Consider the following 43,199-nt stretch of genomic DNA (forward strand, 5'->3'; position numbering starts at 1 on the left):
TAGGTCGTCGCCAGTTTTTATTAAAAGCCTCAAGTGAACAACTTGAGGCTTTTTTGTGTTTATGGATTTCGCTTTAGGTGAAGGCTGTAAGCTTTACGCTAACTAAAAACTATGTTTTATAAAACAAGAAGCTTCCTTTCATCCAACAAGAAGCTTCTAATTAGTCAACGAGAAGCTTCTTCTTTATAAAAAGGAAGCTTCTTTTTTACAACTAACTCAGAACTTAAAACCAGCGTTAGGGATAGTAGTGGAAATCTTTTGTAGAAATTGGATTTTCCTGTAATCACTTCCAATTTTATTCTACAAAAGATTGCAACGGATAGCCCGACCGAAGGGAACGCCATAATAATTAAGCTTATTATTATGTTTCATTAATATTTGTCCATCTGCTATAATTTTAGTACATTGAAGAATAATTTAATTTTGAATAAAATTTTATTTATTCAGCAAGAGGTTTTCTATCTCTTTATATGTTGTAATCATTAGATTACACATTCTATTCTGTTTTACACAATTTTTATAGATGTTTTTTTCTATATCAGGTCGTTTCAGGCATAAAAATCAATTACTATTGAGAGATAGTTGAGTAGTTCATATAAGTTTAATTAAAAACAATTCATGAGTTTAAAAGTAGGCATTATCGGGGCTGGACCAAGTGGTTTGGCAATGTTAAGAGCATTTGAGTCAGAAGAGAAAAAAGGTAACAAAATTCCAGAAATTAAATGTTTTGAGAAGCAAGACAACTGGGGAGGAATGTGGAACTACACTTGGCGTACAGGAGTAGGTAAATACGGAGAGCCATTGCATGGCAGTATGTATAAATATTTATGGTCGAATGGACCAAAAGAATGTTTAGAATTTGCAGATTATACATTTTCTGAACACTTTGGTCAAACAATATCTTCTTATCCACCTAGAGAAGTATTATTCGATTATATAGAAGGAAGAATTAAACAAAGTAATGCGCGAAAGTACATTCAGTTTAATACCGTTGCAAGGTGGGTAGATTATGTAGAGGATAAAAAACAATTTCGCGTTGTTTTTGATGATTTAAAGAAAAATCAAACTTTCGAAGAATATTTCGATTATTTAATTGTCGGAACTGGACATTTTTCTACACCAAATATGCCTTATTTTAAAGGGATCGAGAATTATACAGGAAATGTAATGCATGCGCATGATTTTCGTGGAGCTGATCCATTTAGAGGTAAAGAAATTTTATTGATCGGTAGTAGTTATTCGGCAGAAGATATTGCGGTACAATGTTATAAACACGGAACTAAATCGGTCACAATTTCTTATCGTACAAGTCCAATTGATTGTAAATAGCCAAATGGAATAGAAGAATTGCCTTTGGTGACACATTTTGAAGATAAGAAAGCATTTTTCAAAGACGGAACATCAAAAGAGTTTGATGCAGTAATTATGTGTACAGGTTATCAACACAAATTTCCGTTTTTACCAGATAATTTGCGTTTAAAAACCAAAAATTGTTTGTATCCAGAAGGAATGTATAAAGGTGTAATATCAGATGTAAATGCTCAATTGTTATTTTTGGGAATGCAGGATCAATATTACACATTTAATATGTTTGATGCGCAAGCATGGTTTGCACGTGATTATATTTTGGGACGAATTAATTTACCTTCAAAAGAAGAAATTCAAAAAGATATTCAGAAATGGATTGATTATGAAAAACAATCGATTTCTGCTGATGATCATGTTGATTTTCAAACTGATTATTTGAAGGATTTAATTCATTTAACTGATTATCCTATGTTCGATTTGGATAAAGTTGCTAATATGTTCAAATCTTGGTTAAAAGATAAAGAAGAAAATATTTTAACTTATCGAGATAAAACCTATACCTCTGTTATGGACGAAACGAAAGCAGAAAAACATCACACACCTTGGATGAAAGAGTTGGACGATAGTTTAGAACGCTATTTGGATGAAGATCCGATTGATGAGAAGCAATTAGAAAAAACAAATTATTATTAATATTAACAAAAAGACTAACAAATGTGTTGGTCTTTTTTTATTTTCGATTGTATATTTAAACATCGTTAAAAAAGAAAAGTATTTATTTTTGACAGAGCATAACACAATATGATTTAATACAATAGAAATGGAGATTCAATATTTTTTCGAATTATTTGGTACACTTTTTTTTGGAATTTCGGGCGCTTTAGCAGCAGATGAAAAATCTGGTAACGATTGGTTTGGTGTAACCTTTATTGCTTTCCTAACTTCAATTGGAGGTGGTACAATTCGTGATATTTTACTTTCCGTTGAAATTATGTGGATAAAGGATGTGAATCTTATTTATGCGGTAGGGATTGGTGTTATTTTAGCGGCAATTTTCTATACGCCTCTGCTGAAACTTCGTAAAACATTTATGCTTTTTGATACATTAGGGATTGCTTTGTTTACGATTGTTGGTTTAGAAAAAGCCCTGAATCTTGGGATTCATCCCGTAATTGCACCTGTAATGGGAATGTTTACCGCGGTTTTTGGATCCATTATTCGAGATATGATGTTGAACGAAGTTCCGATTATTTTCAAGAAAGAAATTTATGCATTTGCATGTCTTTGTGGTGCAGTTATTTATATGATTTTATGGAAATTGGGACTTGACCGTAACATCAATTTCTTTGTTTCGGGAGCTGTAATTGTTGTAATTCGTTTGGCTGCAATAAAATACAACTTATCATTACCAAAGTTTAAAAGTCATTAATTTATAGATTCGTATCTTAGCGAACTAATTTTTTATAGATGGAAATTCAATACATTTTTGAATTATTCGGGACGGTTGTGTTTGCAATTTCTGGTGCTTTAGCTGGAGATGAAAGACAAAAACACGATTGGTTTGGAATTGCTTGCTTTGCCTTTATAACGGCTGTTGGTGGCGGAACTTTGCGCGATTTATTTTTGAATAGTTATCCTTTGGTTTGGATAAATGATATGAATGTTATTTATGCAGTTTTTGCTGGAATTTTATTGGCAGGATTATTTTTTAAATATTTTTCACGATTAAGAGTAACATTAATGCTTTTCGACACATTAGGAATTGCTTTATTTACAATAGTAGGTTTAGAGAAAGCACATTCTTTGGGCGCAAACAATTTTATTTCTGTGATGATGGGAATGATGACCGCTGTAATGGGTGGTATGTTGCGCGATGTTTTGATGAATAGAACGCCTACAGTTTTTGTGAAAGAAATTTATGCAATGGCATGTATTGCAGGAGGTGTGATGTATTTAATTTTTGATAATTTTGGATTAGATCGTAATATAAATTTCATCGTTTCGGGCGCTATTATCGCTGCGATTCGCATTGTGACTGTTAAATATAATTTGTCGTTACCTAAATTTTATTAATCATGCAAAAAACATCATTTAATCAAGAAATTTGGACAGGAAGAATTGATTCTGAAGACGGAGAGTTAGGCTTAAGAGTTCATCAAGTAATCAACGATTATGATCAATTTGAATCAGCATCCATTCAACCAAAAGTAATTCTTGGTTTTTGTTCAGAAGAAGGAGTTGAACGAAATAAAGGACGAATTGGCGCAAAGAATTCACCAGATTTCATTCGAAAAGCATTAGCCAATTTGCCTTTGCATTTTTCTGAAACAGATTTTATTTTTGATACTGGAAATATTGTTTGCGACGACAAAGATTTAGAAACTGCGAGAGAAGAACAGGTTAATCAAGTTCATAAAATCATCAAACAAAATCATTTTCCGATAGTGATTGGCGGTGGACACGAAACAGCTTTGGGCGATTTTTTAGCTTTAGCACAATCATACAAAAATATTGGAATTATCAATCTTGATGCGCATTTTGATTTGAGAACGCCAAATCCGCAATCTACTTCTGGCACACCATTTTATGAAATGGCAAAGTATTGCGAACAAAACGAAATGAATTTTAATTATATTCCAATTGGTATTCAAGAATTGGGAAATACAAAAGCATTATTTCATCGAGCAGAAAACTTAGGTGTTAAGTTTATCATGGCCGATGAAGTACACTTACATCTGAATAAAATTTTAGAAGACCTTAAAATTATCATTCAACAATATGATGCACTTTATGTATCATTGGATATGGATGTTTTTGATGCAGCGTATGCACCAGGTGTAAGTGCAACGACAATTAATGGTTTAACGCCTTTTCAAGTAAAATATATTTTGAAAGTTTTAATGAATTCGAATAAAGTTAAAATCTTTGATTTGGTCGAGTATAATTCGCTTTTTGATGTTGATAACTCAACAGCGAAACTCTCTGCACAAATGATTTACGAAGTTTTAAGACATTAATTATGAAATAATTTACAATATTTTGTAACCTTTTTCAGTTATCTGCGTATACATATATAGTGGTGTTAATAAACCACCCAAGAAATCGATAATAATCATTAATAATAGGAGGGTTTTAGTTAAATGAGACAGCTTAAAATTACAAAGCAGGTAACAAATCGTGAAACTGCGTCGTTGGATAAATACTTACAAGAGATTGGTAAAGTAGATTTGATTACAGCGGAGGAGGAAGTAGAGTTAGCACAACGTATCAAAGCAGGAGATCGTGTTGCCTTAGAAAAATTAACAAAAGCAAACTTACGTTTCGTGGTTTCTGTTGCGAAACAATACCAAAATCAAGGTTTAAGTTTACCAGATTTAATTAATGAAGGAAATTTAGGTTTGATTAAAGCAGCGCAACGTTTTGACGAAACACGTGGTTTCAAATTTATCTCGTATGCCGTTTGGTGGATTCGTCAATCTATCTTACAAGCATTAGCAGAGCAATCTCGTATTGTACGTTTACCATTAAATAAAATTGGATCGATCAATAAAATTAATAAAGCCTATGCTTTATTAGAGCAAGAACATGAACGTGCTCCATCTGCAGAAGAAATTTCTGAAGTTTTGGATATGTCTGAAGGTGATGTAAAAGAGTCGATGAAAAACTCTGGTCGTCACGTCTCAATGGATGCACCATTAGTAGAAGGAGAAGATTCTAACTTATACGATGTATTAAACATTGGTGAATCTCCATCTCCAGATGTACAATTGATGATTGAGTCATTACGTGTAGAGATTGAACGTGCATTACAAACATTAACGCCTCGTGAAGCTGATTTAATTCGTTTATACTTCGGATTAAACGGTCAACATCCAATGACGTTAGAAGAAATTGGAGAAACGTTTGATTTAACAAGAGAACGTGTTCGTCAAATTAAAGAAAAAGCAATTCGCCGTTTAAAACATACTTCGAGATCTAAGATTTTGAAAACATATATCGGACGATAATAAAAATAAAAAAATCCAGCCAATTGGTTGGATTTTTTTTATAATAATTTTCCGCTTAGTAAGAATGCAGCAATTGTAAAGTAGATAATCAATCCTGAAACGTCAACCAAAGTTGCGACAAAAGGCGAGGATGCTGTTGCGGGATCAAATCCAATTTTTCTCAAAATAAATGGAACTAAAGATCCAGAAAGTGTTCCCCATAAAACAATAATGATTAAAGATAAAGCGACTGTTAAAGCTACATACAACCAATATTCTCCATAACTATAAATTCCAGTTTTTTGCCAAATTAAGATTCTGATAAAACCAACAAATCCAAGAATTGCACCTAAGATTAATCCTGAAGCAAACTCTTTCTTCATTACATACCACCAATCTTTTAGTTTCAATTCGCCCAAAGCCATCGCACGAATAATCAGCGAAGCCGCTTGAGAACCAGAATTTCCGCCACTCGAAATAATCAATGGAACAAATAAAGCGAGTACAACCGCTTTTTCGATTTCTTGGTCATAATAACTCATAGCAGAAGCAGTAAACATTTCGCCAATAAATAAGATAACCAGCCAACCTGCGCGCTTTTTAATTAATTCCGCAATAGGTGTTTTAGTATACGAAACATCCAATTCTTCCATCCCTCCGAATTTCTGAATATCTTCTGTATCACGCATTTTCATTCGATCCAAGATGTCGTCGAAGGTTACAATTCCGACCAAAACATCATTCTCTGTCACAATTGGGATCGCAGAACGATCGTATTTATCAAAAACTTCTAACGCATCTTCTAAAGGAGTCGTCGTCTTGATTGAAACAAAATTATGATCGATCAAATCTTCTACTTTCGTATCTTCATCAGCCAAAAGAATTTCGCCAATTTTTAAATCATCAATCAATCTATTTTTTCCATCAACAATAAAAATATACGTCAACGTTTCCGCTTTTTTTCCATATTTTTTGATGTGCGCCAAAACTTGTTTTACAGTATAATGTTCTTTTACCTGAATATAATTTGGCGTCATCAAACGCGCAATCGAATCTTCTTTGTATCCAATCAAATTTAGTGCTGTAGCGCGTTCTTCAGGATTTAAAAGATTAATGGAATGTTTGATTAATTGATCTGGGAAATTTTCAAATAGTTCTGTTCGGTCATCAGGATCAAGATTGTTCAAAACTTCAGCTAAATCTTCGTCCGTCAAACTTTTTACAATTTCGTACTGAATATCGGGTTCAAAATAGGAGAATACTTCAACTTTATCATCATTCGAAAGCGAATAAAAAGCGATATTTCTTTCCTTTACGTTCAGTGCAGTCAATTGTTCGGCAATATCTGCTGGATGTTGATTAAGCATATTATTTTCCATAAATTTGTTGTTTTTATCCCAAGCTGCAAATTAAGTCTTTTTGAGATGAGAAGAAGTATAGATTGGCTACTTTTAAGCTAATTTTAATATAGAAAATCATGATGAACAAAGCTGATCAAAACCAAATGAAAGAGTATATAAAATCTATGGATGTAGATGACAGATTCGTTGGAATTTGGTCTGGAACTGATCATGGGAAATTTTTTAAAGGAGAAACAAATAGTTGGATGGTCAATAGAAAAGCTGACGGCACAATGACGGTTAACTTTAAAACGATTTATAGTGATGATCGTGTAACTTTTTCTGAAGACGAAGGTGTTTGGTGCACGATTGGTGATGAATATTACGAGTTTAGAGATTCTGATGAGATGGCAGATATTTATACTTATATTTTTATGTCAAAAGATTCGATTCATTTTATCATCAACGAAGAATTGAAAGACGAAGAACCTTATAACTTTATTGATAATCGAGTTTTCTTGGATTAAAAATAATTTTACTGAATCATTTTTTCAGTTATATTCGTATTGAATTAATTAACACTGAAAATGAAAAGACTAATATTTACTTTCTTATTATCATCTTCTCTTTTTGCTCAAGAAAAAGCAACAGATTTGATTTCAGCACATATTAATGTTTTGGGAGTTGGAGCAAATTATGAGAAAGCCATAACAGATAAAATTACAATTCTTGTTAATTTAAATTATTCTACAATTAATTTTACAGGTTCAGATGATGGTTTGGATATGGATTTCACAGTAAAGTTAGGATTAGAAGGTCGTTATTACTATAATTTTGATCGAAGAAGTTCAAAAGGAAAATCTACTTTAAATAATTCTGCAAATTTTATAGGATTGAAATTTGACTATTATACAGATTGGTTATCAACATACCAAGGGATGGGAAAAGATGATGATTTTGCAAAACTTGTGGTGAATTATGGAATTAAAAGAAATTTTGCTAAAAAATTTTTTTATGAATTCAATTTTGGAGCAGGAATTTTTATAGATACTTATTATCCTTTTAAATATTCTATTAATGGTTCTGATTGGATATATTCAGATAAAGAAACATACATCGACTTCTTACCTGAATTAGGTTTCAAATTTGGTTATAATTTCTAAAAAATATAAATCGTTGAGTTTTCAACGATTTTTTTATTTCATTACCTTTGCACCACAAAATACAAACAAACAACAAATAAGATTATGCCAATAGTAGCACCATCAATTTTAGCAGCCGATTTTGGGAATTTAGCAAAAGACATCGAAATGGTTAATAATTCTCAAGCCGAATGGTTTCATTTAGATGTAATGGACGGCGTTTTTGTTCCGAATATCTCTTACGGAATGCCAATTATCGAGAAAATAAATTCGTTAACAGACAAAGTTTTGGATGTGCATTTAATGATTGTTGATCCAGATCGTTATATTTCAACTTTCAAACAAGTTGGCGCAGATATTTTGACTGTTCATTACGAAGCGTGTACACATTTACATCGTACAATTCAGGCTATAAAAGCAGAAGGAATGAAAGCAGGAGTGGCGCTTAATCCGCATACACCAGTATCTGTTTTAGAAGATGTGATTAATGATTTAGATTTGGTGTTAATTATGAGTGTTAATCCAGGTTTTGGAGGTCAAAAATTCATTGAAAATACTTACAACAAAGTTTCTAAATTGAAAAAAATGATTACAGAAGCTAATGCAAATGTGATCATCGAAATTGATGGAGGAGTTGGAGTACAAAATGCATCAAAATTGGTAGAAGCTGGTGCAGATGCTTTAGTTGCTGGTTCGGCAGTTTTCAATGCTGAGGATCCAACAGCATATATCGCGGAATTACAAAAAGCTTAATAAAAATAGTATTGAGATGTGAGAAATTAGAATTGAGAAGTTCATATTTTTCCTTCAACTATTTAAACAAATAATAAAAAACTGAATCAGAAATGATTCAGTTTTTTTGTTGATTAATCCTGAACTTTTTTCAGGATCCTCATCAAGTTAATCAAACAATTTTCTTATTAAAATCTTAACTTTGTTGCATGAATTTCTCTAATGACAACCCAAAAAAGATTTATACGATTGATGAAATCAAAGATAAAATGGCAAAATATTGTCTTTATCAAGATCGTTGTCATTGGGAAGTAGAGAAAAAACTTCGTGATTTTGATTTGATTCCAGAAGCGAAAGATGAGATTATTTTTAAGCTAATTCATTACGGATTCCTGAATGAAGAACGATTTGTTCATAATTTTGTTCGAGGAAAAGTCAATCAAAAAATGTGGGGAAGAAATCGTCTTCGTCAAGAATTAAAAATGCGTCAAATTGACCAAAAATTAATCGAAAAAGCATTTAAAGAAGAAATTGATTTGGATAAATATTGGAATAATTTATTGCATTTAACGCATAAAAAGTTCAATTTATTAACTTCTGAGCGAGAATCTTTCAAGAAAATAAACAAAGTAAAAGCATATTTAGCGTACAAAGGCTACGAGTTTGATTTGATGAATGATGCTATCGAAACAGTGAAAACAAAAGAGTAATACAATTCATCCGTAAAATTCGACAATTCGGTCAATAAATTTTAAAATTAAAAACGACTTCATTTAATTTTATTCCATAATAAATAAACACATTATGGAAAATTTAGTCAAAATCATTATTTACATTCATGCATTTTTTGGAGGAATTGGTTTAGTTGCTGGTACAGCTGTTATGATTATAAAAAAAGGAAATTCGACACACAAAAAAGTGGGAAAAATATTTTCGATTGGTATGTTAGTCAGTTCTGTTCTTTCGTTGATTATTTGTGCTTTTCCAAATCACCACAATTCTTTTCTTTTAATGATTGGTATTTTCACGATTTATATGATTTTGATCGGAAATAGAATTCTAAATTATAAGCGCAAAAACTATTCTAATAATTTGGATAAAATCATTTCTGGAGCAATGTTTATCACATCTATTGTGATGATTGTTTTTGGATTACTTCCACTTTTCACAAGCAATGCAATTGGATTATTGTATTTAATTTTTGGGTTTTTAGGAGGGTTTATGTCTTATCGAGATTTTGTTTTTTACAAGAATACAGAGAATTATAAAAAATGGACAATGAATCATGTTGGAAAAATGGTTGGTGCTTATATCGCTTCAGTAACAGCGTTTTTGGTTGCAGGCGCTGGATTTGGAGATAATATTTATTTTTGGATTGTGCCTTCAATTATCGGAACGATTTATATTTTTTCTTGGTCAAAAAAACTAAATAAAAAAGTTGCAGTGAATTGATTATCTTTAATCAAAACACTTATATGAAGAATTTATATTTTTTACTCTTATTCATTCTTTTTGTTCAATGCGAGCAACCGAGCAGTCAATCTGCTAAAGGTTGGGAAAAGAAGAATGAAATAAAAGCAGATTCAGTTTTTAAAGATGAGAATGTAAATGAAGTTATTGAACAAGCTATTGATATTACAAAAAGTAATCATATACCAATTAGAACAATCTCTCTCTTTTTCGCAAAAGAAAAATTTTATTTATATATTTCTTCGACTGGACAAGACTGTTCAATAGGGAATTATTATACATTACCAATTACTATTCAAAATACAGATTATACTATTCTTTTAGATAAAAATGAAGTATTAGATGAATATATCGATATCTCAAATTTAAATTATATCCCTTTAGATAAAGAAAAAATAACATTCTACTGTGAAATAAAAGGTTACGCTTTTCGATTTCATAAAGACGAAGAAGGAAAGTATCAATTAAGAGAGTTGGAGCATTTTTATAATTATACGGATGATTTTGTTTTAGAAGAAGATAAAAAATATTTTCCTATTCAATATGAGGAAATTCCAGAACCAGAACCATTTATTCATCCTAATGATGTAAAATAAAAAAACGAATTTCGAAACTCGAAATTCGTTCTTACTATTTCTAATATTTACCTAATTCGTTTTCAAATTCTTGCAGATAATTCGCCAAATGAAAACCATCTACAAAACCATGATTCGCCTCAACCGAAACAGGCATATACATTTTATCGTTTTGCGTATACGCTTTTCCAAAAATAATTCGCGGAATAGATTCTCCCGTTCCAAAGTTACTTGGTTGTGTTAGACCTGTAAATCTCGACCATGGAAATGTAGAATGACGAACCAAGCCAATGGTAATTTCTTCATTTTTGATATGCAAACCAACCGAGTTTTCTACACTTTGTATTTGCTCTTGAAGTTGCGCGTTAAATGCATCAAAATCTTCGGTAAAATTCATCAATGCAAAACCAAAAGTTCCGTCTTTTCTTCCAATTGTTGTTCCGCAATCTAAATGATCGTACACAAAAATTTCATCATCTTCGATGCGATATTTAAACTCATTAATCTTATTTTCTGCCAACATCGAGCAATGTAAATAGACTGCGAAAAAAGACAATTTATTTGCTTTGGCAAATTTGTACGTTTTAGAACATTCAACCTCCGCAACAACTCCGACATACGGATTATCCATTTTCGAGAACATATTAAAATGCTCTATACGATTCCAACCTTCAGGATTAAATTTCTGTTTCATTGCTGCAAAGTTAAAAATAGGATTTACAATTACTTCAATCTTTTTTGTTGATATGCATCACCAATTACATTCAGAGTTACGCCTAGAATAATCATAAAAATTCCTAAAGCTAAACTCAGCGAAAAATCTTCACCAAACATCATAACACTTACAGCAACGGCAACCACAGGTTCTGATGCGCCAAGAATAGAAGTGGCTGTAGAACCAATATTTTTAATCGCATAAATCAATGCGATGCTCGAAACAACTGTCGTAACAAACGCAAATGTAAAAAAGTTGAAGGTTAATTCTAATGATGGTAAAATGAAGGATTCTTTGTGAATAATCATTTTTGTTGCGTAATAAATCGTTGTAAATAGAAACGAATAAAAGCTTAATGTAAAGCCTTTTATATCTCGTACTTTCGATTTGTTGACTGTCACAATATATAATCCGTAACCCAAAGCACTAATAAAAACAATTCCTAATCCGATTGGATTTAGCTCGAATTTTCCTTCTTTAAAACTTAATAAAATTACACCAGCCAGTACAAAAACAATGGCTACAATAGTTGAAATTGTAATTCTTTCTTTGAAGAAAACAGCCATTATGATGGCAACAATCAACGGATAAACGAATAATAATGTGGAGGCAATTCCAGGAGTTAAATAATCATAACCTAAAAATAAAGCATCCGCTGAGATTCCGTACAATAATCCTAAAATGATTAAAAATGGAATCTGTTTCACATCTATTTTGAATGATTGTTTTTTGATGAATAAATATGTTCCGACAATCAATGCAGAAAAAAAGAATCGATAGAATAATGTAGTATCCATCGAAAAATTTGCCTGTTTTATAGGTAGGATAAATAATGGAATTAATCCATAAGATATGGAAGAAATTAGTCCATATGCGTAACCTTTGAATTTCATTTTTAATAGAAAAAACGAAGTTCTAATTTCGAACTTCGCATTTGATTAGTATTTATTAAAATTTATTTTCTCGTAAAATCTAAATCTTGGAAGTCGTAACTAAAATCTGTTAACGGAGAAATGGCCTTCATTTTGAAACCTGTCATTTTTCCATCTTTTATTTCTGCATAAACAAAAGCGTCTGCATGGAAATAACGATTGTACCATTTTACTGCAAACGTATTGTCTTTGTAAAAAAGCATTTCACCAGTTAATTGAGGTGAACGTTTCGATTCGAAAATGATTTTTCCTTTCTTTTCATAAATTACAACATCACCAAACCAATTGTCCTTATACGTTCCGATTACACTTTTTGAATCAAATTTGATGGCTTTATTTTTTTGATTTGCTTCAACTGTTTTCCAAACTTCATCGGTAATAACATCGGCTTCTTCCACATTTTTCTTCATTATATCATCATACGTTTTTACCCAATCTGTAGATGGATTTTTTAAGTAAAAATCTTTGATTGTATTCGAGATTGCTCGGAAAGCTGCACCCGATTGTTGGTTTGTCAAAATCACAATTCCTAATTTTTCTTGAGGATAAAACATCGTTTGTGTTACAATTCCTTCCAATCCACCAGTATGCGAAACTTCCAATTTTCCGTTCATATCCTGCAATTGCCATCCCAAACCATACGCTTTGAATAATGAATTATAAGGTGGAGTAGTACGATTTGGTTGTAAAGTTTGTGGTGTAATCATTTCGTTCATTTGTTTTTCCGAAATAATTTGTTTTCCATTCACTTTTCCTTTATCTAAATTGAATTGCAACCATTTTGCAAGATCATCTACATTCGAATAAATTCCTGCAGCTGCATCAAAAATGGTATTCGAGTAACGTTCGATGACTTCCAATTTTCCATCAATAGGAACGTGAGGAACAATTGCATTTTTCTTGTCTTTAACCAAATGCCAGTTTGCACCCGTATTGGTCATTCCAATAGGCTCAATTAATCGTTTCGTTACAAAATCAGTCCAAGATTGTCCAGAAGCACGCTCTACAACCACACCAGCAATGATGTACAATAAATTGTCGTAATCGTATTTTGAACGGAAATCTGAAACAGGTTTTAAATATTGAATATTGTTGATGATATCTTTTGGTGTGAAATTGTGACCATCTGGCCAAACCATTAAATCTCCAGCGCCTAAACCTAATCCACTGCGGTGCGTTAATAAATCACGAATTGTAAATTCTTTCGTCACATATTCGTTGTACATTTTAAATTCAGGAATATGTTGAATGACTTTATCGTCCCATTTTATTTTTCCTTCATCGACTAAAATGGCTAGAGCAGCGGCAGTAAATGCTTTTGAATTGGAAGCGATTCCGAAATTTGTTGACGTCTCAACTTTTTCTCCAGTTAGAATAGATTTTACACCGTAACCTTTCGAATGTACAATTGCACCATCTTTAATGACTGCAACAGCCATTCCAGGAACATTAAAAGCTTTCATTGCTTTTTCTGTCACTTGATCGATGGTTTGGTTATTTATATTTTGTCCAAAAGCACTTATGGATGCTAATGTAAGTGTTGTAAGAAGTATATTTTTCATGTTTAATTTCTATTGAAACGAATTTAAAAACATTTCTCGAGAAAAATTTATAATGAAGATAAAATAGCAGCTATTTCTGAGTTTTTTATGAATAAAAAAATATAATAATGTATTTTAGTTAAAAATATGCAATATGAAAATAGCTTTCTTTTCGTCTAAACCTTATGACAAAACTTTTTTTGAAGCTGAAAATAAAAATTATGATTTTGAACTTAATTTTTATGAAACACATTTAGGTCCACATATCGTCAATGCGATAGAAGATGAGGTCGCTGTTTGTGTGTTTGTGAATGATAAAGTGAATCGACAAGTCATTGAAATTTTAGCAAAAAAAGACGTTAAAATTATTGCGTTGAGATGTGCTGGTTTTAACAATGTCGATTTGGAAGCTGCGAAAGAATTTGGAATTAAAGTTTGTCGCGTTCCTGCATATTCTCCTGAGGCTGTGGCAGAACATACAATTGCGATGTTGTTAACATTGAACAGAAAAACGCATAAAGCTTATAATCGCGTTCGTGAACAAAATTTTGCTTTGAATGGTTTACTTGGTTTCAATCTTTTTCAGAAGACAATTGGAATTGTTGGAACAGGAAAAATAGGAAAGGCTTTTATCAATATTTCGAAAGGTTTTGGTTGCAAAATAATTGCGTATGATTTGTATCCAGATCAAGAATTGGCGAATGGTGGAGTGGAATATGTGGAGCTGAATACGTTGTTTAAAAATTCGGATATTATTTCGTTGCATTGTCCGTTGACGCCAGAAAATCATTACATGATTAATCAAGAAACGATTGCGATGATGAAAGATGGTGTTACGATTATTAATACAAGTAGAGGTGGTTTAATCAACACACATGAAGCGATTGAAGCTTTGAAAAATCATAAAATTGGTTATTTGGGAATTGATGTTTATGAGCAAGAAGAAAAATTATTTTTCAAAGATTTATCAGCAGAAATTATTCAAGATGATATGATTCAGCGATTGATGAGTTTTCCAAATGTTTTGGTCACTGCACATCAAGCTTTTTTTACACAAGAAGCATTGGAACAAATTTCAGAAATTACGATGCGAAGTATTTCAGAGATTAAGGAAAAAGGTTCGACTGATGAGGTTGTGATGTTATAAATCTCCTAAATGGGTGGATTTGAAACCATCGTGTTTTTTGAGACCAAATCCTAGAAAACGATCGAACGCAATATGAGCGGAAAATATAAATCCAATTATCAAACACCATTCAATATGTAAAAAATAACCAATAAGAATCAATGAAATTGTCGTAAAATAATTATGAATAAAATTATAGGATATTGCACCAATCTTATTTCCAAAAAGATAACCTAACATAAAAATATCGGGAGCAAGAAAAAGAATTGCAAACCACATCCATGATAATTTTAACAAACTATATAAAACGATTATAAAAATTAATAGAGCAAATTGTTCTAATTTTAGTATGTTTTTCATGCGGTTGGTATTTAGTTTATTAGTACAAATATTTTACCAATTGTTACAAAAAAAAGCCGTTCATTAGAACGGCTTTTGGTATATAAAAAGAATTTTAATCATTCAATTTCAAAACAGCTAAGAATGCAGATTGGGGAACTTCTACACGTCCAATTTGACGCATTTTCTTCTTACCAGCTTTTTGTTTTTCTAATAACTTACGTTTACGAGAAATATCACCACCATAACATTTTGCAGTAACGTCTTTACGTAATGCTTTGATTGTTTCACGCGCAATAATTTTTGCACCAATCGCGGCTTGAATTGGAATATCAAACTGTTGACGAGGAATTAATTCGCGTAATTTTTCACACATTTTCTTTCCAATATTGTAGGCATTATCAACGTGAATTAAGGCAGATAAAGCATCTACAACTTCACCGTTAATCATGATGTCAACTTTTACCAATTTTGAAGCTTTCATTCCAGAAGGTGCATAATCAAACGATGCATATCCTTTTGAAATAGATTTTAATCGATCATAAAAATCGAAAACAACTTCAGCCAAAGGCATATTGAAAATCATTTCTACTCTATGTTGAGTTAAATAGTTTTGAGATTGTAATTCACCACGTTTCTCAATACATAAACTCATTACAGGACCTACGAATTCAGATTTTGTAATGATTGCTGCTCGAATATATGGTTCTTCAACACGATTTAATCCTGATGGATCTGGTAATTCAGATGGATTATGAACCGGAATCATTTTTTCTGGATCTTTTTCCAAGTACGCTTCATACGAAACGTTAGGAACAGTTGTAATTACCGTCATGTTGAACTCACGTTCTAAACGCTCCTGAATAATTTCTAAGTGTAACATTCCTAAGAATCCACAACGGAAACCGAAACCTAAAGCAGCAGAAGATTCAGCTTCAAAAGTTAATGAAGCATCATTCAAACGTAACTTTTCGATAGAAGCACGCAAATCTTCGTAATCTTCTGTGTCAACCGGATAAATACCAGCGAAAACCATTGGTTTTACTTCCTCGAAACCATCAATAGCTTCGCTTGCAGGATTCTCAACTAATGTAATTGTATCTCCAACTTTTACCTCAGAAGCTTCTTTAATTCCAGAAATAATATAACCTACATCTCCAGTTTTAATGACTTTCTTCTCAACTTGATTCAGTTTTAATGTTCCAATTTCATCGGCACCATATTTTTTGTTGGTAGCCATGAATTTTACTTGATCTCCTTTTTTGATTTCTCCATTTACCACTTTGTAAAAAGCTTCAATTCCTCGGAAAGGATTATAAACAGAGTCAAAAATCAAGGCTTGTAACGGTGCATCTGGATCACCAACTGGTGCAGGAACTTTCTCGATAATTGTGTGTAACAATTCTAACACACCTTCACCTGTTTTTCCACTTACACGCAAAACATCTTCGGGATCACAACCAATCAAATCAACAATATCGTCTGTTACTTCTTCTGGATTTGCAGAAGGTAAATCGATTTTGTTCAAAACTGGAATGATTTCCAAATCATTTTCTAAAGCCAAATAAAGGTTAGAAATGGTTTGTGCTTGTATACTTTGTGCAGCATCTACAATTAACAAAGCTCCTTCACAAGCGGCAATCGAACGAGAAACCTCGTAAGAAAAATCCACGTGACCAGGAGTGTCAATTAAATTTAAAATATATTTTTCACCATCTTTTTCATATTCCATTTGGATGGCGTGCGATTTAATTGTGATTCCGCGTTCGCGTTCCAAATCCATATCGTCTAAAGTTTGATTTTGTAACTCACGATCAGAAATCGTGTTTGTTACTTGCAATAAACGATCGGCCAAGGTACTTTTACCATGGTCAATATGGGCGATAATACAGAAATTACGGATATTTTTCATATTCTATTTGTCGAATAGGCAAAAATAATCTTTTCCGTGCAGACTGCAAGTATTTTGAAAAATATTATGAATTATATTTTAATAAATTAACGAGAGTTGAAGTGTGTTTTTTACTAAAAAATAAATCTAGGCAATTATCCGATGAAAAAAAGTATATAATTTATCTTCTTTTACTAGACCAAATTTTTGTTTCAAACGATACTTTGTTATTCGTACACTTTTTGGTTCAATATTAAGAAGAGTTGCAATTTGTTTGGTGTCTAAACCAAGATAGATATACGAACAATATTTCAAATTAAGAGGTGTTAGTTTTTGCTTAGAATGCTCGTTTAGCGTTTTGAAAAAGTTTGAATGTAATTCTTGAATTCTAAATTTAGCACTTTCAAAATCATAATCCATTAAATTTTCTTCTCGCATAACTTGTTTTAAATTGATAGAAGAATCATTTCCATTTTTTTGTAGTTTCCGCTTGATCTTGATTGTACAAATCGATTGAATAATCAGTTGCTTTTTTCTGAAATTCAAATATAGCCGAGTCAACCTAAGTTTAGCATATTCGTTATTCCCATAATTAACGAAGCCTATATTATGTATTCAACAAAAGAAATTGTTTTTAATAATCTCTTTTGTGTTTATATGAATTTTAAACCTAATTTTATCCTTATGAAAATCAGCACAAAATGAGGAGATTACTATTTTTTGTTATTACTTTTTTTACATTTATTCAACTTTCTGCTCAAACGACTCGAAATTTGAATTTAGAGAATTGGACTTTTCAACAAAAAGGAGATTCAAAATGGCTGAAAGCTGAGATTCCTGGTTCTGTTCATACCGATTTGATGTTAAATAATATTATTCCAAATCCTTACAAAGACGTTAATGATGCAAAAGTGCAATGGGTAGAAAACGAAGATTGGAACTACAAAACTTCTTTTGATTTGACTGAAGCCGAACGAAAAGCGCAAAACATTCAGTTAAAATTTAATGGATTGGATACATATGCAAAAGTTTTTCTGAACGGAAAATTAATTCTGGATGCGAATAATATGTTTCGAATTTGGGAAGTTTCGGTCAAAGATTTACTGAAAGATAAAAATAATTTGCTCGAAATACAATTCAAATCGTCGCCTAATGAAGGAAAACGATTAGCAAATCTTCTTCCATATAAATACCAGAAGGTGAGCGTGTTTTTACTCGAAAAGCGCAATATCAGTATGGTTGGGATTGGGGACCAAGATTGGTAACGGTTGCGATTTATAAACCAATTGAACTTATTTCTTGGAATAATTTAAAACTGAATGACTTGTCTTATGAAATTGTCAAATTGGATAAAAATCAAGCGAAAGTAAAGTTTAAATTTATTATCCAATCGGAACAAAATACAGCTGTAGAAATTAATTTTAATCAGAAAATAATCACTCAAAAATTAACCAAAGGAATTAATCATTTTTCGATTGATGAAACGATTCACAATCCAAAATTATGGTGGCCAAATGGAATGGGCGAACAGTATTTATACGATTATCAATTCAAAATTAAACAAGGGAATGAACAGATATTTAAGTATTTAAAATTTGGTTTACGTACGATAGAATTGGTACAAGAAAAAGACGAAGTTGGCTCTAGGTTTTATTTTAAAGTGAATAGGGTTCCAACTTATATGAAAGGTGCAAATTATATTCCGCAAGATAATTTTGTTTCACGAGTTTCAAAAAATGATTATGAAAAGTTGATAAATAGTTCGGTTGAAGCCAATATGAATATGATTCGTATTTGGGGTGGTGGAATTTATGAGGACGATTATTTTTATGAATTATGCGACGAAAAAGGTTTGTTGGTTTGGCAAGATTTTATGTACGCTTGTGCTTTTTATCCTGGCGATCAAGATTTTCTTCACAATGTAAAACAAGAAACAATTGATCAAGTGAATCGCCTAAAAAATCATACTTCTATTGCGCTTTGGTGTGGAAATAATGAAATTGATGAAGCGTGGAAAAATTGGGGATATCAGAAACAAATGGGCTGGTCGAAACAAGATTCGTTGAGTATTTGGAAAGATTATCAAACGACTTTTCATCATATTATTCCGAATGTTTTAGATTCGATTTTACCAAAATCAGAGAATCGCTATTGGCCGTCTTCACCTTCGATTGGTTGGGGAAGAAAAGAAAGTTTGACGCAAGGAGATTCGCATTATTGGGGCGTTTGGTGGGGAATGGAACCGTTTGAAACGTATGAAAAAAAAGTTCCACGTTTTGCTTCTGAATATGGTTTTCAAGGAATGCCAACGTTGAAAACGGTGAAATCAATGTTTTCTGAAAAAGATACATTGAGTAAAAATTCTGCAATAATTTTAGCGCATCAAAAACATCCAAAAGGTTGGGAAACAATCAACGAATATATGCAGCGAGATTATGTTGTTCCGACCGATTTTGTGCAGTACAACTACGTTTCTCAATTGTTACAAGCACGCGGAATTCAGTTGGCAATTGAAGCACATCGACGTGCAAAACCTTATAATATGGGAAGTTTGTATTGGCAATTGAATGACGTTTGGCCAGTAACTTCGTGGTCGTCTTTGGATAAATTAGGAAATTGGAAAGCGTTACATTATCAAGTGAAAAGAAGTTTCGAAAATGTGCTAATTTCAGTAGAAAAAGAAGAAAATGTGTACAAAATTTATATCGTAAATGACTTATTGAAAGATTTGAAAGGAAAAGTAAAATTTTCTGTGGTAGATTTTAATGGAAATAAACATTGGACTAATGATAAAGATGTAATTATTTTATCAAATTCTTCAACCAAGATAATGGAATTAACTGATGAAATTTTGAAAGGAACTTCTTCAACTAAATGAATGTTAAAAATCAATAATATTTTTCTCCCTATTTTTAGTGAAATTTCACAAAGGATTTGGAAATGTGAATTTTATTGACTTAAATTTGCACTGATAAAAATCATAACGTATAACAATTTAATAACGAAGAAATAAAATGTTCAAAGAAACGACATATCAGTTTTTAGCTATTGCAACAGATTTTGCAATGAGCATTCTTCGTGCTTATAAATCGTAAATAATTTACTTATTATATCAAAAGCCCGGAGGATTCTTCGGGCTTTTTCTTTTATTATTCCATTCTAGATTCAGAATAACTTCTAAAAACTTCCGAAGAAGAAATAGTTAGCGCTAATTATTTCAAAATAATTATTTGCAATCAAATAATCCATTTTATGGAAGATTCAATTTTCTTTTCTACTCAATTACGAACAAAAAGAGCGAGGAAAAGAAGTGTAAAAACAACGAAAGAAAAAAATGTAAGAGAGAAATATAAACGTCAAAAAGAAATTTTTAAAGAACAAAAAGAAATTCCGCTTGTTCTTTTAAAAGAGCCGTGTCAAAAAGGTTTTGAGCGATATATTGTATTGAGAGAAGATATTAAAAAAGAAAATGAGATTGAGTTTTTTACTCAAATTCTAAAGAAAATAAATACTTCTCAATATGCAGAAACGCGAAAGTTTGTAAAAAAACGAAAACGAAACGGAAAGCGAATTTATGTTCAGAGAATTCAAGAGTTGAAACAATTGCAACCTTACGAATATTCAGGTCCGTATTCAATTTTGAATGATGAAGAACGTCTATATTTTGTGTGTATTCAGGTGTATGATCCCAAGACAAAACGTTTCAAAGGAATTTATGAATTTCTACAACCGTGGCGTTTTCGATTGATTATAAAACCAAATATGATTACGTATTACAAACCGCTTGATATTGATTTGAAGCGCGAAGAAGCGCAAATCGATCATTTTTTTGACAAGTATAAAAATCAAGGAATCCTTTTAAAGAAAATAGTTGGAGGAGGGTATTCGTATGAACGAAAACCAAAATTTAAAAATCCTTTTACAAAAAGGAAATTTTTTAATAATAAAAATTTAGCGATTGAAATCGCTGAAATGCTGATGGAAAAAGAACATCAGTTATCTAAAAGATATTAATCATGGGAAATAAAATCTCTGGAAAGGACTTTATAAAAATAGGCTTTCCAAAATATAATTCGATCAATATTGCAATTGGGCAAATTCATCGATACAGAAAAAAAGAAAAGAAACAAACGATTATTAACGAAGCAAAAGAAGTTTTACTTGAGCCAGAAAAATACATCGGTCACGGAATTTGGGGAAAAGTTGCGGAAGGATTAATAAAACCAGTTGAGGTTAGATTACAAGAATTAAAAACAACGCGTTCACCTTTTTCGATTTTTGGAGAAAATGAAATTGACGAGCAAGCAAAATTTCAATTATATGATGCATTGAAATTGCCAATTTCGGTAAAAGGAGCTTTGATGCCAGATGCGCATTCGGGGTATGGATTGCCAATCGGAGGTGTCTTAGCGACGGATAATGCGGTGATTCCTTATGGAGTTGGTGTGGATATTGGTTGTAGAATGAGTCTTTCGGTTTACGATTTGCCAGCTAGTTTTTTGAAAGGAAAATCGCATCAATTGATTCAGATTTTGCAAGATCATACCAAATTCGGAATGTATGAAACGCATAAACTAAAAGCGGATCATGAAATTTTTGAACGTTCTATTTTTGATGAAATTCCAATCTTGAAAAGTTTAAAAACAAAAGCTTATCAACAATTAGGAACTTCTGGTGGAGGGAATCATTTTGTTGAATTTGGGATTGTGAAATTAGATGAGGTAAAACCTGAATGGAACTTGATTCCAGGAGAATATTTGGCTGTTTTATCGCATAGTGGTTCGCGTGGTTTGGGTGCAAATATTGCAAAACATTATACGTATTTGGCGACGAAACAATGTCCACTTCCGAAGCAAGTTCAGCATTTGGCTTGGTTAGATTTGGACACGTACGATGGCCAAGAATATTGGGCAGCGATGAATTTGGCTGGCGAATATGCCAAGGCTTGTCACGATGATATTCACCGAAGAATTGCGAAAGCTTTGGGAAAACGTATCGTTTTTAACATCGAAAATCATCACAATTTTGCGTGGAAAGAAATGGTTGAAGGAACGGAACGAATTGTTCATCGTAAAGGAGCGACGCCAGCTGGAAAAGGAATTTTAGGAATTATTCCAGGTTCGATGACCGCGAACGGTTACATTGTTGAAGGTTTGGGAAATGAATTGAGTATTAATTCGGCTTCGCATGGTGCGGGACGAAAAATGTCGCGTGCGAAATGTAAATCAACAATTACTAAAAGTTTTATGAATTCACAATTGAAAGATGCAGGAATTGAGCTGATTGGCGGAAGTGTAGATGAAGCACCTTTGGCATATAAAAACATAAAAACGGTGATGAATTTACAGACTGAATTAGTGAAAGTGTTGGGAACTTTTACACCGAAAATTGTACGAATGGATAAATAATGATGAGGAAAAAAATTATTCAACTTACATCGGGTAGAGGACCAGCGGAATGCAATTTTGTGGTGACTAATGTTTTTAAAAAGTTTTCGGAAGCGTGCACAAAATCTGAAATTAAGTTTGACATAATTGAAAGAGAAATGGATAAAGATTTTCATCAACTTTCATCTGTGATTATAGAACTTGAAGGAAATGATTTAAACACGTTTTTAAAAACTTGGCTTGGAGCAATTTTATGGATTGGTAAAAGTCCATACCGAAAATTTCATCAACGAAAAAATTGGTTTATTGGTTGTTTTGAATTAGAAATTCCGAAAGAAAATTCAATCAATCCGAATGAAATTATATACCAAACAATGCGAAGCTCTGGAAATGGTGGACAAAATGTAAACAAAGTAAATTCGGCTGTTCGTGCGATACATCAACCAAGTGGAATTTCGGCTGTTTCGATGGATTTACGTTCACAACATCAGAACAAAAAAACTGCAACAACTCGTTTGTTATTGAAATTACAAGGATTTGAAACCAATAAATTGAAGGACTTGGTTCAAAAAAAATGGAATAATCAAACGTCTATTGCAAGAGGGAATCCTGTGAAAATATTCAGAGGAGATAAATTTAGTGAATAAAAAAAAGCCGCTCAATGAGCGGCTTTTAGTTTATTTTTTCAAGATTGCTTGGATAATTCCTTCCAAATTTTCATTGAATTCGAGCAGTTGAGAAAAAACTTTATCGTCTTTATTCAAGCCGCCGTGCTTATTATTTTTGACAAACGTTGCTTTTATCGTTTCCCAACGTTCTTTTTCTTCAGAAGTCATCAAATCTGCAATTTCTTTTAAACGCAAAAGATTCGATTCTGTGTCGGTTGTCAACGTTTGCGATTCACTTTCGTAATGCGCCAAAATCGTTTCATTAATTTCTTTTTCGTTCATCATCGGAACAATTTTCGAAACTAATTTTGACATATTTCTGTACGAACCTTGCATCTTGAAAGGCGGTTCAGTTCTGTAATCATCTTGCATTGCCGCACTTGTAATATAATTTTGATTGACTTTTACGACTACATTTCTAATCTTAATTACATGTTTCAAAACAGCAATAAAATCATCAATTTCTTGTTTCAAATAATTGCCTTCCAAATCTGGAAGTTGTTCTTGATTTTCGGTTACAAAATTTGTTAACTTGTAAAAATCTGTCAAACTTTTCGAAGCAATTTTATCCAAATATGGATTATCGCCTGTCGCATTTTCAATCAAACTCAAGTTGAACAACGTTTCCGTATCACCAATTACATCACCCAAATTATACACATCAGCACGATTGGCCAACATATCCGGAATCTGAAATTTAGAACCGCTTTCCGTATATGGATTTCCAGCCATTACAATACAAAAACGTTTTCCACGTAAATCGTAGGTTTTACTTTCTCCTTCAAAAATTCCATCAATTTTTCGCTGTCCATCGGCTAATGAAATAAATTTCTGTAAAAATTCTGCACTCAAATGCTGAATATCATCCAAGTACAACATTACATTATCCGCCATTTCAAACGAAAGATTGATCTTTTTCAATTCTTCTCTTTCTCCAGAAGTTTTGGCTTCGATTGGATCGATTGACGTAATGTTATGTCCAATTGTTGGTCCATTCACTTTCACAAAATGCAAGCCCATTGTTTTGGCTAAATATTCCATCAAGGTTGTTTTTCCATAACCTGGCGGAGAAATTAATAACAACATTCCCATACGAGCGGTGCGTTTGTTTTCGCCTGCTGTTCCTAATTGTTTGGCTAAATTATTTCCGATTAAAGGAAAATAAACTTCGTTGATTAATTTATTTCGGACAAATGAAGTCAAAACTTTTGGTTCAAATTCTGCGATTTTTAAATCTTTCTCGTAAGTTTTCGAAATTTCTTCTTTCAGCTTTTGGAATGATTTAAAATTTGGAACATCAACAGTTGAAAAATGCTCTAATTTTGAAATGATTTCATGATAATTTTGTGTGTAAATTCCGTCAACAATTACCGCATGATTTCCTTTCAAATCTTCAATTTTGATGACAGAATTTCCATCATTTATATGATATTGATCTTTCGAAAATAAAAGTATTGTTGCTACTTCATTCATCACATTTCTATATGACGAATAATTTTCGTTTTCATCTATAAATGAATGAATCCAGTTTTCGATCAAGTAAAATTTTTCGGTAGAAGAAAATTGTTGATCTTCAATCAATGCATTAAAATCTTCCGAATTTTTATTTTGTTCTAAATAATTTACAAACTCTTTTTGAAATTTTTCAGCTTCTCTACTCATTGAAAAAGCTTGATATTTCGTGAAAGTTGTAAATAAATAGTGAGAAACTTTTTCTGATGATGTTTGTGATTTATCCCATTCTGTTTCCCAATTTTCAAAAAGCGATTTGATTTCATTTAGAATGTTTTCAAAACGATTTGAATTCGGAAAATTTTTCAAAATTAATTGAGCAGAATTAATCATCGCATTCAATTTTTCTTGCAAATTATTTTCTAAAGAATGCCAAAAAACTTGAGCAGTTGTGCGTGTTTGAGCATCAAATTGCAACACATCTAATTTAGAATTGACGTGCACTAATTCAGTGAAAATTCGAAGTGCGTCAAAATTATGCACACCTTTTATATAACCTTCCGAATAATTTTGTTCAATGATTTGATTGATGAATTTTTCAGCATCGAAATCTTTTTCATTTCTCGCTAAAAAAGCTTGATAAGCCAAATATTCAGCGCGATAAACCAATTGATTTTCCGAAACAAATTCTTGATTCCAAATATCTTGATAACGATAAATTTCTTCGTTTTTAACTTTTTGATAGAAACTTGTTCCTGTTAAATGATAAAATAATTCGTTGTTACGATTCATTAAAGTCAGCGCTAATTGCTGCGTATTGACCGTAAATTTATTTTGTCCGAGCGCAATAATATTTTGTCCATCAACAAAAAGTTCGGTTTTATCTCGTAAAACGCGAAGCGTATCTTCTTGCGATTTTTTCAAGAGGTTTTCAAGATTTTCGGCTTTCGAAACATCTTTCAAATCCTTTAATTCTTGAATAATTTGACGCATTTTGTCAATCATTAAATCCGAAGAATAAAACGCTAAAATTTCTTCTTTTTCTGAAAAAGTTTTGGATTTGTTTTCGATATTTTTCAAGACGCGCAAACCAATTTGCTCTAATGAATTGGTGCGTTTGTTGGTTTGTTCAACCAATTGTTCGCGCTTCGAATTGAACGCTTTGATAATTTCGTCGCGTTTATCTGCAATTTTTAAAGCGAAATCATCAAAATCTGAAAATTTACTTTCTAATTCTTCGAGCTGAACAATAATTTTTGTATTGTATTCTTCTGTTTTTTCGGCAGTTGTTGATAACTCTAAAAAATTGACTACACTTTGTTCCAATAACGTAATTTGAGCAGAAAATTCGGCAACCGCTTCTTTACTTTTTAAATCAGAAGTTTGACGTGTTAATTGCGCACGAACTTCGTTAAGCGAAGCAAAAATGACAGAAATTTTCTCAATAATTTTTGTCGTTTGTGTAGCGTCTTCAATTTTTAAACTGTTCAGAATATCAATCAATAATTCTAATTCGGAAGCAATTTTAAGACAAGCTTCTTCGATAACTTTCGCATCAATGACTTTTTCGATAGAAGCTACTAAGTTTTTCTGTTCAGCAACTTTTTCTTCGTATGGAATTAGTGCTTCATCCAATAAAAGAAACTCAATTGTTTTGGTTGATAAATTTTCGTTTACCTCTTGCAATCGGTTTTCTAATTCTTGAACACGCTCTAAATTGATGTAGCGAATTGAACGTAAATCAATAACTTTTCCTTGAATTTTACGAGCCTCAGCTAAATGTTCAACCAATAAATCCAATTGATTGTACGTTGTGCTATTTACTTTGAAAACGATTTCTTCAATCGATTCTTCCGTTTTTTCTAAGGTTTCTTGCGCAAATTTTTTCTGAATTTGAACTTTAGCAAATTCATCAATCGCTGTATTGGCAACTGTTTTTATTTCTAATAAAGGAACAGCAAGCTCAAAAGTCTCTTGATCATTAATCCAAAAATAGCCATCTACAATATTATTCGCTTTTTTTACAATGTCCTCGTATAAACCTTCGTACGAATCTTCTTTGTTGATTAATTGAATAACCTCCTGAGATTCAGCCATTGCTTTCACAATGTCTTTGTTCCCAATTTTATATAATGGATGATTTGTTTTCTCTGTATTTTCAATCAAACGTTCAACATAAGGTGTTTGCCAAATTTGAACTTGATGATGTCTTGTCGCTTCTTCTTCGGTGCGGAAATAAATTAAACTTCCATCTTTAAAAATCGTAAAACCATTACAAACTATAGGTGTTTCCACAGTTTGTTGAATGATATTGTACGATAAAAGAATGTATGTATTGGTTTCATCTTGATTGAAAATGTACATAAAATCTTCTCCGTTCGGAGAATTTACACGACGGAAAAATTGAAAATGCTCTAAATTATTATTATCGAAAAGATGATACGTTCCGTTTTGTAAATAATAACCATTCGAAAAAATTAAACCTTGATTATCGGGTAACAGAACTGCTGCATCTAAAAGTGCAGGAATGTTGATAACTTCTTTGGTGCGAACATTGTAAATATAGGCTCTGAAATCTTCTTGAAACGGTTTTATTTTAACCGCAATTAGATTTCCTAAATCGGCATAATAATATTCGGCATCGTCTAATTGTTGATCTAAATGTGTCACTTTTTCAGTGAAAATTCCTTTTCCTGAATCCGTATTATCTTCAATTTTAAAAGTAATATCACCACCAATTGCTTCGATAAAAATCTTATCTAAAATAGAAATATGTGGAAACTTTCCTAATCGACGATCATCGATAGAAGTTTTTTGCCATTCAAAATCAAATTGATCTGCTTTTTTTACTTCGTGAATGCTGCGATCATCTTGATAAATTAATTTTCCATCTTTGATTAACCATTTAAACGCTTTTAAATCTTGTGCGCTTTTACTGGTTTGGAAAACCATGTATAAATAATTATCTGTTCTACGAAATTTAGAAAAGATAGAATCGCGGTAATATTTATATAAATTCTGAAAATCTGTAAAGAAATTCTGATCGTTAATTAAGTCGAGAGGTTGAGGTATAAATTGATTTTCTTGAAACAGATAAATACTAAAAACATCGCTCAACTGAATGTCTGTGCGTAAACCGAAATGCACGTTGTACCCAAAAATACACAATTTATCGAACGCGATAATTCCACGTGAAATACAAGTGTTTTCTGTCGTAATTCTTTGGTTTGCGCTTAATGCAAAATTGGTAGAATTGAATACCTCTTTACGAGCTTCGTTCAATTTCGTTAATCTTTCTGAAAGAAAATCTTTTTGTGTAAGAAGTCTTTTTCGGATGATTTCGTACGCGCCTGCATCAAGCGTTTCGGTAACGTTAATATTTTTTTCTTCTTGCATTAAATTAAAATCTAAAAGGTGATTAAACGTGTTGATAAGAGCGATTGAAACGGTAAAATTTCAATCACTCTATTGTTGTTTAATGGATTAACCTATTTTTTTATTTGAAACACCTAACTGATTCGCAATTCCGAAAAGAGAATTGATAAATCCTGTGTCTTCGTTGTTTCCAGAAGCCGAAGCAGCTTGCTGTAATTTAATTAATGCAGCAGTAATTGTTAAGTTTTTGATGTCGTTTGACGAAATACCATATTTATCGGCAAGACTTCTCACTTTTCCAGCTAAATTGCTTCCACCATCTTCGTCAATCAACGCATTTTTGATATCTGTTGCATGTTTAGAATTGTCGATTAAATGGTCGAAACCTTTTGCATTCGAAACTTGTTTGACAATATTTTCGAAGAACATTGTTTCTCCACCAACAATGTCAATTTTCGCAGATTTTAATGCAGTTGATAATACTTCAGCTTGCGCTCCAGCAATATCTTTTTGAATGTTAATATGCGCCAATTCGATGTCTTTTTCTTTTTGTAATTGAAGTTTGAACTCTTCGTGCTCTTTTCCAACACCGTCCAATTTCTTCATTGCTTCTGCTTTTTCCTCGATTCCTTTCGCTTCTGCTAACGCTTTCTCGCGTACAACTTCCGCCTGTGCTAAACCTTCTTTACGCAACGCTTCCGCTTTTTTCTCGATAACAGATGCTTCTACAGTTCCTTGTTTCTCTTCCGCTTCTGCTTTCGCAACCATTACTTCTGCTTCAGATAAACCAATTGCAGCTTCTTCTTTGGCTTGTGCTTCAGCAATAATTTTACGTGCTTCCGCTTCTTTTGCAGATGCTTCTTTTTTCGCTTCCGCATCAATCAATAACTCTTGTGCTTTACGTTCTGCAACTTGTTTTTGTGCATCGGCTTCGATAACTTGACGAGCAGCTTCTTGTTCAGCAGCAATTTTAGATGCCTCCGCAGCTTTTACAGTTTCGATTAAACGCTCTTCGGCTTCTTGAGATGCAGCAATAATTCCGGCTTGTTTCTGACGTTCAACTTCACGGTAAACTTCAACGTCTTTTACACCTTGTTGCTCTTCAATTACGCCTTTTTCTAAAAGAACACGTTCTTTGATAACGCCTTGAATATTTTTCTTCTCAACTTCGATTGAACGTTCTTTATCAATCTGCGCTAAAGTCACAATTCGTTCACGTTCTGTTTGCTCCAAAGCGCGATCTTTTTCAACGCGTTCCGTTTCGATAGCATCAGTACGAACTTTATTTTTTTCTGCGATAATAATTTGACGCAATTTATTTTCTTCTTGAACTGCTAATTGCTCTTCTGTTGTAATACGAACAGATTCAGCTTTTAGACGTTCTTCTTCACGAACTTTTGCAATTTCTGCTTCTTCACGTGCTTTTATATTTTCGATTTCTCTGCGTTGACGCTCTTCTTTTTCGGCTAATTGACGCTCTAATTCTAAGATTGCTTCACGTGCTTCAACGTTTTGTTTTTTGATTACTTTTTCTTCTTCACGACGAATTAAATTGGCGTTCATATTTTGTTGAGCCGTTAATTCAGTGATTTTTTTGATTCCTTCAGAATCTAAAATATTGTCTGGACTTAAAAATTGTAATTCAGTTTGTTCTAAATAATCAATTGCACAGTCATCTAAAATATATCCATTCAAATCTGTTCCGATGATATTTAAAATTTCATCTCTAAATTCACGTCGAGCTTCGTATAATTCGATAAAGTCGAATTTTTTTCCGACAGTTTTTAAGGCTTCTGAGAATTTTGCTTCGAAAATACTTTTTAATGTTTCTGGTTCTGATGCTCGTTCTGTTCCTAAATTTTGAGCAACATTGATGACATCATTCACCGATTTATTAACTCGAACAAAAAACGCAACTTTGATATCTGCACGAATATTATCTTTACAGATTAAACCGTCGTGCTGTTGACGAGCAATGTCAATTTTTTTGATTGAAATATCCATAATTTCCATTTTATGAAAAACAGGAATTACGTACATTCCTTTGTTGAAAGCTACTTGCGAACCTCCAACACCAGTACGAACGATAGCTTTTCCTTGAGGAACTTTTTTATAGAAAACGCTTAAAACGACGATAAATGCAATAAAGATGAAAACGATAACACCAACTGCTAAAAGAATAAAATTTGTCATGAGATAGTTTTTATTAGTTTTTGATTGATTTAATGAATAATTAAGGTTAAAATATCTTCGATAATAAACGAAGTAAGTTGAAATATTAGTGTCATGATTGTGTTAAATGTTGTTTAAGGTTATGTGTTTGATGACGAAGTAATAATGATTTGCAGGCGATTCGTCGGTGATAATAATGGTGTCTCCAAAATTAATTTCTTCGCCATTTTGACTTTTGATGTTAAGCGTAATGATATCTTTCTCGATTTGAAATTCGGCAGAACCTATTTTATCACCCATTATTTTAGACTTCGATTTTCCGACTCTTCCGATAAAATCTGTTTCCTCTTCTCCGTGATAGCCTAATTCTGCATAAACTTTTACAAGAGGTTTTGTAATCCAATGCATCATAAAATAAGCGATGATGAAAACTGGAATTAAGATTAAAACTGAATACAATCCTAACTTGCTTAATCCAAAAACAATCGAAGAAATAATGGTAATCACCCAACTGATAAATTTGAACAAAGTAATAATTACCATTAAGGGAACTTTACCAACATTGATAAATTCTAAACATTTTGCCCAAAAACCTGGTTCGTGATGTACGTCTGCATCTGCATCGTGGTCGGCGTCAATTTCGTGGTGGGCATCAACATCATTGATGTCTCCGATATGAAAATCAGAATCTGTTCCAAGATCAATTCCGTCACCAGCTAACAGTTGAAATACCCAATAGACAAGAGAAAATCCCATCAAAATGGTCATAATTCCGTTGGCCAATGGATTAAAAAGAAGGTCTAAAATTTCGGTCATTTAGTGTTAATTTTTAATGTTAAATAGCTCTTCTGAATGTATAATAAATAATTTTCGTTGTGCTGTTGATGGAAAGCGGAGTGGAAGTGATTAATTCCCAGCCTTCATTTCCATATTTATTTAGTAAATCATCCAAAAATGTTTTATCTATTTTGATAGAAAATAAGCCAGCGTTAGGCATTATTTCTATTGTTTTGTATTCATATTTAGATGCCATAGTTTTGATTTTTTAAAAGAGATTAATTTACTAAAAATTTTATAGAAATAATTCACTATAAAAAGTGATTTATTCTTGATTTTTCGACTGAATTTTTAGCTTTAAAGCTTCTAATTCATTTTGAATCAAATCACCTTTCAAGGTTTCGTTAATTTCGTCATCAGCGGTTTTCGAATTGTCCGCTAAACTTCCGTAAGCTTGTGCAAGTGCTTCGTCTTCTTCTACTTTGGCTTTCATGCGTTCTAACATGCTAATTGTGCTATTCGCATCAATTTTTGCCATTTGTTTGTTTACTTGTTTTGTGGCATCAGCAACTTTTACACGAGCTTTTAATGTTGTTAATTCATTTTCCCATTTATTAATGTTGAATTTAAGAACCTCAACGTTTTTGTGCACTTCATTTGCAGATTTTTCATGAATAATCACTTGATTTTCTAATTCAGTAATTTCTTCTAACAATTGATTTTTTAAGCTCAAAGCTTCTTTCGCTAAATTTTCGGCTTGTTCAATTGTAATTTCATTTCGCTCAGCTTTTTCTAACAAAAGAATTGCTTTTCGTTCATAATCTGCAGCTTCTTCTTTCTTTTTGTCGACGCTATTTTGCGAACGAATTGCCATTGCTTTTACCTTTGCGTAAGCCTCTAATGATTGATTAAGATCGTCGCGCATTTCGCGAATTCCTTGTTCTGTCATTTTGATTGGGTCTTCCATTTTTTCGACAACCGAATGTATTTCCGCTTGTCCAATTCTAAAAATACGTTTGAAAATATTCATAGTGATATTGTTTTATTGTTTAGAAAATTCGATTAATTGAGCAGAATATTCGCTCATCAATAAGCTCAAAGAATTTAACGTTGCTTCAAATTCGTTTTGATCAAGATTCGCAATTTGAAGTGTGTAACGATAAATAACTTTTTTTCCGTCTTCTGTTATTGCAAAAGCACCATGAATGATATCGCGATTTTTCATCAACAACGCTTTTAGCATTTCCAGATTATCATTTGTAATTGTAAATAAATACAACTCGAAAATGATAACAGGTGGTGCAATTCCTACAATCAGATTTTGAACACCATCCAATAAATTTTCAATCATAAAAACACCCTCTTTTTCGTCTTTGTAAGTGATGGTGTAATTGATGTTTTGAATAAAATTTTCAATCTTCGAAAAATAATTCATTTTGTTGTTATTAGTGTTTTTTGTAATTTGTTTCCATAAAATTAAACAATTTGCTAAAATAATTAGCAAATAAAAGTGTTAAAATTTTAAATAATGACAAAAATAGGTGAAAATATAAAGAAATTAAGACAAGTTAAGAACTTAACTCAACAGGCTTTTGCTGATTTGTTCGAAGTTAGTAGAGGGAATATTTCATCTTATGAAGAAAAACGTGCAGAGCCACGAATTGAAACAATTTCTCAAATTGCTAAATATTTTAGCATTCCAATAAGTCATTTGATCGAAAAAAACTTAACAGTTAACGAAATATTACACTTTGATAACTATTTTGAGGAAGCTGATATGTTACGAAATGTTAAAAATTTGAGCGCGATTCCTTTTTTATCACGAGAAATAATTCAGTTAAAAAAAGAATTATTTTCTAATATAGAAAATTATCCGTCGATTTACTTTCCAATCTATAATTCGCATCAGTTTATTGCGTTAGAATATTCTTCGGGTATCGCTTCACCTATCGATTTTACAGAAGAAGAATCGTCTATTTTATTTTTTGAACATTTGGAAGTGGAAAATTTACATTTGGTAAATGATAAGTTTGGTTTGTATTTGAATGATGATGAAATTTTTGTTGGGAAGTTTACTCAACACGAAAATCAATTGATTTTGGAATTAAATCAATGGAAACAAATTATTTTTGATGTTGAAAATATTCAGCACTTTTATCAGTTTTATGCTGTTTATAAGAAGGTTTAGAAATAATTTTTATAAGTAAGATTGTTTTCTAAATATTAGATGTTTCTACATCGTTTGACTCGCTCAACATGACAAGAAAATCCAATCTAGGCTGATAATTAATGTCATGTCGAGGAATCGAGACATCTCTTCTAAAAACTTATAATTTACTACTCAAGACTTTTAAACTTTAATATAAATCTTCTTTTTATCTAATAAATAAGCTAACCACCAAAAGAAAGCTAAGAAAATTAGCGAATAAACAAATGAACCAATTTCTGGAATTCCAGGAATTTTAGCGCAAACATTTTCGTAGAACCAACCCAATGGTGAAATGAATTTGATTTCTCTTTTGTCGTTTAAACCAGCTTCAATTCTGATTAAACCTAATAATCGAGGTAATAATCCGCTCAAAACAAAGATGAATAAAGGATTTTTTCCAAAAACATCAAAGAATTTCATGAAACCATTTTTGATGCCTAAAATTTCGATGAACCAAATCATTGATCCAATTGTCAAAATTGCTAAACCAGTTGTGTTGAAAACATAAGAACTGCTCCAAATCTTTTTATTGTACGGAAAATCCCATTGCCAAACGTAACCAATTGTCAACGCAATTGTTCCTAAAACAAATAAGCCAGCTAACATTTTATATTGCGGATTGTCAGTTTTTGGTAAAGGACGATTCAACCAATTGATATTTCCTTGTTTCTGAATATAATCACCAACCAAATACCCAAATAAAACCTGTGGAATAGTAGAAATTGTACTGAAAATTCCTTCGGGATCAAACGGTACTCCTTCTCCTTTGTAAATATGCGCTAAACCAAGCAATTGATTATCAATTTTAGTTCCGATAAAACCTTCTAATGAATAAGGGGTAGAAGTTCCAAGTCCGAAAGTTAAAACCCAATAAAGTAGAAGAATCGCACAACTTATCAATAAAACTTGTTTTTGTTTAAAATAAAAAGCAATCACCGAAGCGAAAAAATAAGCAATTGCAATTCGTTGTAAAACGCCCATTATTCGGATTCCGCTTTCTTCTGAATCTTTCCATGCTTTGAAAATAAGTTCATTATTATCCCACTTGAAAAATGGCCACCAATTGATGAATAATCCAATTCCGAAAATTAGAATTGTTCGTTTTATTACTTTTTGCCAGAAAATTTGTTGAGGTTGTTGTTGTAATTTTGGAATCATAAAAGCCATTGCATTTCCTAAGGCAAACAAAAAGAAAGGAAAAACCAAATCTGTTGGTGTGCATCCGTGCCATTCTGCATGCTCCAAAGGATCGAACATAGCCGACCAAGTTCCTGGATTATTTACCAAAATCATCAACGCAACAGTTGCGCCACGAAAAACGTCTAATGAATAATAACGAGCTGCTTTCATCTCTTTTGTGTTAATGTTTTAAAGATATAGATTTTTTAAATTTTTTGGAAAAATGCTTTTCAAAAAGATACTAGATTATTCCTTACCTTTAATTGTCAATAACAAACAATAAATAAAATGAGAACGGAGTCTGATTTATTAGGAGAATTACAAATTCCTGAAACGGCTTATTATGGTGTGCAAACGCAACGTGCCATTAATAATTTCAAAATTTCCAATAACTATTTGTCACATTATCCCGAATTTGTAAAAGCGCTTGGTGTTGTGAAATTAGGAGCAGCGCAAGCCAATCACGAATTAGGAATTTTATCGAAAGAATTATTTGATGCGATTTCTTTTGCTTCGAATGAGTTAATAGCTGGTAAATATACAGAGCAATTTCCAATCGATATGATACAAGGTGGTGCGGGAACTTCTACAAATATGAATGCAAATGAAGTAATTGCAAATATTGCTTTGGAGTATTTAGGAAAACAAAAAGGAGAGTATCAATTTTGTTCGCCAAATGATCATGTAAACCTTTCGCAATCTACGAATGATGCCTATCCATCTGCTTTGAAATTAGCATTATTTAATATGAATAAACCTTTGGTTGAGGCATTAACTTCGTTGTATGAGGCACTTGATAAAAAAGGGAAACAATTTGGTAATGTTATAAAAATGGGACGTACGCAATTGCAAGATGCAGTTCCAATGACGCTTGGGCAAGAGTTTGAAGGTTTTTCGAATACATTACATAAAGAAGTTGATAATTTAAACCGAATTGCTGCCGAATTATTAGTAATTAATATGGGTGCAACTGCAATTGGAACTGGATTGAATGCTGTTCCAGGTTATGCACAATTGTGTACAACTAAAATAGCTGAAATCATGAATGAAGATGTTTCGTTGGCTGATAATTTAGTTGAAGCAACTTCGGATACAAGCTCGTTTGTGGATTATTCATCAGCTTTGAAACGTCTTTGTGTGAAGTTGTCGAAAATTTGTAATGATTTACGTTTGTTAACATCTGGTCCGAGAACAGGTTTGTTCGAGATTAATTTACCTCCAAAACAACCAGGATCTTCGATTATGCCAGGGAAAGTAAATCCAGTAATTCCAGAAGTAGTGAATCAAGTTTGTTTTAAAGTGATTGGAAATGATTTATCAATAACAATGGCTGCCGAAGCTGGTCAATTACAATTAAATGTAATGGAGCCAATAATTGGTTTTTCGATTATGGAATCGATTCAATATTTAACAAATGCGATGAATACGCTACGTGTTGAATGTGTGGATGGAATTACAGCAAACGCAGAACATTTGAAAAATGAAGTACAAAATAGTATTGGAATTGTTACAGCTTTAAATCCTTACATTGGTTACAAAGCAAGTACAAAAATTGCGAAAGAAGCTTTAGAAACAGGAGGAGGTGTATATCAATTGGTCTTAGATCACGGTTTATTGTCGAAAGAACGTTTGGACGAAATCCTTGATCCTAAAAATATGCTTGGTCCACATATCTAGAAGTTGTGAGTTAGTAGTTATGAGTGATAAGTTTTGAAAAAATAAATTAATAATGAAACCTTCGAATCTTCTAAAAATAGAAACATTAAACGATGAATGGCTAGATAAGGATGTGATTATTTTACATGCTTGTTTTCAGATTTTATGCGATTGTATTGAAAAAGAAAATTTATTTACAAGTCATGTTGATTGGATGTATGATGATGAACATAAAAATGCAAAAATTGAAATTGAAAACTTATATAATTGGTGGAATAAACGTAAGCTCGATAATGATAATTTAGAAAATAATCAATATGAAGAAGATAATCAAATGTTGAAAAAATTAATAGAGTTTAGACAATATCTTTGGACTTGATTTAATTAAAAAATTATGAGTAATGAGTTCAGAGAAAACTTAGAACTTGTTACTCATAACTTAAAACTTATTTTAATATCCGTGTAAATTCACATTATCAGTTGGAAGTAAATCAACTTTTTTACCCATTTTTTTCTGAATGATTTTGAAATGATGCAAATCTTCTTCTGTAATCAAACTAATGGCTTTTCCGTTTGCATTTGCACGACCTGTACGCCCGATTCTGTGCACATAATCTAAAGGCGAACGAGGTAATTCGTAATTAATAACAGTTGGTAAACCTTCGATATGAATTCCGCGTCCAATCAAATCTGTTGCAACCAAAACTTTAATATCACCTAGTTTAAAATCTTCCAAATTATCCATTCTAGCGCCTTGGGATTTCTTACTGTGAATCGCCATTGCAGAGATTTTATTCTTTTTTAATTTTTCTACTAAATTATCTGCAGTTCGTGTCGAAGAAACAAAAACCAAAACTTGTTCTAAGTTTTCAGATTTGATTAAATAACGTAAAAAAGGACCTTTTGTTTCGGCATCAACTTTATAAGCAACTTGTTCGATTTGTTCCAAATCAATTTCTTGTTTTTTGATTTCAACAACAATTGGATCAATACTTAATGTAGATTTTATTTCATCAATTTTATCATTCAAAGTTGCAGAAAATAGAATTGATTGTTTCTTTTTCGGAACACTTTTCAAAATTCGGTTCATCTCATCTCCAAATCCTAATTGGAACATTTTGTCTGCTTCGTCAATCACCAAATATTGCAATTGATCCAATGATAACGCATTATGATCCATCAAATCCAATAAACGACCAGGAGTTGCAATCAAAACTTCAGTTCCATATAAATTCTTCATTTGTGGATTAATTGAAGTTCCACCATAAACAGCTTGTGTTTGTACTTCGCGACGTAAAGCAGTTTGTAATCCTGCAAAAGTTTGTTCAATCTGAACTGCTAATTCACGTGTTGGAACTAAAATTAACGCTTTTATATTACGAGATTTTTCGTACGATTGATGCTGAATTTTTTGTAGCAAAGGCGCAACAAAACACAAGGTTTTTCCAGAACCAGTTTTTGCAATTCCCATCACATCTTTTCCTTTTAAAATAGATGGAATTGTTTCGGTCTGAATTTCAAAAGGTTTTAAAAATCCAAGTTTTGTAATTGCTTTTGATAAATATGGTGATAATCCTAAATTTTCGAATGACATAAATTGATATAAGACTGCAAAGGTAGAGATTAAATTTGAATGATATTTTAGGAATAATTACTCGTTTAATTATTTTTAATCGTGATGATAATGAAAGTTTTAAAATCGTTTCTGAAATATTTCTAAAAATCTTTTTAGAAACAGTCAAATTATCGAAACAACGATTGAAAACAGAAATAATTTCTGTTTAAAACTTTATTAAAAGCTTTTTGCTTAATAAAACTATCGTTAACTTTGATTCTTATGAAAAAAGATCAGTCTAAGATAATTCGTGAGCAAGCGCCAAGATCTGCTACTCGCGAGCATTCGGTTCCATTATATTTAACATCAAGTTTTATTTTTGATAGCGCAGAGCAAGGACGTGCAATTTTTGCAGAAGAAGAGCAAGGTATGGTTTATTCACGTTATGCAAATCCAAATACAACAGAGTTTATTAATCGCGTTTGTGCTTTGGAAAAAGCAGATGCAGGTTTAGCTTTTGCTTCGGGAATGGCTGCTGTTTTTGCATCTTTTGCTTCGTATATAAAAAGTGGAGATCATATTGTATCGAGTCGTGCAATTTTTGGTTCTACACATCAATTAATTACGCAATTATTTCCGCGTTGGGGCGTAACTTATACATATGTAGAAACGCCAAATATCGAGGATTGGGAAAAAGCAATTCAATCAAATACAAAAATTGTTTTCTTAGAATCGCCTTCAAATCCTGGATTAGAATTATTTGATTTAGAATCTTTGGCAAAATTGAAAGAAAAACATCCGAATGTTATTTTTGCAATTGACAATTGTTTCGCAACACCATATTTACAACAACCTTTGCAATTTGGATTTGATTTATCTATTCATTCTGCAACAAAATATATGGACGGACAAGGTCGAGTTTTGGGTGGAGTAGTTGTAGGGGAAGAAGAATTAATCAACGAAATGATGTTTTTTATTCGTCATACAGGTCCAGCGATGTCAGCTTTTAATGCATGGACAATTTCTAAAAGTTTAGAAACGTTGCCACTTCGTATGGATCGTCATTGCGAAAATGCGTTGGCGTTGGCAGAAGCTTTGGAAAATCATGCTGAAATTGCAGATGTAAAATATCCATTTTTACCATCGCATCCGCAATATGAGTTGGCGAAAAAACAAATGAAAAGCGGGGGTGGAATCGTAACATTTGAAGTGAAAGGAGGAAAAGAACGTGCTTTCAGATTTATTGATGCATTAGAAATGATTTTATATACGTCTAATTTAGGGGATTCGAGATCGATTGCAACGCATCCAGCAACTACAACTCACGCAAAATTATCAGATGCAGAACGTGCAGATTTGGGAATTAGGCCAGGCTCTATTCGTTTATCAGTCGGTTTGGAGGATAAAGTGGATATTATCGAAGATATTTTGCAAGCGTTAGAAAAAACTAAGGTTTAATTAATTTATTGATTAGTTGTTGATTAAATATAAATTTTAATAATTTATTCATTTCAGCACGGACTTTGCTTATTCTAAACGAAAGTTTAGAATATGAAGAAGTTTTTAATTTTTGGTTTTGCGTTGTTTACAATGTCAAGTTATGCGCAAAATAGACCAAATGATGGAAATAATAGAAATGTCGATATTTTAATTGAAAGATCTGATTATTACGGAATATCAAGTAGTCAAAAAAATAAAATAATTGCTTTAAAAAAACAAGCAAGTAAAGATTTCGAAAGAGTTGGAAGAGATCGTAATTTATCTGGTTACGAAAAAGGTAGAAGAAAAAGAGAGATTTCTTACAATTTACAACGTGATATTGATAAAATCTTAAATGATAATCAACGTTATAAATGGTCAAATTCTCATCGTGACGATTATTACAAAGATCGAATTGATGATCGGTTAGAGCGTTTAGAAGACGAATACGAAAGAGATATCAAGGGAATAGAACGTAATTATTCTTACGATAAAAATTTGATGAAACGTAAAAAAGAAATCAGAAAAGCAGAATATAAACGCGCGAAAGAGCGTTTGAAAAATGTGAAAGATTATTATTAAAATAAAAGGATCCAATAATTTATGGATCCTTTTATGTTTTATATTAATTTGATAAAATTTTCTACTTGTTCCTCTGGTGTTGTCCAAGAAGTGACTAATCTAATTGCAGAATTTTCTTCATCAATTTTTTGCCAAATATAAAACTCAAAATCTTGTTGTAGTTTTTCGATAATTGAATTTGGTAAAATAGGGAAAATTTGATTGGAAGATGGTTCTGTCAAAAAGTTGTGACCTTTTGCTGAAATAGCATTTGCTAATTTTTCTCCCATTTGATTGGCGTGTTTTCCCATCTCGAAAAATAAATCATCTCGAAACATTTCCGAAAATTGAATTCCTATCAAACGTCCTTTCGCTAACATTCCGCCTTTTTGCTTAATATGATAACGAAAATCTTCGTCCAATTTTAAATTATTTATCACAATTGCTTCACCTAAAAGTGCACCATTTTTAGTTCCACCAATGTAAAAAACATCTGCAAAATTTGCCATATCTTCTAAGTTTAAATCACATTTAGAAGAAGTTAAAGCAGAAGCTAAACGTGCGCCATCAACAAAAAGGTATAAATTATTTTCTTGGCAAAAATGATAAAGCTTTTGCAATTCCTTTTTTGAATAAACACTTCCAACTTCCGTAGAATTAGAAATATAAACCAATTTTGGCTTTACCATATGCTCGTCCGTATGTGTGGCAAGAATAATCGAAATTTGCTCAGGAGTTATTTTTCCATTATCCGTCGCAATGGTATTTATTTTATGTCCTGTTGCTTCTATCGCGCCCGTTTCGTGAACGGCAATATGCCCGCTTTCGGCTGCAACTACAGATTCGTGTGGTTTTAGAATAGAAGAAATTACAATTAAATTGGCTTGTGTTCCACCAGAAACAAAATGAATTGCTGAATCTTTTTTCAGTCTTTTTTTGATGAACTCTCTTGCTTCATTGCAAAATTCGTCTTCGCCGTAACCAATTGTTTGTTCTAAATTTGTATCGATTAATCGTTGCAAAATTGCTGGGTGAGCACCTTCGCTATAATCATTTTTAAAGCTATATTTTTTCAAAATTGAAATCTTAAATTTTGAGAATAAAAGTAGGAGTTTTCCTAATTCTTTCCTATTTTACTATCTATTTTTACCAATTATTTAAACTGAAGTTATGAAGATTTTAGTCGTAGAAGATGAAATAAAATTGCAAGAAACAATTGTTGAGTTTTTAGAAAAGGAAAAGATGATTGTCGAAACAGCAGATAATTATCAGCAAGCTTTGGATAAAATAATTTCGTTCGATTATGATTGCATTTTATTGGATATGATGTTACCAGACGGTGATGGAATGTCTTTGTTGAAGGAATTGAAGAATCTTCATAAAGAAACTTCGGTGATTATTTTGTCGGCGAAAGATTCGGTTGATGATAAAGTAGAAGGATTATTGGTTGGCGCGGATGATTATTTAGCGAAACCATTTCATTTTGCTGAATTATTGGCTCGAATTAAAGTTGCTTTGCGCAAAAATCTACAAAAAGGAGAGGATGTTTTGAGTTATAAAAATATTCAAATTTTTCCCGAAGATCGTTTGGTAAAAGTAAATAATATCGAACTGAAATTAAACAGAAAGGAATATGATTTGCTGTATTATTTTATGTTGAGACCCGAACGTGTTTTTCAGAAAACAACTTTAGCAGAAAGTGTTTGGGGAGATCATATTGAGCTATCTGATAATTTAGATTTTATTTATTCGCAAATAAAAAATCTAAGAAAAAAAATGAAAGAAGCAAATTCTGAAGCCGATTTACAAGCGGTTTATGGGATTGGTTATAAGTTGATTTAACATGAAAATATCACTAAAAAATTATACATTTCGTTACCTCACATTTTGGTTGCTTATCGTTATTGCGATTTGGGCATTTCTTTTTCATTCCTTGATTTTGGATGAAGTTTATGACAATGTAGATGACGGATTAAAGAATCAAAAAATTGAAATTATTCGAGAAGCTTATCGCGATCCGAATTTATTAAATACAACCGAATTTGGATTAAGTCAATTCAAAATTTCCAAAGTTGATCCAAGTAAATATGATGAAAGAAATCACTTTTCGAATGAGTTGGTTTACATGGGATACGATGATGATATGGAACCTTATCGTATATTGAGAACTGGTTTTTATGACAAAGAAAATCATCCGTATTCATTAGAAATAAGAACCTCAACAGTCGAAGAAGATGAATTGATTTATGATTTATCGATTTCTTTGATTGCGTTGTATGTTTTTATTTTGATTAGTATTTTATTGATTAATCATTTTGGATTGAAAAAAGCCTTCAAACCTTTTGGGCAAATTATTTCTCAATTAAGAAAATATGAAGTAGGAAATAACGAAAAACCAAAACTTGTCGAAACGAATGTGAAAGAATTTTCTTATTTGCAAAAAGAAATTGAGCGAATGATTAATCGAAATGATGAGGTTTTTAATTCACAAAAATTGTTCATCGAAAATGCTTCCCACGAATTGCAAACACCTTTGACAATTGCGCTAAACAAACTTGATTTGCTAATAGAAAATTCAGATTTAAAAGAAAAAGAGGTGATGAGTTTGGTAGAAACCAAGCAAACACTTTGGCGAATGGTGAATCTTAATAAATCGTTGTTAATGTTATCTCGAATCGAGAATAATCAATACAAAAATAATGTTGAAGTTAATTTTACAGCTTTGACAAAAGATTTGATCGAAGATTATGAAGAAATTTTAGAAGCAGAAGAAATTAAATTAGAAACGAATTTTAAGGCAGATTTTATTCTTGATTTTAATATCGATTTAGCGCGAATTTTAATTTCAAATTTGATTCGAAATGCGATCAAACATAATAATGATGAGAAAATTATTAAGATAGAAAGTGATTCAAATCAATTTATAATTTCGAATACAGGGAAAAACGCAACATTGGATTCGAATCTTATTTTTAGTCGTTTTTATAAACAAGGAACAAGTGATGGAAATAATGGCTTGGGGCTTTCGATTGTGGACACGATTATCAAAAATCAACAAAATTTGACGTTACGTTACAATTATGAGTTTCCTTTTCATCAATTTATTTTGAAAAAATAAATTATTCCCAAATCTTTCCTAATTCACTTTGCAACTTTGTCTTAATAATTATAAAATCAAACAAAATGAAAAAGTTTTTAAGTGTTATCATGTTAAGTGCAACGTTGATTTCTTTTGCTCAAGATAAAGCAATAAAATATAACCAAGTTCCAAAAATGGGACAGCAATTTATCAACAAATATTTTGGTGTAAAACAAGTTGGTTCTGTGATGTTGGACGACGATTATTTTTCGAAAGAATATAAAGTGTATTTGGCAAATGGAACAAAAGTAGAATTTGATGGAGACGGAGCTTGGAAAGAAGTCGATGGAAAACGAAATGCTATTCCAACAGGATTTATTCCAGCTAAAATTTCGAATTATGTGAAAAGAAGTTTTCCGAATACTACAATAACAAAAATTGAAAGAGACCGAAAAGAAATTGAAGTGAAATTGAACAATGGACTTGAATTAAAATTTGATAAAAACGGAAATTTTAAGAAAATTGATGATTAATAAATAAAATAAAAAACTCC

39 protein-coding genes and 3 pseudogenes are annotated in these 43,199 nt (G+C 31.9%); 26 read left to right on the forward strand and 16 right to left on the reverse strand.

The window, feature by feature from the left end:
• Nucleotides 1-618 precede the first annotated feature (618 nt).
• The 5 genes and pseudogenes from B3I31_RS14550 to B3I31_RS04665 all read left to right on the forward strand — a co-directional run bounded on the left by B3I31_RS14550 (nt 619) and on the right by B3I31_RS04665 (nt 5,315).
• Nucleotides 619-2,001: pseudogene (locus tag B3I31_RS14550) on the forward strand (NAD(P)-binding domain-containing protein).
• 127 nt (nt 2,002-2,128) lie between these two features.
• The gene (locus B3I31_RS04650; protein ID WP_038332492.1) at nt 2,129-2,737 is read left to right on the forward strand and encodes a trimeric intracellular cation channel family protein; all 609 of its coding nucleotides are present in this window, start codon (nt 2,129-2,131) and stop codon (nt 2,735-2,737) included.
• A gap of 38 nt (nt 2,738-2,775) precedes the next feature.
• The gene (locus B3I31_RS04655; protein ID WP_038332494.1) at nt 2,776-3,381 is read left to right on the forward strand and encodes a trimeric intracellular cation channel family protein; all 606 of its coding nucleotides are present in this window, start codon (nt 2,776-2,778) and stop codon (nt 3,379-3,381) included.
• A gap of 2 nt (nt 3,382-3,383) precedes the next feature.
• A complete protein-coding gene (gene hutG, locus B3I31_RS04660; protein WP_291058730.1) occupies nt 3,384-4,325 on the forward strand; it encodes a formimidoylglutamase in 942 nt (313 codons plus the stop codon).
• A gap of 123 nt (nt 4,326-4,448) precedes the next feature.
• Complete coding sequence (locus tag B3I31_RS04665; RefSeq protein WP_019975176.1) at nt 4,449-5,315, forward strand: sigma-70 family RNA polymerase sigma factor; 867 nt, start codon at nt 4,449-4,451, stop codon at nt 5,313-5,315.
• Between the two features lie 38 nt (nt 5,316-5,353).
• Here B3I31_RS04665 and mgtE read toward each other — a convergent pair whose 3' ends face one another.
• Nucleotides 5,354-6,673 carry a magnesium transporter gene (mgtE, locus tag B3I31_RS04670; RefSeq protein WP_291058732.1) on the reverse strand — a complete coding sequence of 440 codons (1,320 nt, stop codon included), beginning with the start codon at nt 6,671-6,673 and terminating at the stop codon, nt 5,354-5,356.
• A gap of 98 nt (nt 6,674-6,771) precedes the next feature.
• On the opposite strand from mgtE, the gene B3I31_RS04675 reads away from it, so the two are divergent.
• From B3I31_RS04675 to B3I31_RS04700, 6 genes are all read left to right on the forward strand, one after another.
• Nucleotides 6,772-7,161 (forward strand): hypothetical protein, encoded by a 390-nt coding sequence (locus B3I31_RS04675; RefSeq protein WP_038332499.1) that lies wholly within the window; start codon nt 6,772-6,774, stop codon nt 7,159-7,161.
• Between the two features lie 60 nt (nt 7,162-7,221).
• On the forward strand, nt 7,222-7,797 hold the full coding sequence (locus B3I31_RS04680; protein ID WP_286495875.1) for a DUF3575 domain-containing protein: 576 nt from the start codon (nt 7,222-7,224) through the stop codon (nt 7,795-7,797).
• Between the two features lie 84 nt (nt 7,798-7,881).
• A complete protein-coding gene (gene rpe / locus B3I31_RS04685) occupies nt 7,882-8,529 on the forward strand; it encodes a ribulose-phosphate 3-epimerase (protein WP_280036965.1) in 648 nt (215 codons plus the stop codon).
• 188 nt (nt 8,530-8,717) lie between these two features.
• A complete protein-coding gene (locus tag B3I31_RS04690; RefSeq protein ID WP_291058735.1) occupies nt 8,718-9,218 on the forward strand; it encodes a regulatory protein RecX in 501 nt (166 codons plus the stop codon).
• Between the two features lie 94 nt (nt 9,219-9,312).
• Nucleotides 9,313-9,960 (forward strand): hypothetical protein, encoded by a 648-nt coding sequence (locus B3I31_RS04695; RefSeq protein ID WP_291058738.1) that lies wholly within the window; start codon nt 9,313-9,315, stop codon nt 9,958-9,960.
• A gap of 23 nt (nt 9,961-9,983) precedes the next feature.
• Nucleotides 9,984-10,574 (forward strand): hypothetical protein, encoded by a 591-nt coding sequence (locus B3I31_RS04700; protein WP_291058740.1) that lies wholly within the window; start codon nt 9,984-9,986, stop codon nt 10,572-10,574.
• Between the two features lie 40 nt (nt 10,575-10,614).
• Here B3I31_RS04700 and B3I31_RS04705 read toward each other — a convergent pair whose 3' ends face one another.
• The 3 genes from B3I31_RS04705 to B3I31_RS04715 form a co-directional block, all read right to left on the reverse strand.
• Nucleotides 10,615-11,247: a CatA-like O-acetyltransferase gene (locus B3I31_RS04705; RefSeq protein WP_286495878.1), complete on the reverse strand. Its 633-nt coding sequence runs from the start codon at nt 11,245-11,247 to the stop codon at nt 10,615-10,617.
• A 29-nt stretch (nt 11,248-11,276) separates the two neighbouring features.
• Nucleotides 11,277-12,161 carry a DMT family transporter gene (locus tag B3I31_RS04710; protein ID WP_286495880.1) on the reverse strand — a complete coding sequence of 295 codons (885 nt, stop codon included), beginning with the start codon at nt 12,159-12,161 and terminating at the stop codon, nt 11,277-11,279.
• A 62-nt stretch (nt 12,162-12,223) separates the two neighbouring features.
• Nucleotides 12,224-13,762 (reverse strand): serine hydrolase, encoded by a 1,539-nt coding sequence (locus tag B3I31_RS04715; protein WP_291058742.1) that lies wholly within the window; start codon nt 13,760-13,762, stop codon nt 12,224-12,226.
• Nucleotides 13,763-13,895: 133 nt separating this feature from the next.
• Between B3I31_RS04715 and B3I31_RS04720 the strand changes: the two genes are divergently transcribed.
• Nucleotides 13,896-14,888 carry a 2-hydroxyacid dehydrogenase gene (locus tag B3I31_RS04720; protein WP_291058744.1) on the forward strand — a complete coding sequence of 331 codons (993 nt, stop codon included), beginning with the start codon at nt 13,896-13,898 and terminating at the stop codon, nt 14,886-14,888.
• On the opposite strand, the gene B3I31_RS04725 is transcribed toward B3I31_RS04720, so the two are convergent.
• From B3I31_RS04725 to B3I31_RS04735, 3 genes are all read right to left on the reverse strand, one after another.
• Nucleotides 14,883-15,227 (reverse strand): DUF4260 domain-containing protein, encoded by a 345-nt coding sequence (locus B3I31_RS04725; RefSeq protein WP_291072168.1) that lies wholly within the window; start codon nt 15,225-15,227, stop codon nt 14,883-14,885. The genes B3I31_RS04720 and B3I31_RS04725 overlap by 6 nt on opposite strands.
• 94 nt (nt 15,228-15,321) lie before the next feature.
• Entirely contained in the window at nt 15,322-17,118 is a 1,797-nt protein-coding gene (gene lepA, locus B3I31_RS04730; protein ID WP_038332533.1) for a translation elongation factor 4, read from the reverse strand.
• 126 nt (nt 17,119-17,244) lie between these two features.
• Nucleotides 17,245-17,535 (reverse strand): helix-turn-helix transcriptional regulator, encoded by a 291-nt coding sequence (locus tag B3I31_RS04735; protein ID WP_219035376.1) that lies wholly within the window; start codon nt 17,533-17,535, stop codon nt 17,245-17,247.
• A 263-nt stretch (nt 17,536-17,798) separates the two neighbouring features.
• On the opposite strand from B3I31_RS04735, the pseudogene B3I31_RS04740 reads away from it, so the two are divergent.
• From B3I31_RS04740 to prfH, 6 genes and pseudogenes are all read left to right on the forward strand, one after another.
• Nucleotides 17,799-18,281 (forward strand): annotated as a pseudogene (locus tag B3I31_RS04740) (glycosyl hydrolase 2 galactose-binding domain-containing protein); the annotation flags it as partial.
• A 5-nt stretch (nt 18,282-18,286) separates the two neighbouring features.
• A pseudogene (locus B3I31_RS14605) lies at nt 18,287-18,343 on the forward strand (hypothetical protein); the annotation flags it as partial.
• 12 nt (nt 18,344-18,355) lie between these two features.
• The gene (locus tag B3I31_RS04745) at nt 18,356-19,975 is read left to right on the forward strand and encodes a beta-mannosidase (protein WP_286495885.1); all 1,620 of its coding nucleotides are present in this window, start codon (nt 18,356-18,358) and stop codon (nt 19,973-19,975) included.
• Nucleotides 19,976-20,349: 374 nt separating this feature from the next.
• Nucleotides 20,350-21,111: a hypothetical protein gene (locus B3I31_RS04750; RefSeq protein WP_219035379.1), complete on the forward strand. Its 762-nt coding sequence runs from the start codon at nt 20,350-20,352 to the stop codon at nt 21,109-21,111.
• A gap of 2 nt (nt 21,112-21,113) precedes the next feature.
• The gene (locus B3I31_RS04755) at nt 21,114-22,505 is read left to right on the forward strand and encodes an RtcB family protein (RefSeq protein WP_219035380.1); all 1,392 of its coding nucleotides are present in this window, start codon (nt 21,114-21,116) and stop codon (nt 22,503-22,505) included.
• Complete coding sequence (gene prfH, locus B3I31_RS04760; protein WP_257468282.1) at nt 22,505-23,131, forward strand: peptide chain release factor H; 627 nt, start codon at nt 22,505-22,507, stop codon at nt 23,129-23,131. Before B3I31_RS04755 ends, prfH begins: the two co-directional genes overlap by 1 nt.
• A 30-nt stretch (nt 23,132-23,161) precedes the next feature.
• Here prfH and B3I31_RS04765 read toward each other — a convergent pair whose 3' ends face one another.
• The 6 genes from B3I31_RS04765 to B3I31_RS04790 all read right to left on the reverse strand — a co-directional run bounded on the left by B3I31_RS04765 (nt 23,162) and on the right by B3I31_RS04790 (nt 32,363).
• Nucleotides 23,162-28,000 carry a DNA repair ATPase gene (locus tag B3I31_RS04765; protein WP_291058753.1) on the reverse strand — a complete coding sequence of 1,613 codons (4,839 nt, stop codon included), beginning with the start codon at nt 27,998-28,000 and terminating at the stop codon, nt 23,162-23,164.
• Between the two features lie 87 nt (nt 28,001-28,087).
• A complete protein-coding gene (locus tag B3I31_RS04770; RefSeq protein ID WP_291058755.1) occupies nt 28,088-30,172 on the reverse strand; it encodes a flotillin family protein in 2,085 nt (694 codons plus the stop codon).
• A gap of 102 nt (nt 30,173-30,274) precedes the next feature.
• The gene (locus tag B3I31_RS04775; protein WP_291058757.1) at nt 30,275-30,967 is read right to left on the reverse strand and encodes an OB-fold-containig protein; all 693 of its coding nucleotides are present in this window, start codon (nt 30,965-30,967) and stop codon (nt 30,275-30,277) included.
• Nucleotides 30,968-30,986: 19 nt separating this feature from the next.
• On the reverse strand, nt 30,987-31,184 hold the full coding sequence (locus B3I31_RS04780; protein ID WP_125350043.1) for a DUF4177 domain-containing protein: 198 nt from the start codon (nt 31,182-31,184) through the stop codon (nt 30,987-30,989).
• Nucleotides 31,185-31,253: 69 nt separating this feature from the next.
• A complete protein-coding gene (locus B3I31_RS04785; protein WP_125350044.1) occupies nt 31,254-31,958 on the reverse strand; it encodes a PspA/IM30 family protein in 705 nt (234 codons plus the stop codon).
• Nucleotides 31,959-31,970: 12 nt separating this feature from the next.
• Nucleotides 31,971-32,363 carry a YbjN domain-containing protein gene (locus tag B3I31_RS04790; protein ID WP_219034890.1) on the reverse strand — a complete coding sequence of 131 codons (393 nt, stop codon included), beginning with the start codon at nt 32,361-32,363 and terminating at the stop codon, nt 31,971-31,973.
• Between the two features lie 93 nt (nt 32,364-32,456).
• Here B3I31_RS04790 and B3I31_RS04795 point away from each other — a divergent pair, with 93 nt between their 5' ends.
• On the forward strand, nt 32,457-33,116 hold the full coding sequence (locus tag B3I31_RS04795; protein WP_286495889.1) for a helix-turn-helix domain-containing protein: 660 nt from the start codon (nt 32,457-32,459) through the stop codon (nt 33,114-33,116).
• A gap of 162 nt (nt 33,117-33,278) precedes the next feature.
• Here B3I31_RS04795 and B3I31_RS04800 read toward each other — a convergent pair whose 3' ends face one another.
• Complete coding sequence (locus B3I31_RS04800; RefSeq protein ID WP_286495890.1) at nt 33,279-34,487, reverse strand: acyltransferase family protein; 1,209 nt, start codon at nt 34,485-34,487, stop codon at nt 33,279-33,281.
• A gap of 108 nt (nt 34,488-34,595) precedes the next feature.
• On the opposite strand from B3I31_RS04800, the gene aspA reads away from it, so the two are divergent.
• The gene (gene aspA / locus B3I31_RS04805) at nt 34,596-35,993 is read left to right on the forward strand and encodes an aspartate ammonia-lyase (RefSeq protein ID WP_114997768.1); all 1,398 of its coding nucleotides are present in this window, start codon (nt 34,596-34,598) and stop codon (nt 35,991-35,993) included.
• 52 nt (nt 35,994-36,045) lie between these two features.
• Entirely contained in the window at nt 36,046-36,351 is a 306-nt protein-coding gene (locus tag B3I31_RS04810; RefSeq protein ID WP_114997765.1) for a hypothetical protein, read from the forward strand.
• Between the two features lie 72 nt (nt 36,352-36,423).
• Here B3I31_RS04810 and B3I31_RS04815 read toward each other — a convergent pair whose 3' ends face one another.
• On the reverse strand, nt 36,424-37,566 hold the full coding sequence (locus B3I31_RS04815; RefSeq protein ID WP_286495891.1) for a DEAD/DEAH box helicase: 1,143 nt from the start codon (nt 37,564-37,566) through the stop codon (nt 36,424-36,426).
• Between the two features lie 243 nt (nt 37,567-37,809).
• Between B3I31_RS04815 and B3I31_RS04820 the strand changes: the two genes are divergently transcribed.
• Nucleotides 37,810-38,985: a trans-sulfuration enzyme family protein gene (locus B3I31_RS04820; protein ID WP_286495892.1), complete on the forward strand. Its 1,176-nt coding sequence runs from the start codon at nt 37,810-37,812 to the stop codon at nt 38,983-38,985.
• Between the two features lie 93 nt (nt 38,986-39,078).
• Nucleotides 39,079-39,588: a hypothetical protein gene (locus B3I31_RS04825; RefSeq protein WP_286495893.1), complete on the forward strand. Its 510-nt coding sequence runs from the start codon at nt 39,079-39,081 to the stop codon at nt 39,586-39,588.
• 38 nt (nt 39,589-39,626) lie between these two features.
• Here the strand turns inward: B3I31_RS04825 and B3I31_RS04830 are convergent, their stop codons facing one another.
• Complete coding sequence (locus B3I31_RS04830) at nt 39,627-40,643, reverse strand: threonine aldolase family protein (RefSeq protein WP_286495895.1); 1,017 nt, start codon at nt 40,641-40,643, stop codon at nt 39,627-39,629.
• Between the two features lie 94 nt (nt 40,644-40,737).
• Between B3I31_RS04830 and B3I31_RS04835 the strand changes: the two genes are divergently transcribed.
• From B3I31_RS04835 to B3I31_RS04845, 3 genes are all read left to right on the forward strand, one after another.
• On the forward strand, nt 40,738-41,409 hold the full coding sequence (locus tag B3I31_RS04835; RefSeq protein WP_221854497.1) for a response regulator transcription factor: 672 nt from the start codon (nt 40,738-40,740) through the stop codon (nt 41,407-41,409).
• A 1-nt stretch (nt 41,410) separates the two neighbouring features.
• A complete protein-coding gene (locus B3I31_RS04840; RefSeq protein ID WP_221854498.1) occupies nt 41,411-42,685 on the forward strand; it encodes a sensor histidine kinase in 1,275 nt (424 codons plus the stop codon).
• Nucleotides 42,686-42,750: 65 nt separating this feature from the next.
• A complete protein-coding gene (locus tag B3I31_RS04845) occupies nt 42,751-43,179 on the forward strand; it encodes a PepSY-like domain-containing protein (protein WP_114997745.1) in 429 nt (142 codons plus the stop codon).
• Nucleotides 43,180-43,199 lie beyond the last annotated feature (20 nt).

Source organism: Empedobacter sp. UBA3475 (assembly GCF_002378465.1).
GTDB classification, from domain to species: domain Bacteria; phylum Bacteroidota; class Bacteroidia; order Flavobacteriales; family Weeksellaceae; genus Empedobacter; species Empedobacter falsenii_B.

Coding starts and splice junctions, on each gene's coding strand:
- lepA (WP_038332533.1), bottom strand. CDS start 17,118: ATGAAAAATATCCGTAATTTCTGTATTATCGCCCATATTGACCATGGT.
- B3I31_RS04835 (WP_221854497.1), top strand. CDS start 40,738: ATGAAGATTTTAGTCGTAGAAGATGAAATAAAATTGCAAGAAACAATT.
- B3I31_RS04780 (WP_125350043.1), bottom strand. CDS start 31,184: ATGGCATCTAAATATGAATACAAAACAATAGAAATAATGCCTAACGCT.
- B3I31_RS04755 (WP_219035380.1), top strand. CDS start 21,114: ATGGGAAATAAAATCTCTGGAAAGGACTTTATAAAAATAGGCTTTCCA.
- B3I31_RS04750 (WP_219035379.1), top strand. CDS start 20,350: ATGGAAGATTCAATTTTCTTTTCTACTCAATTACGAACAAAAAGAGCG.
- prfH (WP_257468282.1), top strand. CDS start 22,505: ATGATGAGGAAAAAAATTATTCAACTTACATCGGGTAGAGGACCAGCG.
- mgtE (WP_291058732.1), bottom strand. CDS start 6,673: ATGGAAAATAATATGCTTAATCAACATCCAGCAGATATTGCCGAACAA.
- B3I31_RS04720 (WP_291058744.1), top strand. CDS start 13,896: ATGAAAATAGCTTTCTTTTCGTCTAAACCTTATGACAAAACTTTTTTT.
- B3I31_RS04785 (WP_125350044.1), bottom strand. CDS start 31,958: ATGAATATTTTCAAACGTATTTTTAGAATTGGACAAGCGGAAATACAT.
- B3I31_RS04800 (WP_286495890.1), bottom strand. CDS start 34,487: ATGAAAGCAGCTCGTTATTATTCATTAGACGTTTTTCGTGGCGCAACT.
- B3I31_RS04725 (WP_291072168.1), bottom strand. CDS start 15,227: ATGAAAAACATACTAAAATTAGAACAATTTGCTCTATTAATTTTTATA.
- B3I31_RS04655 (WP_038332494.1), top strand. CDS start 2,776: ATGGAAATTCAATACATTTTTGAATTATTCGGGACGGTTGTGTTTGCA.
- B3I31_RS04820 (WP_286495892.1), top strand. CDS start 37,810: ATGAAAAAAGATCAGTCTAAGATAATTCGTGAGCAAGCGCCAAGATCT.
- B3I31_RS04775 (WP_291058757.1), bottom strand. CDS start 30,967: ATGACCGAAATTTTAGACCTTCTTTTTAATCCATTGGCCAACGGAATT.
- B3I31_RS04840 (WP_221854498.1), top strand. CDS start 41,411: ATGAAAATATCACTAAAAAATTATACATTTCGTTACCTCACATTTTGG.
- B3I31_RS04810 (WP_114997765.1), top strand. CDS start 36,046: ATGAAACCTTCGAATCTTCTAAAAATAGAAACATTAAACGATGAATGG.
- B3I31_RS04770 (WP_291058755.1), bottom strand. CDS start 30,172: ATGACAAATTTTATTCTTTTAGCAGTTGGTGTTATCGTTTTCATCTTT.
- B3I31_RS04680 (WP_286495875.1), top strand. CDS start 7,222: ATGAAAAGACTAATATTTACTTTCTTATTATCATCTTCTCTTTTTGCT.
- B3I31_RS04790 (WP_219034890.1), bottom strand. CDS start 32,363: ATGAATTATTTTTCGAAGATTGAAAATTTTATTCAAAACATCAATTAC.
- B3I31_RS04765 (WP_291058753.1), bottom strand. CDS start 28,000: ATGCAAGAAGAAAAAAATATTAACGTTACCGAAACGCTTGATGCAGGC.
- B3I31_RS04675 (WP_038332499.1), top strand. CDS start 6,772: ATGATGAACAAAGCTGATCAAAACCAAATGAAAGAGTATATAAAATCT.
- B3I31_RS04705 (WP_286495878.1), bottom strand. CDS start 11,247: ATGAAACAGAAATTTAATCCTGAAGGTTGGAATCGTATAGAGCATTTT.
- rpe (WP_280036965.1), top strand. CDS start 7,882: ATGCCAATAGTAGCACCATCAATTTTAGCAGCCGATTTTGGGAATTTA.
- B3I31_RS04815 (WP_286495891.1), bottom strand. CDS start 37,566: ATGTCATTCGAAAATTTAGGATTATCACCATATTTATCAAAAGCAATT.
- hutG (WP_291058730.1), top strand. CDS start 3,384: ATGCAAAAAACATCATTTAATCAAGAAATTTGGACAGGAAGAATTGAT.
- B3I31_RS04690 (WP_291058735.1), top strand. CDS start 8,718: ATGAATTTCTCTAATGACAACCCAAAAAAGATTTATACGATTGATGAA.
- B3I31_RS04700 (WP_291058740.1), top strand. CDS start 9,984: ATGAAGAATTTATATTTTTTACTCTTATTCATTCTTTTTGTTCAATGC.
- B3I31_RS04825 (WP_286495893.1), top strand. CDS start 39,079: ATGAAGAAGTTTTTAATTTTTGGTTTTGCGTTGTTTACAATGTCAAGT.
- B3I31_RS04710 (WP_286495880.1), bottom strand. CDS start 12,161: ATGAAATTCAAAGGTTACGCATATGGACTAATTTCTTCCATATCTTAT.
- B3I31_RS04735 (WP_219035376.1), bottom strand. CDS start 17,535: ATGCGAGAAGAAAATTTAATGGATTATGATTTTGAAAGTGCTAAATTT.
- B3I31_RS04795 (WP_286495889.1), top strand. CDS start 32,457: ATGACAAAAATAGGTGAAAATATAAAGAAATTAAGACAAGTTAAGAAC.
- B3I31_RS04665 (WP_019975176.1), top strand. CDS start 4,449: ATGAGACAGCTTAAAATTACAAAGCAGGTAACAAATCGTGAAACTGCG.
- B3I31_RS04715 (WP_291058742.1), bottom strand. CDS start 13,762: ATGAAAAATATACTTCTTACAACACTTACATTAGCATCCATAAGTGCT.
- B3I31_RS04695 (WP_291058738.1), top strand. CDS start 9,313: ATGGAAAATTTAGTCAAAATCATTATTTACATTCATGCATTTTTTGGA.
- B3I31_RS04650 (WP_038332492.1), top strand. CDS start 2,129: ATGGAGATTCAATATTTTTTCGAATTATTTGGTACACTTTTTTTTGGA.
- B3I31_RS04845 (WP_114997745.1), top strand. CDS start 42,751: ATGAAAAAGTTTTTAAGTGTTATCATGTTAAGTGCAACGTTGATTTCT.